The sequence below is a fragment of the Marinifilum sp. D737 genome (assembly GCF_026672275.1).
In the GTDB taxonomy this organism is placed as follows: Bacteria; Bacteroidota; Bacteroidia; order Bacteroidales; family Marinifilaceae; genus Marinifilum.
Genome location: NZ_JANQCD010000010.1, coordinates 1 through 57,671, shown reverse-complemented (window position 1 = coordinate 57,671; position 57,671 = coordinate 1). Strand labels below are relative to the sequence as shown.

Here is a 57,671-nt window from a genome sequence, read left to right as displayed (position 1 = left end):
CAGTTTGGAGCGGTAAAATCGGCCATGTACCTATGGGTAAATGGCAAGAAAGTAGGTTATTCACAGGGCAGTAAAACGCCTGCTGAATGGGATATTACAAAATATTTAAAGAAAGGTGAAAATATTCTGGCAGTGGAAGTATATCGCTGGTCAGATGGATCATATTTGGAGTGTCAGGATTTTTGGAGAATTAGTGGAATAGAACGAGAGGTTTTCTTGTATTCAACTCCTAAAGTTCGCATTCGTGATTTCTTCGCCAAGGCAGATTTAGATTCCCAATATCAGAAAGGATTGTTCTCTTTAGATGTAGATCTGCAAAACCATAAACATCAATTAAAATCAGGAAGCTATTCAGTAGAGTACAAATTGTTAGATGCAAACAAGAAAGTAATTGTGAATGAATCGCAAGTAGCAAAGATTCACAAGAAGAAAGATTTAAAGCTGAGCTTTACTACAGAAGTTCAGAACCCTAAGAAATGGACTGCAGAAACACCTAATTTGTATACGCTTTTAATCCTCTTGAAGGATAAAAAGGATAAGGTTTATGAGGTACTTACTTGCAAAGTAGGATTTAGAAAGATCGAAATTAAGGATGCGGTATTCTATATCAACGGAAAGCCTGTTCTAATAAAAGGAGTCAATCGCCATGAGCACGATCAGCACAATGGACATGTAGTAAGTGAGGAAAACATGATAAAAGAAATTGCTTTGATGAAGCAATTCAATATCAATGCGGTTCGAAACAGCCACTATCCTTGCCATGAGCGTTTTTATGAACTGTGCGATGAATATGGACTGTACATTACCAACGAGGCCAATATAGAATCGCATGGAATGTACTATGGAAAGCATTCTTTGGCTAAAAATCCTGAATGGAAAGAGGCTCATCTCGATCGAAATATCCGAATGGTAGAACGAGATAAGAATCATCCTTCGGTAATTGTTTGGTCGATGGCCAACGAGGCAGGAGATGGTGAGAATTTTACTGCCGTTTACAAGTGGATAAAAGATCGTGATCCTTCCCGACCAATTCATTACGAACGTGCCATTATGGGTGAGAATACCGATTTGTATTGTCCGCAATATCCGGGAGTGAAGCATTTGAGCTCCTATGCTTCGAAAAAGCAAAGCAAGCCAATGATTATAAGTGAGTATTCGCATGCCATGGGCAATAGCAATGGCAATCTGGTTGATTTGTGGGAGGTAATTTACGATGAAAAAAACATACAGTTGCAAGGCGGATACATATGGGATTGGATTGATCAGGCCTTGGTGAAAAAAGATGAGGATGGGAAAGAGTTTTGGGCTTATGGTGGTGACTATGGTCCCAAAGGATTACCATCGGATTACAATTTTGTAGTGAATGGAATCATTTCTGCTGATTACACACCACACCCAGCCATGTGGGAGGTAAAATATGCCTATCAGAATGTAAGATTTTATGCTGAAGATCTTGAAAAAGGCACTTTTAGAATCAAGAATTTCAATGACTTTATAGATTTAAAAGATTACCAAATTCAATGGACTGTCTCAGCCAATGGTAAAGATGTAAAATCAGGCCAACTGGATCATTTTAATTTGGCTGCACAAGAAAGTGAATTGGTTCATATTCCGATTGGAAATATCGAAATAGAAGCAGGATGTGAATACTTTATTGATTTTTCAGTTGTGCTGAAGAAAGATCAGCCATTCCGCCCCAAAGGATTTGAAGTGGCACACGATCAGTTTCAATTGCCTTTGTTTAAAGAAAAGGAAATCGTAAATGCAAAGCATTCTGATTTGGAATTGAAAGATCAATCGGAAAGCATTCGAGTGATAGGAGAGAATTTCGAAATCACTTTTAACAAGCAAACAGGTATTCTATCTTCTTATGAAATGGGAGGGATGGAACTCTTGCAGAAAGGATTTTTTATCAATTTCTGGAGAGCTCCTAATGACAATGACAAGGGAAGCAACATGATAAAGCGATTGGGCATTTGGAGAGAAGTTTCCAATTCCATCGAATTATCGAGCATTGAAAGTGAAAAGCAAGATGATAAAGTAATTGTAAAAGCAAGCTTCCTGCACCCTAAAATTGATTCGGAGCAGGTAGTGGAGTATACAATTGATAAAGGAGGAGAGATTCAAATTACCACAAATATCAAGCTAGGAAAAGAGAAATTACCTGATATGCCTCGATTTGGTATGCGCATGGAATTGCCTGTAAACTTTGACAATCTATCTTATTTTGGTCGTGGTCCGCATGAGAATTATGCAGATAGAAATCGTGGTGCTTTTGTGGGTTTGTACAAGGGAAAAGTTGCCGACCAGTATTTCAAGTATGTACGTCCTCAGGAGAATGGTTACAAAACCGATGTTCGTTGGTTCGAACTGAGAAATCAAAATGGAGTGGGACTGAGAATCAGTTCTAAGGATAAACTGGGATTTTCTGCTCACCACAATCCGTTGGAAGACTTCGATCAGATTACCCATAAAGACTTTAGGCATACCAATGATATTGTGAAGAAAAATGGAGTTTTCATTAATCTGGATCTGAAAATGATGGGAGTGGCAGGAGATAATTCGTGGGGAGCGACACCTTATGACAAATATTCTGTTCCTGCTAAAAATTATATGTTTACTTTTGTACTCAATCCTGTCTTTTAATATTGACAGTGATTTTAGGAATAAATCAAAAAAAACAAATGAATAAAAAAGTATTGGTAACCGGAGGAACTGGTTTTATTGGTTCTCACACGGTAGTAGAATTACAGAACAATGGATTTGATGTGGTGATTGTTGACAATCTGTCAAACTCTAAAGTTGAAGTTCTGGATCAGATTGAGAAGATAACAGGAACAAAACCAGAATTTGAGTGTTTTGATTTAACGGATAAACAAAAGACAAAAGCTTTCTTCGAAAAGCATACAAATCTTGAAGCCATTATTCATTTTGCAGCTTCGAAAGCAGTGGGCGAGTCGGTTGAAAAACCATTGATGTATTACCACAACAACCTAAACTCTTTAATGAACCTAATGGAGTGCATGCAGGAGTTTGAGGTGAAGAACCTGGTATTCTCATCATCGTGTACAGTGTACGGTCAACCGGATCAATTGCCGGTAACCGAGCAAACTCCACGAAAGGAGGCAGAATCGCCATACGGAAATACCAAGAGCATTTGTGAGGACATCATCCGTGATGTGTGCAAGGCAAACCCAAGTTTGAAAGGAATTGCTTTGAGATATTTTAATCCAATTGGAGCGCATGAAACTGCCTTAATTGGTGAGTTGCCATTGGGTGTTCCTAACAACTTAATTCCTTTCCTTACACAAACTGTAGCTGGTATTCGCAAGGAGCTAAGTGTATTTGGAGATGATTACAACACCCCTGACGGATCGGCAATTCGCGATTACATTCACGTGGTTGACTTGGCAAAAGCACATGTGGTTGCCATTGCACGATTACTGAATGATCAGAACAAAGCCAATTGTGAATTCTTTAATGTAGGAACAGGAAATGGTGTTTCGGTATTGGAGATTATCAACTCATTCGAGAGATCGACTGGAGAGAAGGTTCCACACAGAATTACCGACAGACGTGAAGGTGATATCGAGCAGATTTATGCAGATACCACTTTTGCAAACGAAGAACTAAAATGGAAGGCAGAAAGTACATTGGATGAAACCTTACTTTCAGCTTGGAAATGGCAGGAGAACCTAAAGACGATGAAGTTTTAACTAGCATATGATACCATAGAAAATAAAGGGCTGTAAGTTGAAATACTTACGGCCCTTTATTTCTTCTCTCATCCTATCCTTCTCCTAAAGGAGAAGGGGTTAGGGGATGAGGTTTTTATTTCGTAGTCTGATCAATAATCAGCTTAACCGCTCTCTGGCAAGCCGGACAAAATTGATTGTGACGGGTAAACATGATACAGTTGGCAGCAGAACGATACAAGCCTTTCGATTTGTATTGAGCACCTTCAAATGCACCAACCTTACCACTGTGTTCCATATTCGATAGTAGCTTGTCATCCCATTCGCGCTTCTTGATAAAGAAATCTTCCATTACCTTTTCTTCTACCTTGGCCTTGCGCATTTCTACACGCTTTTTCTGTACCTCGATACTGTGCTTGTCGTATTTTTTCTTTTCCCAAGGCGTTGGAATTGGAGTGCCTGGTGTTACAATGTCTTTCCATTTAATGGTTTCAGGATCGGTGTTTGCGGTAACATTCAATTCCCAAGGCTCCAGGTGTTCAGCATCCATTTCATAGGCCGTTGCCGATGTGTAATACTCATCCGCCAAATCGGCAAAGTGATGACCAAATTCGTGAACAAACAAATACTCCTGGAAAGCATTGTCAACCGCAGCAGTAATGTAAAGGTTGTAGATACCACCACCACCATATATCGAATCGTTCATTAGAATTGCCGTAAACTCGTAAGGAACAGCTGCCGCCGCATCTCTAATGGTTTTGTTGTCGTAACCCAAAGCGTAGCGTTCCGAATCGAAAGCACCATAGGTAACCGATAGAGCCGAACGAGTATGAATGTCCTGATGAGGGTGGTTTACACCAGAATCAGGAGAAGGAGTTTCTACCGCTCTAATGGAGAATTTGTTTTTGTACTTGGCAAAAGGCTCAGTGCTTAAAAGAACCTCAGCAAAACGTTCCGCATCTTTCTTGAATTTTGGCATATCTTCCTTTGCATATCCTTCGCCCAATACCACAATATCCACTTGCTTTTCAGGATTTCCGTTTACAACAATATCGTGAGTGGTGTAATGGTTTTTCACCTCGCCACGGAACGATCGGTGATGTTCAGGATTTACCATGTATGTCCAAACCGGATCGAAACCATTCTTGATATTTCTTTTCAGGATTGTTAATTCCACCTCTTGCTTAGGCCAAGGGAAACGTACCGATTCGTGGAATGATCCCCATTCTTTTTCAGCCTCAGGAGTAGTTTCCCACTCGCCGTAAATGCTCGAGAAACCTCGTGAGTATAGTAATTTACCAGTTTTAGGATCTTTAATCTCGAAGAAGTATTTGCCCAGGTTCAGTTCATCCAGCAAGGCAGTTTTACTTCCAGCCCACTCGCCATCGTTCACCATTTGGTCGAAAGCAAAGTGTTCTTCGTTGGCATTACCAATATGATTGTAATCCAAACGCATGGTAGCGTTCGTAAAATACTCAGCATATTGTGCTTGTGCTGCAAAGGTGATGCTCACCAATAGCAAAGCAAATGCAGTAAGTTTTTTCATGATATCGTAAATTATTAGTGTTTATTTTCATGCACAAGATAAAGAATATCGCTGATAGGAAAGATGTTGAATGTCATGAATGGGAAAAATCTATTGCTGACTAAGCATCTTTGCGATGCTAAGCCAGTTGATGTTAGGGTAATAAATTAGTTGTAAAACCACACGAAAGAATGGGTTTCATCGAACTTCGTTTCGAGCGGCAGCAAGGGGGGATCTTTTGTCAATATTATAAATTAATACCAAAACATTGTATTTACATCTTTTAGGTACTATTGGTTATGTAAAGTGCTTCGTTTGCTTTGCAGGATATGAACCATTGTGATTCTTAATTATCAAACCAGCAGTTTGCCTGATCTTATCATGCGGCTATGTATTCCGCTAAGATGAATGAATGGTAGAGCTTGCTGCGCAATTTTTGCACAAGCTATTTCTTGTCTGACGACTCTCGTTCAATTAAATTAACAGGAAGTACAATGGTTTCCTGCTTGTTGCCTGTTTTATTCTGGATGATATCCAATAAAAGTTCAGTTGCCTTGGTTCCCACATCAAAACCAGATTGTTCTACCGTGGTTAAAGAAGGGCTAAGGAATTCCGAGAACGGTTCATTACTGAATCCAACTACTGCTACCTCTTCGGGTATCTTAATCCCTTTTTCTTTGGCATAAAGAATAATGCTTAGGGCAGTTGTATCATTCCCGGCAAATATAGCATCAGGCGGATTGTCTGATTCCAAAAGTGTTTTTGCACACCTCAAACCATCTTCCCGCGTTAATGGACTTTCAATTATTAATTCTTCATTAATATCGATATGGTGTTTACGCATTGCTTTTAAAAAGCCTTGAAGACGATTGATGTATATGTTCAAATGTTGTGGTCCGCTAATGTGTGCAATTCGTTTGCACCCTTTTGAAATAAGGTGTTCGGCAGCAATAAATCCACCCTTAAAATCATCCACCACTACCTTGCTTGTCTCTAATTCATCTACAACTCTATCGAAAAATACAAGTGGTATATTTCTGTTGGTGAAGGTTTTGTAGTGGTCGTAGTTTTCTGCTTTCAAGGCTACCGAAGAGATTACTCCATCTACTCTCGAAGCAAAAAGTGTTTGTACACAATCGGATTCTCTTTCTTCCAGGTCATTGGATTGGCAAATGATAACGTTAAATCCTTTTTCGCGTGCAAGTTCCTCAATACCAGTAATTGCAGAAGAGAAGAAGTAACGGCTAATTCTGGGAATAATCACACCAATGGTATTTGTGCAACTTGTGCGCAAGTTAGATGCAAGTGCATTGGGTTGATAACCCAACTGTTTGGCCATGTCTTTTACTGCCTTTTTTGTCTTTTCGCTGATGCGCGCATTGTTATTAAGCGCTCTGGATACGGTAGATCCGGAGATGTTTAATGCTTTGGCAATATCGTGTATGGTAACGTTATTCTCGTTCTTCATTTTAATTATAGAGGTATTAATTCACGTTGCAAAGATGCAATTAATTTTTATAAATAGCCTAAAAGTGACAAACAAAAGGTAATCGATTGCGCGGATTAAATTTAAATTAAAAAAAATATTACACTATCTAAAAGCTTTAAAAAGCAGATGTTTGTTGCTTTTTGAATGTATTTCAATATCGATTAAAAAAAGTAAAAATGAAGAATAATAAGACAATCGATTGCACAATTCAATTGCATTTTCTTTCTTTGTATCCATCGAGAGGTGATAAAACAGGTTACATTACTCGATTAAAATTTTTCAAATTATAAAAATAGTTAGCAATGGGATTGAAATACGAAGAAAGATATGCTACCCATCCAGCGGATGCTAAAAACTACGATACCAATCGATTAAGAGATGAGTATTTGGTGCAGAATATCATGGAAGAAGGTAATGTGAATCTAACTTACTCACAATACGATCGTTTGATTGTTGGTGGTGCAGTGCCTGTAAATGAAACCTTAAAGTTAGAAAGCATTGATCCATTAAAGGCGGAGTATTTCTTGGAAAGAAGAGAGCTTGGAATTGTTAATGTAGGTGGAAAAGGAACTGTATCGGTTGATGGTGAAGTGTACGAGCTAGACTATAAAGAAGCTTTGTATGTAGGAAAAGGAAAGAAGGAAATCTTATTCAGCAGTGAAAATGCTGAAGCACCTGCTCATTTCTACATGAACTCAGCTCCAGCTCACGAAGTATTTCCAACAGTGAAAATTGGACGTGAAGATGCAATTATCATTGAATTGGGTGAGCCGGAAAATTCGAACAGAAGAACTTTGAACAAGTTGATTGTTTCGGATACCATTAAAACCAATCAATTGCAAATGGGGATGACCGAGTTGCACCCAGGTAGTGTATGGAATACCATGCCAGCTCATACGCATAGCAGAAGAATGGAAGCTTACTTCTATTTCGAAGTACCAAAAGGTCAGGCAATCTGTCACTTTATGGGAGAGCCAAAAGAAACTCGTCACTTGTGGATGGGGAACGAAGAAGCTGTTTTCTCTCCAACATGGTCAATTCACTCGGCTGCCGGTACAAGTAATTATACTTTCATCTGGGGTATGGGTGGTGAAAACCTTGACTATGGTGATATGGATATCTGTCAACCAGATGAATTGCGCTAAGAAGTTGTTGTGTTATTAATTATATAGTAGTTGTTATGATTTTAGATTTATTTAGGTTAGAAGGGAAGGTTGCATTGGTTACTGGTGCTACTCATGGTATTGGTATGGCCATTGCAACCGCTTTAGCAGAAGCAGGTGCGAAAATTGTTGTAAATGATATTTCGCCAGATGCTTTGGAAAGAGGTAAAGCAGCTTACGCTGAAAAAGGCATCGAAATGCATGGTTATATTTTCGATGTTACTGATGAAGATGCAGTAAAAGCTGGTGTTGCACAAATCGAAGATGAGGTTGGTCCTATTGGAATCCTTGTAAATAATGCTGGTATCATCAAGCGTGTTCCTATGCAGGATATGGAAGTAAAAGATTACCGTCAGGTAATTGATATTGACTTGGTAGGGCCTTTCATTATGGGTAAATACGTTGGTCGTAGAATGATTGAGCGTCGTGAAGGTAAAATCATTAACATTTGCTCAATGATGAGTGAACTTGGACGTAATGATGTTTGTGCTTATGCATCGGCAAAAGGTGGATTGAAAATGTTGACCAGAAATATGGCAACAGAATGGGCGAAATACGGAATCCAAACCAATGGAATTGGTCCTGGTTATTTTGCTACTTCTCAAACAGCACCAATTCGTGTAGATGGTCACCCATTTAACGAATTTATCATTAACCGCACGCCGGCAGCTCGCTGGGGCGATCCGGAAGATTTAGGTGGTACAGCGGTATTCCTTGCTTCAAAAGCATCAGACTTTGTTAATGGACATGTGGTGTATGTTGATGGTGGTATTCTTGCTACCATTGGAAAACCTTCGAACGAAGAATAGTTAGTAAAGTTGTGTACAATACGGAAAGGAAGAATGAATCTATAATGGCGTTGCTGGGGAGTGAACCCATAACTCTTCCTTTCCTTTTTTAGTTTACCAATTGGCTATAAATTCTCTTTTATAGAGCTAGTTAAATAAGCACTTTTGATAGAAAAGACCATGAAAAGATATTTTGTTGTTGCTGCCTTGGCTTTTGTTTTTCAGTCCTGTACAACTCCGTCCTTAGAGTTGAAAAATGAATTGCTTGAAAATAGAACGGATGCACCTGTTGTAATCAGCAGGGCAGATGTAAAGAAATTAGTAGGTGAAATTCCTGCCGATAAGGTTCCTGTTGTATTAGGAGCCGATGGCAAATATATACCATCACAGGTTGATGATTTGGACCGTGATGGAAATTGGGATGAGTTGGTATTTGTTAGCAATTTTGCCTCAAATGAAACCAAACGTCCTCAAGTAAAATTGGTTTCATTAAATGAAGTTCCACAATATACCATCCGTACCAATGTTCGTTTGGGTGAAGGTAGTATTGAAGAAGGATTTGAAGGTGTTGATCAGGCAGTTTCTCCAAAAGGATATACTGGTGTTCCTGTAAAATATCAGGCGGAAAGTGTAAGCTGGGAAAATGACATTATGGGATTCCGTAACTACTTCGACTGTCGTAATGCAAAAGATTTATTCGGTAAGCTGTCTTCTGAAATGGTGATGAATAAAATTGGAACCAAAACAAGTGGTTCTTACCACAAATTATCAGATTGGGGAATGGATGTATTGCACGTTGGTCCTTCGTTGGGAGCTGGCGGTTTAGCAATGTTTCACAAAGATTCTCTTTATCGATTGGGAAGCGTTGAGCGTTTCGAATTTCAGCTTGTATCACGAGGTCCTGTGCGTTCTATTTTTGATTTGAAATTATCAGGTTGGAATGTTGATGGTAAGATGTTAAGTGCTACCGAAAGAATCTCTATTTGGGCTGGAAAATATTGGTTCCAAAGTGATGTTACAGTTGAAGGTCTTGACGATGAAGCTGAATTGGCAACAGGTATTGTTACCAGTTATTTGAAAGAGGAAAAGCCATTTGAATTTGAAGCGAACAAAGAATTCACAGGTGTTGCTACTCACGATAAACAATCAATGAATGAGGATTTCCTTGGATTGGGAATTCTTGTGAAATCTGCTAAGAAAGTAAGAACAGGGGATGCTCCTTTATTGCCAAAAGAGGTAATAAAAGGCAGCCGATGGAATCAACCAGTTGGAGAAACTCACTTCGTAACTCAGAAGATTTCGAATAATAAAGCAGCTACACATTACTTTTTTGCAGTGTGGGAAAAAGAAAATGCAAACTGGGCAAAAAAGGAAAGTTTCAAAAGCCTTATGGCGAAGCAAGCTGAAGAGTTGAGTTCACCAATTGTGGTAAGTGTAAAATAGATAATAAGGAAAAGATAGATAGAGATGAGTAATAAGGTAATTACTTTTGGAGAGATCATGTTGCGATTGGCAACACCGGGATATGAAAGATTTTCACAGGCATCATCGTTTACTGCTACATATGGTGGAGGTGAAGCGAACGTGGCTGTTTCTTTGGCAAACTATGGTATTGAATCGAGCTTTGTGACTCGTTTACCAAAGAACGACATTGCACGTGCTTGTGAAATGGATTTGAAAAAATATGGTGTAAACACTGATGATATCATTTATGGTGGTGATCGTTTGGGAATCTACTTTTTGGAAACCGGAGCTGTAAGCCGCGGTAGTAAAGTGGTTTACGATCGCGCACACTCTGCAATTTCTCAAATCGAGAAAGGAATGATCGATTGGGGGAAAGTATTTGAAGGGGTAAGTTGGTTTCACTGGACAGGTATTACTCCTGCAATTTCGCAAGGCGCAGCTGATGTTTGTTTGGAGGCGATTAAAGCCGCAAACGAAAGAGGAATTACCGTTTCTTGTGATTTGAATTATCGTAAGAATCTTTGGAAGTATGGTAAATCAGCTGGTGAAGTAATGCCTGAGCTGGTTGCTGGTACCGATGTTGTTCTGGGTAACGAAGAAGATGCAGCCATGGTGTTGGGAATACACCCAGAAGGTGTTGATGTAACAGGAGGTCACGTAGAAGCTGATGCTTACCTTTCTGTTTCTCAGCAAATCATGAAGCAATTCCCTCGTTGTAAAAAGGTAATTACAACTTTACGTGGATCAATCAATGCAAACCATAACTCATGGTCGGGAGTTTTGTATGATGGAAAGGAATTGTTCAAAGCCAACAATACTTACCAGATTACACACATTGTAGACCGTGTTGGTGGTGGTGATTCATTCATGGGTGGATTGATTTACGGATTGCTTACATGGCCAAATGATGATCAGAAAGCCTTGAATTTTGCTGTAGCAGCTTCTTGTTTGAAACATACCATCTATGGTGATTACAACCAGGTAACTGTTGAAGAAGTTGAGAAACTAATGGACGGTGATGCTTCAGGACGTGTAGCTCGCTAGCTATTATTAATTGTTCATTATTAATTACTAATTGATTGGAATGGCAAGGTTTACTAGAATAGAAGTTGCTTTAAAGATGAAAGAGACAGGAATGATTCCTGTTTTCTTTCACAAAGATATAGAAGTGTGTAAGCAGGTGGTTAAGGCCTGCTACAATGGTGGTGCAAGATTATTTGAGTTCGTGAATCGTGGTGATTACGCTCATGAAATTTTTGCAGAGCTAAATAAATGGGCAGCTAAAGAATGTCCTGAAATGATGATGGGTGTTGGTTCTGTTATTGATGCAGGAACAACTTCATTGTACATTCAGTTGGGAGCTAACTTTGTAGTTTCTCCAATTCTGAATGCAGAAATGGCAAAAGTATGTAATCGCAGAAAGGTTGCCTGGTCTCCTGGTTGTGGTTCCCTTACTGAAATTTCATATGCAGAAGAGCTGGGAGCTGAAGTAGTGAAAATTTTCCCTGGTGCTCAGGTTGGTGGACCGGAATTCGTTAAGGCTGTTAAAGGTCCTTTCCCATGGTCATCAATTATGCCAACAGGAGGTGTGAAGCCTGATGAGGAGAATTTGAAAGCCTGGTTTGATGCAGGAGTTCATTGCGTAGGAATGGGATCACAGCTGATGATTAAAAAAGCAGATGGTTCGTTCGATTACGAAGCAATTGAAAAGGCTACAGCCAAAGCATTCGAAATTATTAAGAAATTGAGATAACCTGAGGAGAATAACCTCGTTAAAAGAAATTAATATGAGTGGAACAGGTTTAGAAAAGCCGGCAGGAAATTACAGATATAGAATTCTTGCCTTACTCTTTGCTGCAACAACCATTAACTATATGGATCGCAGTATTATGGGAGTATTAGGCCCTACTTTAATGGAGAAATTCAATTGGAGTAACGCCGATTATGGGTACATCAATATGGCATTCAAGGCTGCTTATGCAATTGGTATGGTATCAATGGGTGGTGTAATCGACCGATTTGGAACCAAGATTGGATATACATTATCTATTGCCATCTGGAGTATATTTGGTATGCTTCATGCAGCAGTGCGTCCTGCATTTGCATTGGTTGGCTTTATTGGTGCCAGATTTGGTTTAGGTATCGGTGAAGCTGGTAACTTTCCTGCAGCGGTGAAGACGGTTGCTGAGTGGTTCCCAAAGAAAGACCGTGCTTTTGCTACAGGTATTTTTAATGCAGGTTCTAATGTAGGAGCAGTATTGGCTCCTGCTATTATTCCTTTAGTAGTTGCTTCTAACGGTGACAACTGGCAGTTTGCCTTTTTAGTGACTGGTGCATTTAGTGCTATCTGGGTTACGCTATGGTTGAGAACTTATAAGAAACCTGAAGAGCATCCAAAAGTATCAAAAGAGGAGTTAGAGTATATTTTACAAGATAACGAAACCAAAGATGTTGAAAAAGAGGCTGAGAAATTATCATGGTCTCGTGTATTGCCACTAAGACAAACATGGGCTTTTGCTATAGGTAAAATTACCGATGCAGTTTGGTTCTTCTTTATGTTTTGGAGTGGAATTTTCTTCAAACAAAAATTTGGATTGGATAGCATTAAAGAATTAGGTGGAGCTTTAGTAGTTATTTATTTGGTAGCTGATTTTGGTAGTATCGGTGGTGGATACTTGTCCAAGTTCTTTATCAATCGAGGATGGAATTTGAACGCAGCACGTAAGGTTTCTTTATTGATTTGTGCTTTGTGTATTGCTCCAGTTGCCTTTGCTGCTTTAACGAACAATGTTTGGATTGCAGTAAGTTTAATCGCCTTGGCTTCTGGAGGTCACCAGGCATGGTCGGCAAACTTGTTTACCCTTGTGTCAGACGTAATGCCTAAAAAAGCGGTAGCTTCTGTAGTCGGTATAGGTGGAATGGTTGGTGCCATTGCAGGTATGTTGGTTGACTTTGCTTTAGGTACTGGATTGGATTCTTCAGGAAACTCATTCTATTTCTGGATGTTCCTGGTTGCAGGTTTACTATACCTTGTAATCCTAGGAATCATACATTTAATGTTACCTAAATTGAAGCCATTGAACGAGGATTTGCAACTTAGCGAATAACTTCACAATAATTTTATAATTGACGATTGAATAATTGTTAATCTGTTTGGTTAAAGGCAAAGTTGCATTCATTGGAATCGACTTTGCCTTTTTTTTAGATCTATTTAATAGAATTTATCAAGTAAAACTTGAGACTGTTAAATAGATAAAGTGAGAATTGTTGGTGGTAATGTTTAATAGCAGTATATCAGATAAGTATACCGGTCTATTTAATTTTTGAATGCGCTAGGAAATGATTTAATTTGTTGCAACAAGAAAGACTCAATCTTGTTGTCAAAAAACACCTGTAACCTATGAAAAAAACCTTTCTTCTATTCGTTTTTTTGCTGGAGATCTTGATTTGTCAGGCTCAGGATATCTATTTCGATCATATTGATTTGAAAGATGGTTTGTCCCAAATATCTGTAACTGCACTTGAGCAGGATCATCTGGGTACCATGTGGATTGGGACACGTGATGGATTGAACAGGTATAATGGTTACGAAATAGATGTGTTTCGTCATGAGAGGGAGAATCCCAATAGTATTTTGGGGAATAATATCCGGGATCTGCAATTTGATTCCAGAAATCGAATTTGGATCTTAACAGAGGAAGGTTTATCGACTTATAACATTGAGACTGACGAGTTGATTAACTACCCTCATGAGGATGTAAATTGCTTTTACATTGGTAAAAAAGACATTTGGGTGGGAACTGATATCGGATTGTTTCGATTAGATGAAACAAAATCTGAATTTACTCCTGTTAAGGATATACATACAGAAGAGAACAGTGTAGTTGAGATTTACGAGGACGATAATGGAGATCTTTTTTTGGGAATGAAGGACAAAGGACTCTTGATTAATCAAGTGAACAATGGGAGCCTTAAGACCATATTAAAAGATGAAGTTTCCTGTATTTATAAAAGTAAAACAGATACCATTTGGGTAGGAACAAAGAACAATGGGGTATATGAAATCTATAAAGAAAAGGTATTACAACACCATACTCAAAATACAGGCTTAGCTCACAATGTAGTTCGTGATATTTCAGAAGATCGGGAAGGGAGAATCTGGATTGGAACTTTCCTTGGCGTTAGTGTTTTGGACACAAAAAGTCAGAAGTTCTCTAATTATTACCAGTCTGATAAAAACCCCAATGCCCTTAGTCATAATTCAATCTATACCATGTTTCGCGACCATGAGGGGAGTATTTGGATTGGAACCTATTTTGGTGGGGTGAATATCTATAATCCTAAAACCAATATATTCAGATATTTTGTTGCTGATCCCGAGTATAACAAGTCTATCAATTACCGTGTTGTGGGATCGATGTTAGAGGACGATGACAAGAATCTGTGGATTGCAACAGAAGGGGGAGGTGTGAACTTCTACGATAGAAAGGAAAAACGTTTTACCTATATCACCAAAGGGGAAGGTGTTAAAAGTTTATCAAACAACAATGCCAAAAGTTTATATTTAGATAATGACAATAGCTTGTGGATAGGAACGCATATGGGAGGTCTTAATGTTCTGGATATTAAAACCGGCCGAATAAAAAAGTATTTAAAAAATGATCAGCAGTCATATTCCATCCCTAGTAACATCATTTCAGCTATTATCCCTTATAAAAAGAAACTAATACTTGGAACCAACCAAGGAGTGGTATTGTTCGATCCCATAACGGAAAGGTTTACTGATTTCTTCGAAGACGAGGAACAAAGGCAGCTGGTAGGGCAAAAAATCCTTGCTTTGCTACTCGATAAGAATGACAGATTATGGATTGGTTCAGAAACAAAAGGTTTAAGTGTTTTTGATGTAAAGTCAGGAGATCTTAAGAATTACAGAAGAGATAGTCAGCATGCCAATATAAGTAGTGATTTCGTTTATCAGATCTACCAGGATCATATGCGACGAATTTGGATTGCTACCTCTGGTGGAGGCTTGAATCGTTATCTGCCCGAAGATGATAGTTTCAAAGTATACTCTAGCAAGAATTATGACTTGCCGTCTGATTTTATTTATGGGATTACAGAATCGAGATACGGATTTCTTTGGGTTGCTACCAGTAAAGGGATTAGTAAGTTCGACGTTGAAGAGGAAGTATTCAGAGCTTACGACTACGAAAGTGGTTTCCCGCTTGGTGAAATCAACGAAAGAGGATTGTATATTACTTCAGATGGAGAAGTCTTTGTTGGCGGAATTCATGGTATGGTTTCCTTTTGGGAAAAGGAATTGCAAAATCAAAGCATTAGCCATCCTCTCTATTTTACTTCCTTGAAAGTAAACAACAAAGTGGTACGTGTGGGCGATGAGAGTGAGATTTTAAGCAAAACATTGCCTTTTACTGAGAAAATCAACCTAAATCACAGACATAGCGTAATCTCTTTCGATTTTACTTCATTCAACTACTTAAAGGCAAACAAATCGCAGTACCAGTATTTAATGGAAGGTTTTGATGAAAACTGGGTAGATGCGGGATACCGAAGAACTGTAAGTTATACCAATTTGCCTCCCAGAGACTATACCTTTATGGTGAGAGAGGTGTATCGAGATGGTACACACGGGCCAATGGCACAAATGGATATTAAAATTGATCCTCCTTTTTACAATACCTGGTGGGCTTACTTGCTGTATTTGGCATTTGTTGCCAGTATTTTAATCTACATCAACCGAGTATTAATTTCAAAAGCCATTTTGGAGGAGAATTTGAAAAAGGAGCAGGTTGATAAGGAAAGAATCAGAGAGTTGAATCAATCAAAATTGAGATTCTTTACCAATATATCTCACGAGTTTAGAACGCCCCTTACATTGATCCTCGGGCAATTGGAAGGGCTGTTGGATGAATCTGGTGTCGCTCCCAAAATCTACAACAAAATTTTGGTCGCATTTAAGAATTCCTATCGATTGAAGAACTTGGTTGATGAGCTGTTGGAGTTCAGAAAACAGGAGCTTGGCTATGTGAAATTAAGAGTAAATGAGCATGATTTCGTAGAATTTACCAATAGTATATATGACTCTTTTAAAGAGTATGCACAACGAAGAGATATTAGTTTTAAATTGGTATGTCATCAGCAAAGTATTCCATTGTGGTTCGATGCAAGGCAGTTGGAAAAAGTACTGTTTAACTTGCTATCCAATGCCTTTAAATTTACCGACGATGGAGGCTCTGTATACCTGTTGCTGGATAACCTGGAAAAGCAGGTGGTTGTGAAAGTAATGGACTCTGGAAAAGGAATGCCTGAGGAATATTTGGATAAGATTTTTGATCGATTCTACCAGGTTGACCATTTGAGCCAGCAAAAACATCAACACCTGGGATCAGGAATCGGATTGGCGCTAACAAAAGGGATTGTAGATCTTCATGGAGGCGAAATAAAGGTTGATAGCAAAGCCGACGAGGGTTCTTGTTTCGAAGTCTACTTGCCTAAGGGGAAAGAGCATTTCGATGACGAAAATGTTATTTGGGACGAAGAGTTCGAATTTGAACTTAGTTCCAATACAAAAATACTTGCCGATCAGATGGAGGAATCAGACAGTAAATTGCCTGAAACAACTGGCTTATCAACAAATCCGACTTTGTTAATCGTGGAAGATAATTTTGAAGTGCGCGATATGTTGTGCTCTTCCTTTGCCGAACATTACACGGTAATTGGGGTTGAAAACGGACAGAAAGGCTTGGAGAAAGCCATTGAAATACAGCCCGACCTAATTATTAGTGATGTGATGATGCCTGTATTAACGGGTACTGAGATGTGCGAAAAATTAAAGACGGATTTGAATACAAGTCATATTCCAATCATCCTTTTAACTGCTAAAGATGCCTTGGAATATAAAATTGAAGGAATGGAGATTGGTGCCGATGATTACATTACCAAGCCTTTCAATATGAAACTGCTTCAGGCGAGATGTAAAAACCTAATCAAATCAAGAGCCTTGCTGCAAGATAAGTTCAGAACAAATCCAGGTATTGGGGTGAGAAACATTACTTCCAATTCATTGGATGCTGAGCTTTTGGAGAAGGCCATGAAGGTGATTGAAGAGAATCTCGATAACTCTAAGTTTGATGTCAACCAGTTTGCACAGGAAATGTGCCTGGGCCGTACAAGTTTATATGCCAAAATAAAAGGAATTACAGGGCAAACTCCGAATGAATTCATATTGAGTAGTCGATTGAAAAAGGCCGCTGTAATGCTCCGATCGGAAATGGGCGTGAGTGTTTCTGAGGTTGCCTATTCGGTAGGTTTTACAACGCCCCGATATTTTAGCAAATGCTTTAGCGATCATTTTAAGATTTCTCCATCGAGGTATGCCAAGGGAGAAGATCCTAAGGTAGAAAATGATTAGATTGAAATAGATATTCAAGGAAAATCCCGCACTCTTGTAGAGTACGGGGTTTTCTTTTTACAGGTGAATAGGATTTCCTTTTAGTATAACATCTGGTTTTCATCCGACTCAGTTTATCATCAGGAATTGAAATTTAATTTCAAAAAAAGCCTAACAGAACGGCAGGGAAGTAGTTAATGGTAATTTGGTGAACAACATCTTATGCGCATAAAGTGATCGCCAAATTCGCTTGGAGACGCTGTAATTTGAATAGAAGTAATTGCCAAGCCTTTAAAAATGCGGTTTTTCTTTTTCTGAAGTTTTGTTTGGTTATTTCAGACGATGTTCAGGCTTGCTTTCAGCACCAACATAATTTTAATAGCTGTTTATCTTAAAAGAGGATTGTTGTTTTTTATGTGAAAAACCACATCCATTATTATCCAACCATATGCTCAAATTATCCAATAATCAGGCTATAAACGGTTTGTTTTTGCTTCTCGAATGATTTTGGAAATGTTTTGAACAAAATTATAAAGGCTCATTTTGTACTGATCATACATTTATGCATTCGTTTGCGAAACTATAAGTTATACAAATATTCTGAAATTAAGCAGACGGAAACGATTTGATGGTTTCAAAAACTGTCTTTGGGAGTAGAATATTTGTGATGACTTGCTTTTACTAAACCTGGTTAGAGAAGTATTCAAATTATGTATTGATGATTTGGATGCCATCTACCGCTCTAAACAATTTATGATCTAATGAAAAAAACTATTGGACTGTTTGTATGCCTCTTTATTGTAGGGGTACAATTTCTACAAGCACAAGAACGATCCGTTTCCGGAATTGTTACATTGGCTGAAGATGGATTAGGAGTACCAGGAGCTTCCGTTATTGTGAAAGGAACTTCTATTGGTACTACCACCAATTTAGATGGAAAGTATGTATTGACTGTCCCTACTGCTGAGGATATTTTGATTTTCTCTTTTGTTGGGATGAAAACACAGGAGGTTAAAGTAGGAACTCAGCAAAGCATTAATGTTGAGTTGCAGGCTGATAATGTGGGATTGGATGAAGTGGTTGCCATTGGATATGGAACCATGCGCAAAAGTGACCTGACTGGGGCTACTTCTCGTGTTTCAGCGGAATCGATTGTGGACATCCAAACACCAAATGTAAGTCAGGCGCTGCAAGGGAAATTATCAGGGGTTTCTGTTCAGTCGAACAGTGGCGCTCCAGGGGGAGATATTAAAATTAGAATTCGTGGAACAAATTCTATCAATGGTAGCAATGCTCCTTTGGTAATTGTGGATGGTTTTATTGGTCAATCTCTTTCTGATTTGAATCCGAATGATATTGAATCTTTGGAAGTGTTGAAAGATGCATCGGCAACTGCAATTTATGGTTCCAGAGGCGCCAATGGGGTAATTCTTGTAACCACAAAAGGGGGAAAAGATGGAAAAATGCAGGTGAGCTACAATGGTTACATGGGAGTTCAGCAATTAGCAAATAAAATGGACCTGTTAGATGCGGCTTCTTATGCTGAGGTAATCAACCAAAAACGTGTTCAAACAGGAGGTGCTGAAGAGTATTCTGCTGAGCAGATTGAGAATTTCAAAAGAAATGGTGGTACAGACTGGCAAGATGAGGTGTATCGTACAGCTTTGACTCACAATCATGATTTATCGGTAAGTGGGAAAAAGAATGGATTCAATTTCTTGTTTTCTGGTCAGTATTTGAATCAGGAAGGGATTCTTAAAAATTCAAACTATGAGAGATTTAGCTATCGTGCTAATGTTGATGTAGATCTTTCTGAGAAGTTGAAGATGGGGGTTCGTATCAATGGAATCCTTAGTAAGGACAGACCTCACAAGTTGAGCTGGCCAAACGGATCTATCTCTAATGATGCCATTACCATGGAGCCTACTCTTCCTATTTACGACGAGGAGGGAAATTATACACGTTCATCTTTTGCAACGGTATCGAATCCGGTAGCAGACTATAAGGAGCAAAACCATTACATCGATAACGTGAAGCAAAATATCAATGCATATTTCGATTATCAAATCAATGATAAATGGAATGTGAGAGTATCTGGAGGTTATAGCACCAGAGATTACGTTTCTAATATGTATTCAAGTGTGAATCTTTACGCTGGTGAAGGAGACAATGGTAGAGCCAATATTAATAACCGTAAGGAATTTGTTTGGCAGAATACCAATATCTTAACCTATAAGAATCAAGTTGGAAAACATAAAATCAACTTTACTTTTGTGAATGAGCAAACTGGTTCGAAGACACAAGCTTCAGCTTTGGCAGTGAAAAATTTTGATGTTGAAAATGGATTCTATGATGTGTCTTTGGGTAAAGAGCCATTGTCGCCATCTTCTTCTTTTGTTGATTGGCAGTTAATGTCATTTTTAGGACGTTTAAACTATGTATTCAACAACAAGTATTTGGTGACTCTTGCCATGAGAGCTGATGGTTCGTCGAAGTTTGCTGACAATCACAAATGGGGATATTTCCCAAGTGGATCTTTCGCATGGCGTCTGTCTGAGGAATCATTTATGAAAGATTTGGATTTCCTTGATAACCTGAAATTGCGTTCCAGCTTTGGTGTTACAGGTTCTCAGGCTACTGCTCCATATCAGTCTAAAGGTTTAATGAGCACTGGTGTAAATTATCCTATTGATGGTTCTGGAGTTAGTGTAGGAATTGCTCCTGCTCGTTCAAATAATCCATTCCTATCTTGGGAGAAAACCGCTCAGGTAGACTTTGGTTTCGACCTTGTATTATTCAACGGAAAATTGTCATTAACTGCTGATTACTACTATAAGAAAACAAAAGATTTGTTGTTGGAAGTGGCTGTTCCTTACTATACAGGGTTCAAATCGGAATTCAAGAACCTGGGAGAGGTTGAGAATAAGGGTATTGAATTTGACCTGGGAACCAACCATTCGTTTGGCGAGTTGAAATGGAGCAGTAATGTTACTGTGAGTATCAACCGAAACAAAGTGATGGATTTGGGAGATTCTGAAAAGATCATCATGGGTGAGAATAATGCACTTGCATTGATTCAGAAAGGAAAGTCGTTAGGTTTGATTTATGGATATAAATTTGACGGTGTATGGCAGCAAGATCAAGCCGATAAGGCAGCGGTATATGGTAACAAGCCTGGTGATGCAAGATTTGTTGATGTGAATAATGACAAGTCTATCACTGCTGACGACCGCACGATAATTGGTTATGGATATCCAAAATGGAATATGGGCTGGTCAAACTCATTCACCTATAAAAATTTCGATATGGATATCTTGTTTACAGGTACATTTGGAAATGATATCAAGAATGAAGTGTATAGCCGTTCAATGGGTTGGGGAAATCAGGACCCTACAAACGTTGATATTCAGAACCGTTGGACTCCTGAAAATCCAAGCAATTCAATTCCTGCATTTAGCACGACTTATAAAACTTCTTATCTGGATAATTCATCTGCAACTGTAGAGGATGGATCTTATATCCGTTTAAGCAATATTTCATTGGGTTATACATTTAGTAAATCGGTACTAAAGCGTTATAACATTGAAAAGATGCGTGTGTTTGTAAGTGGACAGAATTTATGGACATCTACCGATTACAGAGGTTACGATCCTGAAGTGAATAACCCTGGAGGGGCAAATAATGCTGACTACCTTGTAGGTTTTGACCGTGCTCCATATCCTTTGGCTAAAGTGTTTAATTTTGGTATTAACCTTACTTTTTAAATAAAACTCAGAAGCTATGGAGTTGAATATGGAAAATGCTTGCTCAATTTTCCTTTAGGCTTCCATTTGGCAATTGAAGATAAATGATAATCAAATGAAAAAATTTATAAATAAATTAAATATTGGCTTTGGCTTGGTAATTAGCTTGGGCCTGTTGGGGGGCTGTAATTTTCTGGAGGAAGAGGATGCATACCTTTTAAGTCCGGACAACTATTTTTCCACACAGCAGGAACTAGATGCTGCAATTTACCCTATTTACACCTACATCTATAAGGATAACAGTCGCTTGAGTGGTTTAAGTGGAAGAGGCTGGGGATTGAATTGTGGTGCTGATGATATTACTTCAACGCGAGGCTTGAACAAGCAAAGACTGCTTGAATTCGATGATTTCGAAGTTTCTACCGAGAACAATGACCTGGAAATGGTTTGGAAGGCTTTGTACCGAGGAATTGGTGCTGCCAACAATGTACTGAATAATCTGGATAGAATTCAGGAGATTCCAATGTCAGATGAGTTAAAAGAGGATCGTATTGCCGAAGTTCGATTTATGAGAGCTTTTGCCTATTTCAACCTGGTGCGTTACTGGGGTGAAGTGCCAATTGTAAAAGAGTTAATGAATGGCGGCGATGCACAAAATGTAACAAAATCGTCTGTTGAAGAGGTGTATGAGTTTATTTTGGCTGATGCTTTGGAAGCAGAAAAGACATTGCCAGCAACGCAGGCTGAAAAAGGACGTCCTACCTTGGGAGCTGTAAAGACTCTGATTTCCTATGTATATCTTCACATGGCAGGTTGGCCGTTGGAGAAAGGTGCCGAATACTACCAGAAGGCTGCCGATAAGGCAAAAGAGGTGATTGACGCAGGAAATTACCAATTGGAAAATGATTTTTCTACCCTTTGGACTTATGAAGATCGACTTTCTGAAAGTGAACACATTTTTGCGTTTTATACTGATTTTGCTTCAAATCGAAACTATGGTAGTTTTGGAAACAAGGCTTTCCGTGGTAAGGATGAAGGCGGTTGGAGAGAAGTTCTTGTAGAAAAAGAGTTTGCTCGTAACTATCCTAATGATAACCGTAAGGAATGGACCATTTATGAAACCATTAAATATGACAAGAAGGGGAACCTGATGCCTGAGTCTAAATGGTTCTCGTGGGAGAACTCTGTGGAAGCACACCCTTTCATTGCTAAATTCAGAGATATTGGTGGTGCTACCTGGAAAGAAGCTACTTCGAACTGTTTATTCCCGATTTTCCGTTATGCTGATGTATTATTAATTTATGCTGAAGCAGCCAACCTGGCAGAAGGATCTCCATCGGCTGAAGCCTATGCAGCTTTGTGGGAGGTTCAGGATCGTGCTTACCTGGGAAGTGAAGTAGAAAGTCAAAAGCTAGCTGCCGGTGCTGGCAAAGAAGAGTTCGATGCAGTGGTACTTCAGGAACGTGCCTGGGAGTTTGCATTCGAAATGAAGCGTTGGCACGATTTGGTTCGCCGTAAAATGGTTAAAGAGGCAAATATGAATCATGCCGATGAGCGCAGTGATTTTGATCCGTCAACCATTACAGAGGATAAATACCTGTTCCCGATTCCGGCAAGGGATATTCTGATTAATCCTGATTTATAATATAAGAAAGTCGGTGCGCTAAGTGCCGACTTTTTATTTTCTATTCCCATTTCCAATACAGTTTGGAGATGGGATTCTTTTGTTTCCTGATTATGGTTTCGTGCAACAGGTGAAACCAACTGCTTAGAGCATTTCCTTCCTGCTTGTAATGATTCTTTTTTATAGTGCTCTGTCTATAAAAAGTTTGAGAAGATTTTAACTTTGATATTTTTGCATCCAAAATTATTCATACATGGGTGAAAAACGTGTGGTTAGTTGGATTATCGTACTTGAAAGGTGGTAGTTGAATGATATTGGACATGTTTTGAATAAAAATGTCACATTGTCCTTTACCAGCAAAGATACATTTACGCAGTCGTTTTCGGAACGATGTTGAAAATCTAATACTAATCTAATATCAAAACGTTAATTCAATGAATTATTCAAACGATTGTAAAAACAAATGGCGTTTTGGATCCAAATGGTTGGCAGTGGCATTCGCCTTGCTTTCAGTAATTGCATATTCTTGCGATGATGACAGTGAATCTGCAGAAGACGTTTTGGCTCCAAGTGGTTTATGTTATGCTTCAGTTACCGAAGTATACGAAGGAAAGGCAATGGAAACTTCACAACCTGTAGTTTTTTCAGATTCTCAACCAATTTTTGAAATTGTGGAAGGTACTGCCGAAGAGGGTGGTGTTTATGTAGAGGATGTATTTACCATTAAGGATTCAACCGGGGTAATTAGCTTAGCTAATGATAACGAGTTGGTAGCTGGTTTATACAAACTGAATGTGAAGGTAAGCAACAAAGTTGGTGAGCAAGTTTTTCCTGAAGCTGTTGAGTTTAGAATTCTTCCAAGTGCAATTGAGGGATTACAGTATGCACCATACATGCAGACCCTTGTTCGTGGAGCTGAAGGACAGAAAACAAGCAAGCCTTTATTTAAAGGAAGCCAACCTGCTACTTTTTCATTAGAAGGAGAAAGTGATTTTGCTATAAATGCTGAAACCGGTGAGATTTCATTGGCTTTGAATTCAGATATTGAAGCTGGAAACTATAAGCTATCTGTGAATGTATCAAATGCTGCAGGTGTAGCTGAATTTAAAGAGGTAGTTATGGTGAAAGTTGAAACCAAAGCATACAATTTGGTATACTCACCTCAGGGATATTTGGATGTACAGCAATTACAGGCAAAGCAAAGTGCTCAACCTACTGTAGCTGGAACAGGTCCATTTACTTTCGCATTGAAAGACGATTTTGGATCATTTACCATTGATGAAAATACAGGAGTAATTTCATTGCCGGAAAATCATTCATTGGAAATTAATACCTATAATCTTACTGTTGTCGCTACTAATGCTCACGGAAGTGTAGAGTTTGAAAATGCAGCTTCTTTCCAGATTGTAGAAATCAAAGCAGTATTGCCTTCTGATCTACAATATTCAAAGTCAGCATATGTGGTTAACGAATCTTTTGCATTCGAGTCAGTACAACCAACAGTGGTAGGAACAACACCTATTACTTATGCGCTTGTTGATGACAAAGGAGCATTTGCAATTGATCAGAACACAGGTGTAATTAGCCTTGCTGAGGGAAATGATCTTGCTATTGGTGAATATACCTTATCTGTAAAAGCTACGAACATTAAAGGTGAGGTTACTTTTACCGATGTAATTACTGTAACCATTCAGGTTCCAACTTTTGAAGTTGTATTTGAAGATGGTTGGGATGACGTGTCTCCTAAGGCTGGTGAAAAAGGATTAGGAAATATGACTACCGTTTCAATTGTTGGTGATCCTGTTCAGGCAGATAATAACAAGTGGACTTATGGATGGGGTAATTGGACTGTTTTGGATCTTGACCAAGTAATTGGCTCGAGAGGTGCCATTATTATTCCTAAGAAATCAGAAAATGATGATTGGTTGCTGGCAGAGAATGTAGATTTAAGCAATTGTCTTAATTCAGAACTAACATTTGCAGGTTATTATAAGTATGGATTAGATGGACAGACTTTAAAATTAAAAGTGTCTGAAGATTTTACTGGCGATGTTACTACTGCAACTTGGGTAGAGATTAGTTATGAGGCATTAGCAAATGGAAACTGTCAGGAAAGAATTGTTGATTTAAGTCAATTCGATGGTAAAGTAGTAACCATTGCTTTACACCATGAGACTCTTGCTTCTTCAGGAATCAATATTGATAGTGCAACTCGTAATCATTGCATATATAATTTCGAAGTAAAAGCATTGCGTAAATAATTCAGATTGACGTGAACATAGCATATAAAAATATCACAAGAAAGGTATCAGCAGCAATGCTGGTATCTCTTCTATTCTTTGGAACGACTGCTATGGCGGGAGATAAAGCACCAAAGAATAAGAATAAGGGAAAAGTAACGATCTTTGAGGATGGCTGGCAAGAATTAAAAGCAGTAGAGGGGGAACCACAAACTGGTAATTTTACAGCCATTAGTGTAGAAGGAGAACCTGTTCAGTCCGATAATAAAAAGTGGACAAGTGGATGGGGAAACTGGAGTGTGAACGGTAAAGGTGGAAACTCAAAGCGTGGTGTAATCATGGTTCCAAACCGATCGGTAAATGATGACTGGTTGGTGTCTGAGGAGATTGAGCTTGCCAATTGCAAGAAAGCAGAATTGGTGATAGAGGCTTATTCTAAGTATGGAACTGACAGTGCCAATGAATTGAAAGTGTTGATTTCGGACAACTACAATGGAGATGTTGAAGCTGCACAGTGGGATGAGTTGTGGATGGAGAGTATTCACAAACAAAACCAGGCTGTGGAAAGAAAGATTAGTCTGAAAAAATACATGGGGAAAAGTGTTGTTATTGCTTTTCGTTCCATTCATAGTGGCAAATCCGTGAAGAATATGACAAGAACAACATTCTTGTCGAATGTTAAAGTTACAGCTATTCGCAAGTAGATTTAGCTGATTGAAGAATCTTAATTTGTAGAAATGAACTTCATTAATTCAAGAAATAGAATGAGAAATGTAGTACAATGCTTATTGGTATTGGTGCTAACATTTACAAGCTCCCTGTCTTATGCGCAAGGGAAAAAAATTAGTGGGATTGTACTTGACGATACTGGACTGGAACTACCGGGTGTTAGTGTTTTGGAAAAGGGAACTACCAATGGTACAGTAACATCAATTGATGGGAAATTTCAAATGTCTGTTGGTAAGAATGCAACCATTGTTGTTTCTTTTATTGGTTTTGCAACTCAGGAAATTACTGTTGGAAATCAAACAGATTTTAAAATTGAAATGGCTTCTGATGTTCAGCAATTAGACCAAGTTGTTGTTGTTGGATACGGAACCAAGAGTGTGAAGGATGTTACCGGATCAATCGTATCGGTTCGTCCTGATGAACTGGCAAAAGCTCCTGTAGCGAATTTCGACCAGGCATTGTCAGGTCGTATGGCAGGGGTACAGGTTACCAGTACCGATGGTCAGCCAGGTTCGGGAATGCAGATTGTTATACGTGGAGCTAACTCGGTAACAGGAGATAATTCACCATTGTATGTGGTTGATGGAATTCCTATGGAGAGTTTTGATCCAGGTATGATTTCAACTCGCGATATTGAAAGCTATGATGTGTTGAAAGATGCTTCAGCTTCTGCTATCTATGGTTCTCGTGGTGCCAATGGTGTAATCATCATCACAACAAAAGGGGGGAAGTCAGGTCCTTCAAAAGTAAGTGTTAATTCATCTGTAGGTGTACAGTGGATTCAGAACCGCTTGGATGTGATGAACCCTTATGACTTTGTTGTTCTTCAGCAGGAAGTAGCTAATGCCAAAGGTGGAGAGTCTATCGATAAGTTTAAAGAACATTGGGTAGATCCTGAATTGTATCGCAATAAAAAAGGAACCAACTGGCAGGATGAAATTTTCCGTGAAGCAATCATGAAGAACCTCAATGTATCAATGAGTGGTGGTAACAGCAAAACAAAACACTACGTTTCTTTTGATTTTCTTAACCAGCAGGGAACCATGATTGAAACTGGCTACGAAAAATACAACGGAAGATTAAAATTAGATCACAACCTAACCGACAAGATTAAGGTAGGTGTGAATATGAACTATTCTGTAATGAAGCAAACTGGTGATAAAGTTGCTGGTAACAACAGAGTAAGTATTTTGGCTGATGCGATTACTTTCCGTCCGGTAGAGCCTGTAAACGATGATGGTTTGCAGAATGGTATCGATTTGGAAGATCCAAATAACATGCGTTTCAATCCTGTTAAGACATTGAAAAATACCGATCGTCAGACTGACTGGAATGTTTTCCGTGCAAATGCTTATGCTGATTTTACTTTGGCAAAAGGTTTGAACTTAAAGCTAACAGGGGGATATGTATCTGACAACCGTCGTCAGGAATTGTTCTACGGACAAGAAACCCTGGAAGGATACAAAGGAGCCAATGGTATCAATGCTACGCTTACCGATAGAAGATACTATACTCTTTCTACTTCGAATGTATTGACTTACAAGACTAAAATTCAGGATCACAAATTCACTGGAATGTTAGGATATGAGTTCAGTTCAAGAGACAGTGATTGGTTTAGAGCAAAGAATACTCATATGCCTTTGGATAACCTGGGTGTTGATAATATTGGATTGGGTGAAGAACCAATCGTTCCTGAATCATATGCTGAGAAATCAACTTTATTGTCCTATTTCTCGCGTGTTGATTATTCTTTCCGTGAAAAATACTTGTTGACAGCATCTTTCCGTATGGATGGATCTTCGAAGTTCTTAGGAAAGAACAAGTGGGGATACTTCCCGTCATTCTCATTCGGATGGAGAATGATAGAAGAGTCGTTTGTTAAAGATTTGAACCTGTTCTCGAATTTAAAATTTAGAGCTGGTTGGGGTGCTACGGGTAACAACAGAATCCCAACTTATTCGGCGCACAGCCAGATGAATGCGGATACTGATAATGGTTACAACTTCGCAGGTCAGTATTCAAAAGGGATTTACATGACCAATCTTGCTGACAAGAACCTGAAGTGGGAAACTACTTACCAGTACAATGCAGGTTTGGATATGGGATTCTTCGATAACAGATTAAATGTGAATGTTGATGTGTACAAGAAGAATACTGTAGATCTATTATTGATGCGTTCAATGGCTCCTTCAACATCATTCAAAAGTGTTGTTGCTAACATTGGAGAGATTGAAAATAAAGGTCTTGAAGTTGCCATTACCTCAAGAAATATCGATACCGAAGATTTCAAATGGACCACCAACTTTAACATCTCTTTCAACCGAAATAAAACAGTTAAGTTGAATGACGGTGAATCATTCATGTTGACTAATCCAGAGTGGAACTATAAGTATACAGAGTATCAGTATATCACTGAAGTAGGTAGCCCTGTTGGTCAAATCTATGGTTTGTTATCTGATGGATTGTATCAGGTTGATGACTTCAACTATGTAAATGGTGAAGGATATGTATTGAAAGATAACATTACTGATAATGGTGGAGCTGTTGTTCCAGGTTCAGTAAAATACAAGGACCTGAATAATGATAATACCATTGATGAGCGTGACAGAACTGTAATTGGTAATCCGGAACCTAAGCATTTCGGGGGTATCAATAACTCTTTCAAATATAAGAACTGGGATTTCTCATTCCTGTTCCAATGGTCTTATGGTAATGATATTTTAAATGCCAACAGAATTGTATTTGAAAGCCCTTCTATTAAAGAGAATCACAACTTTTATGCTTCTGTAGCGGATCGTTACACTCCTACAAACCCAACAAATGATATTCACATTATTCGTGGTGAGAAGGCTGTGTTAGGTTATGCTCCTGAAGGAAATAAAGTTTCTGATAGAGTAGTGGAAGATGGTTCTTATTTGAAATTGAAGACTGTTTCTTTAGGATACAACTTTAGCAAGAAGCTCTTGAAGAAAACTTGTTTCTCGAAAGCAAGAGTATATGCTTCTGCTCAAAACTTATGGACTTTAACCAACTATTCTGGTTATGATCCTGAGGTATCAGTAGGTAAGTATGGTGCTTTGACTCCAGGTCTGGACTACTCTGCTTATCCTGTAAGTTCAACAGTAACTTTTGGTGTTGACTTAACTTTTTAATTAAAAGCTTATGAACTGCCATTTCAAAGCAGAATCATTCTTTGAAATGGCATTTTAAAAAAATTAACAAATGCAAAGATCATTTTTAATCATATTCGCAGTTCTGTCTGTCCTTTTTACTTCTTGTGAATCGGAGTTAGATCAGACACCACTTTCAACAATAAGTCCTGATAATTTTTATCGCAATGAGGCGGATTGTAGATTAGCATTAAATGCTGTTTACAGTGATGTTGGAAACCGTTACACTTATGGAGAACAGTTGCCTATTCAATTTATGGTAGGAACAGACGAGGCTGTTTTCTCACGTTCTTATAACTCATGGACTGTAGGTTTGTATATCCACAATGCTTCTACCGTTGATTTAGAAAATACATGGAGAACCTTGTACAGAGGAATCAACAGTGCCAACTTGTTGTTGGAGAACTTGCCAGATGCAGAGTTTACAGAGGAAAGTAGAAAATTGAGATATGAAGCTGAAACTCGTTTCCTAAGAGCTTTCTTCTATTTCGACTTGGTTCGTTGGTGGGGTGGAGTTCCATTGAGAACGGCATCTGTTGGCGATGCAACTGCCAATGATATTGCACGTACTTCGGCTGAAGATATTTACGAGTTTATTATTACTGAACTGGAAGCTGTTGCGCCAAACTTGCCACTACCTTCTGAGGAGATTGAATACGGAAGAGTTAGCAGAACTGCTGCCTGGGGATTGTTGGCAAGAGTGTATATGACAAAAGCTGGTGTGCCATTAAAACACATGCCAGCAGAATCTTATGCCAAGGCAAATGAGTATTGCGACCTAATTATTAACAGTGGTGAGCACAATTTAATTGAGAACTATGAAGACATCTTCATGAACGAAATTAAAGGTGTTAATGATGATACCGAGGTTATTTTCGAAGTTCAGTTTGAGAACCAAAGAAGTGCAGGTATTCGTGAAGATGGTAAACATGGTAACCTAAACGGAATCATGTGTCAACAAAAAGATTCTCCATATGCTTATGCATTTACCTATGCAGGATTATCCTTGATTAATGCTTACGATCAGGATAATGATGAGCGTTACGATTGGAATGTTGCCAACTTTAAAGTTGATAAAAGCGGAGTTGTAAAGATTCAGAAAAACAGATACGAGTGGTTCCCAGGTAAGTTCCGTCGTATTCAAAAAGTCGATAACGCTGATGGATCATACAGCTGGTATGGTTTGGAACCTGGTGATTTGGATAAGAACTACACTGGAATTAATTTCCCAATTCTTCGTTACTCTGATATTCTATTGATGAAAGCTGAAGCTTTGAATGAGTTGGATAAAACTGCTGAAGCTGTTCCGTTTATGAATCAGGTTCGTAATCGTGCAGGATTAGCTAATGTTGATGCTGATTTGGTATCTACAGCTGCTGATTTTCATGAAGAATTGATGACTGAAAGATTGAGAGAATTTTGTTTTGAAGGAATTCGTAAGCATGACTTGATTCGTTGGGGCGTGTTGGTTGAAAAATTGACAGAACTGAAAACAGAAATGGAAGCTGCTAATGTTGCTTCTTCGAGAGAGTGGTTGTACCGTTCATCTATTAATGTTGCTGAGAAGCACTATTTAATGCCAATTCCTTTGAAGGAAATGAACGAGAACAAGTTGATGGAACAAAATCCATTGTGGAAATAAAGATCAATTGAACAGGGAGAAGCTCCCTGTTCTTTTACCAAGCTGTTTAAAAGAAAATAATGTTGCAAAAGATTATACTTTTTATCGCATTAGGATTACTGGTGGGGGTAAATTCCTCTTGCATGCAATCTGCTTCTTCAAAAGGAAAAGATACCAGTAAACAGGAAATGTTGCCAATTTTCCAGGAAGAGCTTAATGTGAACATAGAGCAGGAGATGAAATTTTGCGAAGGACAATTGAAGAAATCGGTGGCTTTGCATACTGACTTTGAAACACATCCTCGCTTAATTGAGAGTGGAGAAGAGCATTGGAAAATGCCTGAAAATGGAGTCCTTGTTTGGACGGTTGGCTTTTATCCTGGCATTCTTTGGCAGATGTATGATGTAAGCAAAAATGAGTATTGGAAAGAGGAGGCTTTGAAAAGAACTTTGCCTTTGGAACCGTATAAATACAACAAGGAACATCACGATGTAGGCTTTATGATGTATTGCTCTTACGGACAGGCTTATCGATTGACAGGAAAGAAAGAATACCGTGATGTATTGATAGAATCTGCAAACTCATTAATCACCAGATACAATCCTAAGGTAGGAACCATCAAGTCATGGTCGAATGAGCTGCATCCTCAGTGGAAACAACATATTACCATTATCGATAATATGCTGAATCTGGAGCTTTTGTTTTGGGCATCGAAAGAGACTGGGAATCCTGTTTACAGAGATATTGCGGTAAAGCATGCTGAGACTACCATGAAGCACCATTTTAGAAATGATTACAGTTGTTATCATGTGGTAGAGTACGATGAAAATACGGGAGCTGTTCGAAATAAAAACACTTCTCAAGGCTATGCTGACGAAAGTGTTTGGGCCAGAGGACAGGCTTGGGCTGTTTATGGTTACACCATGGTTTATCGTGAAACCAAAGATCCTAAGTTTTTAGACTTTGCCATGAAGGTGTCAGAACGATTTATTGCTGGTTTACCAGAAGATCATATTCCTTACTGGGATTTTGATTTGACAGGTAAGAAAGGTGAACCACGTGATGCATCGGCTGCTGCTATTGCAGCTTCTGGTATGGTGGAACTTAGCTCATTGCTTACCAAACCGGAATTGAAAGAACGCTATTGCAAGGCTGCTGATGCCATTTTGAACTCTTTGGCATCACCAAGCTATTCTGCAAAAGGTGTGAACGATGCTTTCCTATTGCATAGTACAGGAGCAAAACCACAGCGCCATGAAATTGATGTGGCCCTGGTTTATGCTGACTACTATTACCTGGAAGCATTAAGAAGAAGAAAAGCATTGACCATTGAGATGTAGGTCCGATGGTACAAATATGAAATTATTATGAAATAAATGTGTGAAACCTTCAGGTTGAATACATTCATTTGGTACGAAGCTCTCTTAGGTATTTTACTTTAAGAGAGCTTTTTTTTTATAATAATAATGGTTTTGATTCTTTGTCAGAGATTGAAATATTATTTTTAGGCTGTTCTTAAAATAGTAATCGTTTAAATAGAGGAATGACATTGATAAAGTACATATTGGCTTTGGTTTTTGCTTGTTTGCTGTTTATGCATACAGATGCAAAGGGTAAGGAGATTCGTTTTCAAAAGTTTACCACTTCTGATGGTTTGCATTCGAACGTTGTGTACTCCATGCTGCAAGATTCAAAAGGATTGATATGGCTGGGAACCAAAGAAGGCTTGAATCGTTACGATGGTTATCAAATTGTCAATTACCCCTTACCTCAGGTTCCTTTTACCAGGATTGCCGATCAAAGAATCAATGCGCTCATAGAGGACAAGGATCAGAATATTTGGATGGCTACCCAAATTGGGGTGGTTTTTCTGAATCGGGAAACGGGGAAGATGAAATACTATCTGATGCCCTTTGAAGTTAATAAAGCACAAAGCCTTTATGTGAATGATTTGGCTATTTCAGGAAGCAATGAAATATGGGCTGGTACACGTAATGGATTGTTTAAATTCAATAGAGAACAGGATCAGTTTGAACAATATGAACACTTTCCCTTTAATAGTGAAACTGTAAGTTACTCGAAAGGAGAGCGCTTAATTAATGAGTTGTGTTTCGATAAGAATGGGCACCTATGGATTGGTACGGCAGGAAATGGAATTACGGTTTTAGATATAAAGAAGAAAAAGAAACAGCACTTTCGTCGATCCAGAAAAAGAAAAGACGGGGAGCTGATTTCTAACTATGTAGAAGATTTGTTTAAGGATAGAGAAGGCAAAATTTGGATTGCTACAGCGGGAGGTTTGAATCTGTTTCAGGATAAAGATGAGAGTTTTGTTACTTATCGTCATTCGGAAGGAAATAAGTATAGTTTGTCTGACAACTACATCACTGCCATTAATGATGATGAAAAAGGAAATCTTTGGATCGGAACCAAAAAGGGATTGAATTTCTTTGATCGAGAGGAAGAAAGATTCTACAATTACCAGCATCATCCCCTATTGAAAGAGAGTATCTCTAGCAATAACATTCTGGCAGTTATGAGTGAGAGGTCTGGAAGTTTTTGGGTGGGAACTATGCAGGGAATCAACTATTTTTCGCCTAACAACCTGCCTTTCGAATTGTATCAGAATATTCCGCAAAATAAATATTCTTTACCCGACAATACTTTACGCGCAGTAGTTTCTGACACACTGGGCAATGTTTGGGTTGGCATGATGAGGGATGGCATAAGCCATTTTGATCCGGTTAAAAAAGAATTTAGGCCAGCTAAAGTGAGCCAAGCTACCAAGAGGAAGAAAAAACACAAGACGGTTAGAACGGCTTATGTAGATAGCAAAGGGCAGGTGTTCTTTGGTACCGATGCAGGAGTGTTAAAATACAATACGAGGAGCAAGATATTTGAAAACTTTACGGCAAAGGGGAAACTGTTTTTCCAAAAGAGTGTATTTGAGATCCTGGAGGATGATGAAGGGAATTACTGGTTTTCCGAACTTGATAAGGGAATCTGGAAATGGAATCCCCAAAAGGGAAGTATAGAGCTTTTGAACAAGGAAAAAAATGATCTGACAAATCAAAATGTAAAAGTGATCTCGCAGGTGACCAATGGTGACATCTGGGTGTCATGCCACATGGGAGGTCTCTGTCGTTTAAAAAGAGGAGAGACCAGGTTTCAGAGCTACAGAGCTTCAAATAAAAAAGGCAGTTTGTCGAGTAACAGGGTGTACGATATTTTTGAAGACAGCAAAGGAAGCTTGTGGATTGCTACCAGTAATGGACTCAACCTCTACAACGAAAAAGAAGACACCTTTATCAGCTTTGATGAGAAGGACGGACTACCCGGAAACGTGGTGTTGAGTATACTGGAGGATGAAAAGAACCGTTTGTGGCTTGGCACCAATAAAGGATTAAGCAGCTTTGATGTGGAGAAAAAGCAGTTTGCCAATTTTTATCAGGAAGATGGCTTACAAGGGAATATTTTTGAATACAAGGTGGCTTGCATTGATACCAGCGGACAAATGTATTTCGGAGGAAATAATGGACTGAACTCTTTCTATCCTTCCCACTTTAAAATGAATTCCTTCATTCCGGAGGCTCAATTTGTCTCTTATTCAAACTCAGGAGAATCAGGAGATGTGTTTCAGCAGAAAGTTGAATTGTATCATACCGATCAGAAATTAAGTGTTGCGGTAGCTTCCATGTCTTATTGGGAACCTGAAAAAAACAGAATTCGCTATCGTATTTCTTCATTAGATACCACCTGGACTCTATTGCCTTTGGGAGAACATAAGATTGTAATTCCTGAACTGGCTATTGGTGAACATCAGCTTGAAGTATTGGTGTCCAATAATCATATGAAATGGAGCTCATCTCCTGCAGTCCTGATGATTGTTGTGAACAGGAACTGGAAACAATATTCATGGTTGCTTTATCTCTTAGTACTTGCATCCATTTTATCGGCAGGAGCTTTAGTGTATGCAAATCACAGAAAGAAAGGAGGAAGAAAAAACGTAAAGGCTAAGGTGGTGACCAAAAAGGCAGCTCCAGCAACTAAAAAGAAGGAGTGGGAGGAAAGTATTAAAACTCTTAATCAATTTATGGAGGAAGAAAAGCCTTATCTCGATAAACGATTGACCAAGTCACAATTGGCCATTCAGCTTTCCTGGAGTGAAGTACAGCTTTCAAACACCTTGCGTGATGGCTTACAAATCAGTTTTAACGATTTTATTAATACTTATAGGGTAGATGAAGTAAAGAGCCGTTTACAGGATCCCCAGAATAAAGATTATACTCTGCTGGCAATTGCCGAAGATTGTGGTTTTAACTCGAAAACCTCTTTCTACAGAATTTTTAAGAAGTTTACCGATTTAACTCCTAGTGAATATCTGGAAAAGCAGGAGAAGTAGTTTTTCTAGCATATTTTTGATATCCCCATAAAACTTGGATAAGGAGTCTGGAAGGAACTCTCATCCTACCTCAAGGCTGCTTTTGCTTGCTGTTTAAGTTTAGTTGTTGCAATCAATTGGAATGATGCCATTTGTAAACTAAGCCTACAATAAGTCTCCTGGAATCCATATACCTTGAGCTTTGTGAAACAAACTGTATGTTTTCGACCTCGTTCAATTGCTTTTTGCTATCAAGTAAATTCACTCCTTTTACCGATATCTTTAGTTTCTTTTTGAAGAAGTCGCGACTAAATGCCATATCCAGATTATAAAGTTCTCCTTTCAGTCCGTATGCTTGTAAGGTTTTGGAATTGTAGGTGTAGTTCACATGCATGTTTATTCTTCGGGGCAATTTAAATTGTCCGGTAAGCTTGTAGCTGTAGCTCCACAATTGCTTTTTTGGCAGAGAAATGCCTTTTCCTGAGAACTTTTGATGGAAGATGGTGCCACTGCCGTTTAATCTGCACCATTTGGCAGGCAAGTAATTAAAGGTGTACTCGTTACCTGTTACAAATTGCTTTGCTAAATTATTGAAGGTTCTAAAAAGAGTATCTCCAATAGTATAGTATTCTTGCATGATCACATCTTCTACAAAGCGATGAAAGATGGCAATTCCCACTTGAAACTTCTCTTTGTGCATGGCATAATCCACGGAAACAGAATGTTCTTTTTCTGGCTTTAAATCGGGATTGCCAAAATAGATATTCAGAGGATTGGCATCGTTTTTATATGAATTCAACTGTCCTGAACGTGGCAATTTCTGGCTTTTCTTGTAGGAGATACTTACGTCACTATGTTCCCAATTTCTTCCTGCATGAAAGCTTGGTAAAAGGCTCAGGTAGGAGTTGTGTTGTTGATTTATAATTTCGTTACGGGCATTCTTGGTCGACCTGTCAACATATCGAAGTCTTGATCCGGCAGTAACGAACCAATTGTCGGTTTTAAAATCAATAATCCCGTAAAGGGCAGAACTGCTGTTTTCATATTGGTAGTTGAATGTTTTAGATGGAACCATGATCCAATCCTGCTCGCCATGATTGTACTTTTCCTGAATCGAGTTTTGTGTTTGCTTTTCCATGCTCCAATCAACTCCTCCTTCAAGGCTCACTTTATCATTCAATTCTCTTGTGTAGTCCAGCTTGCCTTGAAACTTTTCAACCGATAAATTAATGTCATCTTTTTTCTCTGCCGGAAGGGTATTGATGGGCTTCCCTTCAGGATCAAAATTCAAGCTGTTCATCAGCCTGTCTTCATACTGTTTTTGTTTGCGATAGCTGCTACTTACTTTTAAAGTCTGCTTGTCCCATTTACCAATGTATTGTGTGCGATATTGCTGTGTAAATTTATCCTTTTCAAATGTTTGCTCCTGTTCTGTGTATTTGGTCAGTATCTGTTCTTCATTTAATAACTCCTTAAAGATGTTGATTTCTGGATCTACCTGGTTGTTTTGCCACAGTCCATCTATTTTGAACAGGTGTTTTTTCGAAGGTCGGTAGTTGATTCCTGTTCTGGCTTGTTGACTGTTGTTTTTTTGCGATTGGTCTCTGGCTTGCCTGATATAAGGAGAGTTGCCTGGTAAAAGATTTTGGCGCAACTGGTTGATGGTAGTATTGAATTCGTTGATGTTGGAGTTGGCCTGAAAGAATCCGCCCCAGTTATTGTGTTTTTTGTTGGTTGAGAAGTTCTCCTGGTGATTCCCAAAGTGATCAACTGAAGCTCTGAATTTACTCGAAGAGCGAGATTGTATGGGAGATTTGAGCTGAATATTAATTACACTTCCATCGGCATCGTATTTTGCCGTGGGGTTCTGAATCACCTCAATCTTAGCAATAGAGGAGGGAGAGATCTGATCTAATTCCGATTGATCGTCAATTCTGACACCATCGATTAAGATGCTGGCTTGTCGCCCTCGAATACTGACAGCCTCTTCCATATCAACCGAAACTGACGGAATGGAACTTAGCAATTCTATGGCTGAGTTGGTTCCGCCTTCAGGCAATTTATCGGGGTACAACACCCAATTTCCATTTTCTTTACCGATTGACTTTTTTTCGGCTGTTACAAATACTTCCTGCAGGTTGTGAGCCGATGGAGAGAGCGCAATAACACCCAGGTCTATGCTTTCAGTTGTTACATTCAAGAGCTTCTCGTAGGTCTCATATCCCAGGTACTGGATAATGATTTTATAGGTGCTGTTCTGTTGTACGGTAATGGAAAAACTTCCCTCGTCATCGGTCAGGGTTCCACTCATGCCAGCATCGGACTCAACATTACAAATGGCAACTTGGGTAAAAGGTAAGGATTGATTTAGTTTTGTATCGAAAACTTGTCCTTTAATGCTTAGGTCCTGAGCTTGCATATTTGCAGAGAACAGACAAACGAAAAATAGGAATAGTAGGCTTGAACGCATATTTTAATTTTTCCAGAATTAATATTTTGAAAATTAACTTGGCACGAATAAATGGAAATAGAATGTGTTTCAGGTGGATTTAGAGTGCTGGGAAGTGCCAAAAATGGGATTTGGGATAGAATGAAAACTTTTTTAGGCTTAATTAGCAAGGATACTGTAACTCTTTTATTAGAAGTGGTAGGAATAGTAGTTCTTTTGTTTTCCTGAAATCAGGAAGACTTCATAGTTTATAAGTGCACTTTTTTTAAAGTGATACGAGGTATGAGTGCAAAAAAATCCCCTTTACCGTAAGGGAAAAGGGGAAGGTACTTATGTGCTAAATTTTTATTTTAATTCAAAGATTTGGTAGTTGTCGTAGTAGCCTCTTGCAGGAACCATTAACCGAATGGCTGTTTGACCAGCTCCCAGGGCAGCATCCGATTCTTTATCGTGATATTGAAAAACCAATTGGCCATCTATTCTAAATTCAATCTGGTCTTTCCATTTAATAACCTTCAGGTGATGTTTTCCGGTAAGGTTTTCAAGCGTTAGATCTGATCCTTTTGTTACCAATCTTCTGCCGGGACATTTGCGCATATTGGCCGTGCCGCGTTTGGGAGCCAAAAAGGAAATGCGGTAATTGTAAATGTCACCTTTTGTATACTGAGCGGCTACACCACAGCGCTTCTTTAGGGAAGGATGGAATACATTTTCCCCTTTTGTACCTGTTGCTGAAAACATGATCATGTGCAAAGGGAAGGGAATAGGACTCTGAAAATCGAACTCTATCACGTAGTTTTCAGGGGTAATGGTTTTGTTCCAGTAAACCAGGTGTCCACCCCTGAAAGTATCGCCCAACTTGTAAGAAGGATACATATTTGGCTCTGCTTTTAAAGCCAGGCCATCTACATAGTTCTGATACCATTTATCAGTACCTTCTTCAAAAACAATCTCACCTTTTTTCATCTTCCGATTCACTTTTTTGTGATAACGGGAATAAAGCTCCAGACGACCTTTATTGATTTTGGCAAGTCCCGGGCCTTCCATCACCCAGTCTTCCAGTGATGATTTTTGATTGAAGTCACATTCGTATACCAATTTCTTCTCTTTTCCCTTCTCCAGAGATTCTTGAGCCACTACTTGAAGCGTAAGAAAAGTGAGAACTATGGTGAGAAGATATAGATGAATTCTGTTCATTACTTTAAAGTTTAGAAAAAGGGCCAGTAGTAAACATCCAGTAAATATGAAGCGATAATTTCAATGAAACAATTGGATGGCACTTTTACGCAAAGTGCAAATTTACTACTCAGCCCTTTTTTGAATCAAGATATGCTAAGTCTTACAAATAGGAAACAAACGGATCGTTTGTGCGGATTAAGATTTCACGAAGTTTTTCGGTTAAATCTTGTTCCAGTTCCGTATTCTCTCCATAAATATTTTTCATTTGATATGGATCGTTTACATCATCATACAAGAAGTGATGTTTCTCACCTTTGTTATCATATGCGATCACATAGGTATGGGTATGGGTTTTCACACCTCTGCGTTTTTCAGTATCGTCTTCTGGTTTGGCAAAGAAATACAAAGCCGCTTCAGGACGGTTCACTTTCTCATTTCTGAAGATTCCTGAGTAGTCTTTTCCTTCCACTTCCGAAGGGATATCATCCGACATTCCCATTAAACCAAGTAGGGTAGGCATTACATCAGGTACACTCATTAACAAGTCATCGGTGCCAGGTTTAATCTTCTTAGGCCAACGAATAATGAATGGAATATCAAAGGCTTCGCTAAACCAAACATTCTTGTGCATCATACCCTGACTACCCAGCATTTCACCATGATCAGAGGTGAAAATGACAATGGTATTTTCATCTAAACCTTGTTCTTTCAAGCTTTTCAAAATCTTTCCAATTTGGAGGTCTACTCCTTCACACATTGAGAAGTAATCAATGGACTGATCGATTCGTTTTTCCACAAACATATCGCCAAAACCTTTGTTACCCATTTCTCTGTTGTCGGTAAATTGTACGTTCGGACGGTTCAGAACATCCTTCTCGGTTTTGCCTTCGAAACGGTCCTTGTATTTTTCAGGTACCAGGTTAAAAGGGTGATGAGGTGGGTTGATGGCCCAGAACATGGCAAATGGCTTGTCATCATTTCTGAATTTATCACCAGCATTTTCCAGGTACTTTTCTACAACTTCAGCTTCATGCTCAGGAGACCATTGCTTAAAGTATTGAGCTTGATCTTCACCTGCGTCGTTGATCCAGTAGTGAGGAGTCAAGTGGTTGTCATCTGCACCATAAGAATACCAGAAATTAAATCCGTGGCGATGTTTACCAGGTTTGCAATAGGAATCCCATACTTTAGGTTCTCCTTTTTGGGTTGGAGTAGGTCCGTCAAGGTGCCATTTACCTACATAGGCAGCATCGTAACCGTTGTTTGCCAATACATCTGAGAAGCAAATATCATCTGGTTTTAAGAAGTTCCCAAATTCTGTTCTTCCCGAGTGGCAGTTCGACAATACTCCATTCGACAATGGATACTTTCCGGTTAGCATCATACCACGGTATGGGCTACACAAAGGATGGTTGCTAACAGCATTGCTAAATACAACACCATCATTTGCCAGCTTGTCGATATTTGGTGTTAACACAGGATCTTGCTTCATAAATCCCATGGCTTGTTTTCGGTATTGATCCGGGAAGATGAAAAGCAAGTTTGGTTTTTTCCCTTTTCTGGTACAAGAACTTAGTAAGCCCTGTGGAATTAGGGTCATACCTGCAGTAATTGCAGCGGTGTTTCGTATAAAGTTTCTTCTTGATATATCTTTAGCCATGATCTATTTTTTTTGTAGTTCAACTTCTCTGGTCAAGCCATGCTGACAGCTGAATTCCAATACCGTTTGATTGTCTTTGTTGCTAATCAATGTACAGTATTTGTTGTTTGGAACAGACCAGTTTCCTTCAATGCTTATTCTCACTTTCGAAATCTTACTTTCGTTGTCTTTCCACTTGCGAGAGTATATACTTCTTTCCTTTCTTTTACCATTTTCAATCACCACATCTGCAGGACCTTCATACAGGTGCAGATCAGGATCACAAAGGCTAAGTACTTTGGTGTCTTTTTTATCTTTCAGCATTACCAATACCGGAGCATCAACAGCTTTCACTCCTGAGATGTTGATTTGTTCATTTGCTTCGAACAGAACAAAGGCAGTTGTTTTGCTTGCATTTTCACGAACAATGTGTGCTTTGCTGTCCTTCTGAAGAACGGTGTAAGGAGCTTTGGCCTTTTTCTTCATTTGCTTGGCAAATTTCTGTAACTCTTTGTGTCCTCTTTGAACCAATATGGCATATTCATATGATTCCCCTTTTGGAGCTTTGCCGTGGCGAATCACTGCTGTTGCAAAGTTTCCCTGGTTTGGAGTTTCCTTCTTCTGATCTTTTGAATGCTGTAATTGCTTGCCCACTTCTACAGTATAGGCTGAAGGTATGTAAAAGCTGTTTCCAACATTGTCGGTTAATAGGTTCGCTTTTTTTCCTTTACTAGCATAAGCAAAGGGAAATTCAGAAATTTCTTTGCCATTCATTTGAACTGCGTCAGACTCTTGCTTCAAATAGTTTTGGAATAGGGTGGTTTCCGTTTCAAAATCAGCATTGATGTTTTCAATGTCACTACCAAGGCAGATGATTTTCTCGTCGAAAAAGAAAACTGATTTTAGAGCACGGTGGGATCCATTGTACTTGTCGTGCTCATGAAGTTTCATTCCCCATGCACCATTCTTTCCTTCCAAAGAAATGGCTCCTGCAAATGCTTCATCAGACATAAGCATTTCCTCATAACCAGTTACCTGGTCAACATTAAGAATGTTGGCACGCAATTGTTCTATTGGCAAGTGAATGGCAGTGGTTCCGGCAAATCGGCCCCAGTCCCAACCTTTTACATTAAACCCGGCAGTAAATACACTTGGCTTATTGGTTCCGGCTAAGATCTGAACTTGCCCGTGTTTCATATAACGGCCATAGAAATTGGCGCCTATATAGTGCTCGGCAGCCCATAGGTAACGGCTGTGTCCTTGTGCAGTAACCGACCAGTTGTCTCTGCGGTGAATGCCCAGAGCAGCATAGTTCATGGTCCAGTTGCCATTAGGATCAGTTTCTGCCTGTATTCCGGCTTTTTGGAATTTCTTAACACTACTGGTTGCTTTCTTACCATCCATTAATCTTAGGTAAGCAGCAGCCATATCCTTGTCAATTTTCTTCTTTCCATCAGGAGTTCCTGACAAGGCCATTAATTCATAATGAGTAGCAGATAGTTTTCCTTTCCCATTAGGATGGCGTCCCGACATTGATGTTGGCCAGGTTTCCTTGTTACAGAACAAACGTGTCTTTAATAATGATTCCTTTAAGATTCTATGTCCTTCTTCAGAAACATGAAATGGAGTTTTGCTAAAATAGTACACCATTCTTGTGGCACCATCATATCCTCCGGTAGCGTAGGCAGGGTAATTGTTGGCGTGGTGGAAAACCGAACCATCTACCTTGAAGCTGTCTTTCAAACCAGGAGCAATTGCCAGTCCGTTGTCGATCCAAGCTACATAGGCTTTCAAGTAGCGTACTTTCTCAGGAGAATCTTCCAGCATCAGAATACTTGCCAATCTACCCATTACAGAAGTGTTAAAAGCATCAATGCTCATGCCTTTGCCATGGAAGGGAGCAAATACCTCTTTTACGCCAGAGTACCATTCCATTGCCTTTTGAGCCTGGTCTGCTCTTTGGGTCCTGATTAATGATTCACGCATTAGGAAATAGGCTGAGTAGTAGGTTCTCATGCTATATCCCAGATGATGAAGGGTTCCGTTGGCGCTACCTTCCGCCCAGCCCTGGTCAATAATGTGATCAGATAGATTGAAGAACAATTCCTCCAACTCGCTTTTGTATTCTGCATTGTCTGTTTGATTGTAGGCACAGGCAACATCAAACATCAGTTTGGTATATTTCTTAAAGCCTTTGTTAAGCTTGTTGAAGTAGTTTTTCCAATCCTTAGAGTATGGACGGTATATTTCCGAGAAGCGACAGAACCAGATGTTCTCTCCAGTAATTTGATCTTCACTTCTGGAAATCTTGTATTTGGCATAGTCTTTTCTGATTTGCTTCATCAACTTGTCAGTGACTTTTACTTTTTTGATAACAGACTTGCTATACCTTTTGTTGATCATCTGAATCCCTTTGATCTGTTTGTCAGTCAGAGGTTCAAGTTTTTGGCTTGGCTTGTTTAAGCTCGACTTGTAAAGAACCAACCAGTGGTTTTCAGTTTTAGCGTTCACAAAAGGAACCTGGTAATCTGGAGTATTCCATCTGCTGTCGGCAGGGGTGCACAACATGATGTGATCGAAATACAAGCTGCCAGAAGTATTTTCAGGAGCAATGATTTTCATCTTGTTCATGCTGGTTACTGGAGTACCTTTCATGTCGCGTTCGAAAGCTACCCAGGCAGCTCTCCATCCTTTGTAGTTTAATCCGAATTCAAACTCGCAGTTTACAGTTTCATTGGTAGCAAACTGAACCGTGATTCTTTCATCTTTAGGAGTTTCATTATAAACCCAAAAGCAAAAGGTTGGAATTGACTTATCCACCGCTTCAGGATTAAAGGGAGTAAAGTTTATATTTTGATCCAGTTCCAGAAAACCTTTGCGTTCCCATGTCCATTTTAAACTTTGCTTACCATGTTTAAAATGACGTTCGCTAACTTGTAGTTCTGATTTTGAATCAGCACTCCATTGGGAGTTTACTCGCTCTCCTTCGAAGGTGATAATTTCAGGAACAAAAAGGTCCTGAGCTGATAACCTGGCACTGATAAGAACACAGGCTACCACTAAGACCTGTCTTAAACAGTGAAATATTTTAGTATGTTTTTTTGTATGCATTGTATATGTATTGGCTTTTGCTGTTGCAAGAAAAGAATACTTGCCGGATGCAAGATAATGATTGAGGAATAAAGTGTACCAAAATCAATATTTGATACTTTTCTATTACAAGAATATAAAAGTAAAGCTTGTCCCCGAAAAATTACGGGGACAAGTTGAAATTATTTGGCTGCTGGTTTTTCCAATTCTCTTTTTCTGCAAAGAGCTTCAAGGAAATAATAGTCAGCATAGTTTAAAGGAACATCAATCTCTGCTCCATGAGGGATACTACCTACACTGTGCATCAATAAAAAGTTGTTATTTTCTCCCAGTTTAGCACGATAAGCAGGAGAAGAAAGGTTAACAACAATTTCATCGGCCAATTTCTTGTATTTAGCTGATTTTTCAGGATTGTAAGTGCTTAATTCATACAATGCAGAAGCAATTACACTTGCAGCTGAAGCATCTCTTGGGGTGTTTGGAATATTTTTACAATCGAAATCCCAGTAAGGAACAAGATCCTTAGGCATTCTTGGGTGTGTGAAAAGGTAGTTGGCAATAGCTTCTGCTTGTTTCAAAAACTTAGGGTCTTTGGTTTCACGGTAACAAAGTGTGTACCCGTAAATTGCCCAAGCTTGTCCACGTGACCAGGCAGAATGATCAGCATAACCTTGTGCAGTTACTTTATTGCGTACTTGTCCTGTGATGGTATCGTAATCAATCACATGATACGAGCTGTAATCTTCACGGAAATGGTGATCCATAGTGGTTTCAGCATGCTTAATAGCGATATCTCTAAAGCTATTGTCTCCGCTTAGTTTTGTAGCTTCGAACAACAGTTCCAGGTTCATCATGTTGTCAATGATCACCGGACATTGCCATCCTCTTTTAGCTTGCCATCCACGGTGAACATTCCAAGACTGGATTGCTCCCACGTTTGGACGGTACCTGGTACTTAATGATTTTGCAGCTTGAATAATTACATCCTTATATTCAGGTTTCTTTGTTAATCTGTAACCATTACCATAGCTACAGTATACCATGAAACCTACATCGTGATGCCATGTTAGGTACTGAACGGTGTCTAATGTTTCAGTGACTTTCTCAGCTTCAATTTTCCATTTGCTATCGCCAGTTAATTCATACAAATACCATAACGAACCAGGAAAAAATCCGCTGGTCCAAAGCTCAGGAGTATTGTATCTGGTGGTTCCATCTTTATGAATGGTTCTGGGATTCAAGATTTCTCCTTTGGCATTCATGCTTTCTATTTCACGACCAATTTGCTGAGTCGCGAATTCTACATTTTCCTCTACAATATTGTTAGAAGAATGTTTTGGACTATTGCATGACCAAAGAAAGGCCACACAAGTCAAAAGAATCGTAAATTGAAGATTTTGCTTCATTTTTTGAACTTTATTATTTAAGATTTAATTTTATTTCAGTTGATTTTCCAACATTGATTCCTTGTGGGAAGTCAATGTTTGATTCAAGGATGTTATTCCCTGTATTGATTTTTATCTTTCCACTCTTTTGTTGATGAAGAGGATCAGAAACTTGAATTACAGCCTCTTCATTGTTCAGCGATAGCATGGCTACAACAGGTACATCGCTTTCCAAGCTGATTCCATCTTTAAGAGATACGGAACCTTTTTTGTGGAAGACCATCATATAAGTGTTGGCATCAATTTGAATAGCCTGCTGTCCATCATTGTTTTGAATGATAAGAGGGAAATTCTCCTTACAGATTTCTTTTACCCTATTGATTTCAATTCCTGGAATTACGATATATGAATAGTCAGCTTGGTCGGGATGTTTGCCATGTGACAAGGAAAGCTGAAAAATGGAGGTTTCTTCCAATTGACCTTCCTTGTTGTTTGCGTTTAAATAGCGGCCATCCAGATCCGCCCAATTGCCAGTTCTATTTTCGGCAAATAGTAGCAATGAACTTGCTTTTTTTGTTGGGAAAATCAGGTAAGCAATGCCATCATGATAAACCCACGAAGTTTTCTGTATGTCTTTGAACTTAAGTTTTGAAGATTTACCTTCCTTAATCTTTCCTTTTTTACCATTGATATTGTAATGAATCGATCCGTTTCTGATACTTTGATTCAGTGTTGTCCATACATCGAAATCATCATCTTTGTTTTTTCTGATGCTATTTCCCAGGGCAAGAAGAACATTGTCATAGGTAAAATATGCTTTGTTGGCTTGCAGGTTTGCATAGCTATTTACACGATTGTATTGAAAGGCAGCAATCCCTTTTTTATTGGCTGCCAACCCGCCGGCAAATTGATTTTTACTTTTACTTTCACGTCCCCATGGACTCAAGGGCAATTTTCCATTTTTTTGAAGAGCAGTAATACCTGGTAAAGCGCGCCAATTCCATCCAATACGTGCTTTGTCGTATTCTTTTCCATTTCGGTAGATCATGGTAGAACCATCACCACTAAAAAAGTTGTTTTTTCCGTGTGCCCTTTCACTTTCAGAGGTTTCGCATCCTGTAGTTCGGTTTGATAACATCTTAATTGCGAAGTAAGCATTCGGTGTGCTGTGTATCAACAAATCTGTATTCCAGAAATACTTGGTAGAATCAAGAGTTGCGGTGTGTGTAGTCCTCTGTTTTTGAAGAAGTGTTTTTAATTCAGCTTCTCTCTCTAATGTATATGGAGAGACAGCCATCAGTTTGGTGATCTTTTTCTTCATGTCACCGTTGTCAGCTGGAGCTTTCTTCAATGCATTGTGTCTTCCGGCTAAATTCAAGGCTGCACGGTTTTTAAAATGATACCACTGTATGCCATCCAGATAGTAGTCAGCAATGGTGTTCCATTCTTTTTCTGTAAGAGCCCATGGTGTTCCCTTTGTTGCTTCAGCATAGTTAAGAACATGATTGATCCAGTGAACTCCATATCCAACCCAGTAGTTTTGTGCGCCTCCGGCATTGTGTTGAATCCATGATCCATCAGTAGTAAAGCCAGTAGGGAAATCTGTAGGAGTATTTACAACTCTTGGAAATTGTTCTTTTACAATTTCGTGCACCCAATCCATCTCACTTTCGTTTCCAGAGCAAGAAGCTATGGCTGTCATGCCCCACAAGCGGTAACCTACATTGCCACCTCTGTTATGACCTTCATGTTTATCGAAGACTTTAGGGCTTTTGCCATTAAACCAGCACCAGTGACTAAATTCGCTAATGCTTTGAATAAGTGTGTCTATTGTACTTGCCATGGCTGGGTTTGACTCCCGCTCTTTTATCATGTCATTATAGATAACCAATTCGATGGCAGCCATCGCTCTTAGCGTTTCAAAAGGCACTCTTGGGAATTTATATTTTGGACGATGATTGATCCAATATTGCAAGGAACTGTAAATGGCCTTTCGCAACTTTTTTTTGTTGGCTTGCTTTGCTTTTTTGTAATCAATGGCTAATTGTGTGATGCGTCCTCTAATATGTTTCGTATGGGGAGTTTCATCGGAAAAACTACCATCGTCCTGAAGTAAGGAGAGTATTTTTTCTGTGCTGAGAGATTCTCCCTTTGCCGATAACTTCTTCCCTTGGTGTACTGTTCTTATTTTTTGAAGATCTGCATTTCCTTTTTCCTGTGACAAGGCACTTGTCGACAAAAATAGGCAGGCAAAAAATGTGATACAGATGGTGTGGATTCTGTTCATATGATTCTTGTTTTTTCGTTAATGATACCTGGCATTCTCCGACTATTTCAATCATCAAATTTTGTCTTTGAAAGATTGAATCGGCAGTAAACTTCCCAGTGTTGTTTTTCATTGCATCTCAAAGAGAGACTGCTTTATTCTTGCATGATTTTTCTATGAAATGCATTTAAAATTATGAATTGCGTACTGTGGAGTGGAGGACTTTTTCAATTCTGGCACTTTTCTCGCGGTAAAGTTTTGTAAGTGTCAGTAGATCAAATGGTAAAAGAAGGTGTGTTGTGGGTTTCAAAAAATGCAACTGGTTTAATTTCCTTGTTGTTATGAGTGTTACAATTGTTCGGAAAATTATGGATGGTAGGAAAATCTATTATCTCCATATAAATCAAGTGGTTTGGTGTTTGGTGTTGGTAATACACAGAAAATCAAAAGAAGAGCTGCATTAACGAGCGATTATTAATGGTGTTTTTACCGTGTGTAAAATCGTACGGAAGATATTGTACGGTTTTTTAAAGTGTAGTGTATCAATGCGTTTTAGGGCTTTTTGCTTTGCTGGTGTGCCGAAATGGATATTTGGGACAGGCTTGGTTTGTATGAGGTGATGCTTTCAGGTATCTTGAAATCGTTTTCAGGAGTAGTTAAGTGCTCTGAATTGTTGTTTGTTGACCTCTTTTGAAGTGTGGGGTGTAATATATTTAAAATAGAAGAAAATGATGCGATTATTTGGACTGGTATTTCTTGTGCTTTCTTTATGTGCATGTAATGCAAAATCTGAAAAAGAAAATTGGTATGAAATATCAGAATTACTGTTTGAAGATTCCTTTAACGATGGTAGTTTGGACAATTGGATTAGCGAAATTCAGGAAGATTCATGTAGCTCAGTTTTGGTGAAAGACGGCAAAATGGATATTGATGTTTGCAAGGGAGCTTCCATTTGGCTGGATCAATATTTCGAGGGTGGAGTCCTAATTGAATATGATGCAACAGTAATAGGAAAAGGCGGTCCAAATGATCGGGTGAGTGATTTGAATTGCTTTTGGAATGCAACTGATCCTAGAAGCCCGAAGGATTTGTTTGACTCTCCCCGAAAGGCATCAGGCATGTTTCACGATTACGATACCTTGCAATTGTACTATGTGGGAATGGGAGGTCATAACAATACAAAGACTCGATTTCGCCGTTATGCAGGAGATGGAAACAAGCCTCTTCTTGCCGGACATGATTTGTCTGCTCCTGATGTGTTAATTGAAGCGAATAAGACTTACAGAATTCAACTAATCGCTTTAGATGGACGAGTACAGTTTATCCGCGATGGAGCAATAATATATGATTTTAAGGATGAGGATGCTTATGAAAAGGGTTGGTTTGGAATACGAACCATCAACAACCATATGAGTGTTGATAATGTGAAGGTATATCAAATAAAAGGGAAAGATGAATAAGATTTATAGAATAAGCATCAGTTTTTTAGTCATATTATGGCTATCTGTTGATATCGTTACTGCCCAGAAAGTGACCAGAGTGGGAGACCTAAAAGAATTGGTGTCAGTGTTAGAGTCAGGTAGTCAGGTTATTGAGTTGGCAGATGGAGAGTACAAGGATCTTTCGCTGGATTTAAAGTGGAGTGGGAGCAAGGAACAGCCGATTATAGTAAAGGCAGAGCATCCCGGGAAAGTAATTGTCAAGGGAAATACTTCCATTGTAGTTTCAGGAAACAACATCGTTCTATCTGGCATAGATTTTAATAAAGGGAAAAGAGATAAGGATGGAGCTTTGGTTCTTGTATCTGGAGAAAATAATAGACTTACAAATTGTCGTTTTCGAAATTACAATCAGGTTACAGGCGTTTGGGTGCAATTGAATGGTTGTTACAACCGAGTGGATCATTGTTGGTTCGAGGGAAAAACTTCAAGTGCGAGTTACATTAATGTAGATGTTCCCAAGAATGGTGGGAATCACCATTTGGTGGACCATAATTATTTCTCACGTCCTCCTCTTGGGAAAAATGGAGGATCAGCCATGCGTATTGGTCATGGTTCAATGGCAAAGCGCTATTGTTATACTACGGTAGAATTTAACCTATTCGAAGATTGCAGTGGAGAAAGTGAAATTATGTCATCGAAGAGTTGCGGAAATACATTTCGTTACAATACATTTTTGAATTGCAAGGGAGCATTGAGCCTTCGCCAGGGAGTAGAAGGAATTGTGGAAAGCAACTTTTTTATCTCCAATAAAGAGGGAAAAAACAGATGTGGCGGAGTTGCAGTTCGAAGCAGAAAGCATTTGGTGGTTAATAATTATTTCAGTGGACTGGCTCCCAAGTCAGGAGGAGTTGTCAGCTTTGGTTCTGCTTCTCCTTCCGATCCAAAAAGATTGGCATTGGGGCTGATTGGTGCTCACTTTCCAAAGACTGCTGAAAATACAATAGCCCATAATCTCTTTGTGAATAATAGATCTGCTTCAATTGATGTAATCAATGACCTGGGGCACAGAAACAAAGTGTTTCCACCCGATAGTATGTTCTTCTTTCATAACGTGATGATTGGAGGAATGCTTCATATTAAAAAGCATACAGAGCCTCAATATTTGGTTTTTGAAGGGAATGTATTCCAGGGAAGTAGCGGGATTAAACCAAATAAAGGCTTGCAGAAGATGAAGGTAAAGTTGAAAGATGAGAAACAAGTTTTCACAGTAACGAACTCAAAGAGTTTACCAGCAGCTGATATTTCTGCATGGAAAAAGAACTTGACCAGTGAGATGTTGCAACGTTTGGATTTTGATTTGAAGAAAGTGAAATCTTCAGGAGTATATTACTCTCCTCAGGGGAAGCGTGGCGGATTACAACAAATACTTCAAAGAAAAGATGTTGGTCCGAATTGGATGTAAATTGAAAATATACAATACGATAATGAAAGAAAGATTGAAAATTAGATTGGGAGATCTTGTGTTGGTGGTCTTGATGATTATTCTTTTCGCAGGAACCATTCGCAATTCACAGGCACAAAGTGTGAAGAATCATCCTCGTGTGTTTTTCCAGAAGGATGAGTTAAAAGAATTTGTCGATATGCGTTTAACAACGCACGAAACTGAATGGGAGAGTTTACTCCTGATTTGTGAGAAGCTAAATAAAATGGAGCCCATAGAGCGCCCAAAATCGAAGCTGGTATTTTCTTTTCCTGAAAAACTAGCTGCAGTGGCACTGGTACAATTGTTGGATCCGAAACAAAAATATCAGGAGACTTTCGAGAAGCATTTCTGGACCATACTGAAATGGAAAGAATGGGACAAATGGATAGATGGAAAAGGCAAAGGTCCTGGAGGAGATTTGGGAATTGCTCAGGCCTTAATCGCTCTGACAGCTTCTTATGATTGGCAATATCAGAATTTTACGAAGAAAGAACGTAAATACATCAATCAGAGGCTTGTTCGTATTGCTCACCATTTTTATGAAGATTATTCAAGGTTCCACACAAACAATTTTGCGATTATGAATTGCAATCACGGAACTAACGTGTACGCTGCCTTAAGTGCTGTTTTGTATGGTGTTGACGATGTGCCACAAGAATATAAGAAGGAGTGGACAGATTGTTTGGAGCACAAATATGAAACGCTAACAAGTCAGATGAATTCCTTGATGAGTGATGGTTTTAGCGATGAGGGAGCAACCTATTTCATGTTTCAGTTGAAAACCTATGTCCAGTGGATGGAGTTGCGCCGAAATGCATTGGAGAAAGCTTATGGAGAACCTTACCAGAGTTTGGATTGGTTCAAAAATGCTTCAGCTTATTGTATGTACTCTATTCTGCCTGGCGGAAAGGATAATTTTGGAGGCCTGGCAAGGTATGCCGATGCAAACCCTAAGTTTTGGGGAAATCCATACTCGGTATTTCCGGCATTGGCTAAGAATTTAAAAGATCCACTTGCGCAATGGTTGTCTTCAGAGCTTGAATTAGGAGAGGTTGAGCTGTGGCGTGCCGAGAAGAAAACAGAAAAAGATCAGGACCAGAAATCCAATTACGATGTATGGAGATACATTTGGAAAGATGCATCAGTACCTGCTGTTGATGTAAATACTTTACCAAACTGGCGTTTTTTCGAGGATGCCGGAATGTACGTTTGGCGCTCTTCATGGAAAAATGATGCCAGCTATTTTACCATTAAATCGGGTCAGCATTATCAGGGGCATGGACATCCTGATGACGGACAATTCATGTTGCACAGGGCAGGGGTTCCCTATATTATTGACATGGGATATTCCAATCCAAAATATACTCATGAGCACAATGTACTGTTGGTAAATGGAGAAGGCCAGGTTGGCGATGGCGATGTTTGGTGTGAGTTTGGTGAATATCCAGGCAACAAAGCGATCTGGGGGAAAACGGATGTTATCATTAGTACCGGAAATCAAGGGGAGTATGATTATTTCAACTTGGTTTGTGATCCTTCAAATATGTATCCTTCGAAAGATTTGAACTTCTGGCATCGCGAAGTGCTTGCTTGCAATGGATTGTTTTTAATTCGTGATGAAATGCAAGCAAAAAAGGAAGTGGATTTTGATTTGCTCTTGCACTCTTATGCCAGTAGGAAAGGAAAGAAAGATGCATATGAATACACCAGGGATAGAGAGGTAAATCCATTTTATTCAAAAGAAAATAAGGAATGGTTGATCGATCCAAGAAAAGGGAAATCTCCTTTGTTATTGGTGAAAGATCTCTCTTCATCCAATTGGAGTGATTCTGTGGAAGAAGCTTGGTTTTACGACAATTATCTTCGTAAGAAAGATGGTATTGGGCATGTGCAGTTGGGGCATGTGCTAAAAAGAAGACAAAAGGCGAAAGAGGCTAGTTCCCTTTTACTATTAGGTTTTCAGGATCAATTGGAGGGCAAAAGAGTTGTGCGCTTGCCAGAAGGTGAAGGGCTTCAAATTCAGAATGAGAAAGGGGATATCCTAACAGAAATCTCCTGGAGTGAAAAAGCATCTCTTTCCCAGTTGAAATTTACCGGTGATATGGCAGGAATACGGTTTGACAAGCAGAAAGCAATTGAATGGTTCGGAAGAGATATCCGTAAAGTCAGCCATGGCGAGAAGACATTGCTTGTGTCTGATAAACAGATTTCCGTGCATGCTTTTATCAAAGAGGAGAGCATGGTGATTGATTTTAATTCGAAAGAACAAGCACAGCTAAGTCTGGCTGTTCCATCTCAACCAGTCGATGCTGAAATTAATGGTCGTATAATCGATTACAGTTTTGAGAATGGTGCAATGAAATTTCACCTGGAAGGAGGAATGGAGCAAAAACTGGAAATTAAATTTGTAAAATAGAGTCAAAAAGAGGATGCTGTATGGGGATACAGGCATCCTTTTTTATCTTATAAATAGCTAAGTATGAAAAAGAATGTGTTGTTATTACTGATGCTGATGTGTTGTACTTGCATGTTGAGTTACGCACAGTACATCGGTTTGGAAAATTCCGTTCCCACAGGGTGGAGTACCAGCTCCGGTTCCAGCCTGAAAATGAGTGATGCTCATTATAAGTTGGGATCTCAATCGGTAAAGTGGGATTGGAACCAGGGAGCAGAGTTGAATATTTCAAATCCTCCTAACATTAATACGGCAGTGACTACCTATAAAGGTGGATTGATGTTGTGGGTGTACAATGAAACGCCTGTTGATGGTACCATTAGGTTTGAATTCGGAAAAGGAAGTAGTGTGGACTATTACTTCGATTATGGGATCAATTTTAAAGGATGGCGTGCCTGTTGGATTCGTTTTAAAGAAGACATGAGTGGTCCAAAAAGCAATCAGAGTTTGGATTATATGAAAATTATTGCCCCTTCGGATGTGGAAAGTGGTTCACTGTGCTTTGATAGAATGATGTTTCCAGGTACTCGCATTCACGACAGGGTAACACCAGATAAGCAGTTGCCTTACATTAATCCTTCGATGAACCACAATCATTGGGCTGCACTTTGGTATTGGTACGATAATTATACTCATGATATTGCATTGGCATCGAGTGTGAGTGCTGAGGAGCAGAAGGCTTTTGACGCCATCAAAAAGGAGATGGTGTTGGCCTACCAGGGAACCCAGCCAACGGCATCTAAGGTCACCACGGTTAAGGACAAGTTTAGAAGTTTTGATATTCAAAGGTTGGATGGACAGATTACAGGACGCCCATACGTAAGCGATGATGAGTATGACCAGTCAATTGGAGATGTTAAGATGGATCAGGTTGGCCCGGTTTTAAAAGACTTGGCCCAGATATACTTTCACAACAAGGATGATGAGGCGAAACAAATGTTTTACGATCTTCTGGACTATGTGATGGATCAAGGGCTGAATGTTGGTAGTGGTATGGGAACCAATCACCATTATGGGTATAACTTCAGAGAATTTCCTCCTGCTGTTTTTCTGATGAGGGATGCTTTGAAAGCTGATGGCAGACTGGGTGAGGCCGTTGCCATGATGAATTACTGGACCGGGATTCAGGAGTACAGAATTGAACCGGAAGTTGGAACTTTGCAAGGGCTGATGGATAGCTGGAATACTACTGTTATTCCACGTTTAATTGCAGTGATTAGCATGGATGATTCTCCGGAAAAAGCTCGCGAAATGAAAGCCATTAAGCGCTGGATGGATATTTCGTTGAAAATAGTTCCAGGTACAATGGGAGGTATCAAAGAGGATGGTTGCGGATTTCACCATGGTGGTTTGTATCCTGCCTATAGTAAGGGGGGATATGCTGGAGTGGGCACCTACCTTCGTTTTGTGAATGGTACTTGTTATGCGCTTTCCGATGAGGCCAGAAGAAATTTTGGAAAAGGAATAATGGCTATGCGCAACTACTCTAATCTTTTGGATTGGGGATTTGGAATTTGTGGTCGTCATCCTCTGGCAGGTACCATAAGTAGTGGTATGAAAAATGCTTATGCCTACTTGGCTAAATCAGGTAATCCGGACACGGGTGAAGATATTTGGACAGAGATGGCTCAGGCCTACATGAGATTAGAAAGCTCAAATACTGCTTTCAAGAAGGAGTTCGCAGGTATGGGAATTAGCGCGGAAGTGGCGCCAAGTGGGAACTTTACTTACAACTATGGAGCTTTGGGTATTCATCGTCGCGACAATTGGATGGTAAGTGTAAAAGGATACAATAAACATGTATGGGGATCTGAAATCTATTCGAAAGACAACAGGTATGGTCGTTACCAGAGTTATGGTACGGTTCAGGTAATTGGAAGCGGTGATCCTGTAAAGTCTTCGAAAAGTGGGTTTGTTGAAAATGGTTGGGATTGGAATCGTTATCCGGGCGCTACCAGCATTCACCTTCCTTTGAATTTACTGAATAGCCCAAACAGCGGAACGCTGATGGAGAAATCGAATGAAGGGTTTACCGGAGCTTCGAACTTGAGTGGTGAGAATGGTATTTTTGGAATGAAGCTGAGAGAAAAGGACAGAACCAATTTCACAGCTGATCACCAGGCCAACAAGTCGGTGTTTTGTTTCGAAAACCGAATCATCTGTTTAGGTTCTGATATTTCAAATTCCAATTCGCAATATCCTACGGAAACAACTTTGTTCCAGGTAAATCTTATAGATCAATCTACAGCCATGTATGTTGATGGGAGCAATGCCATCACAAGCTTTCCTTTGCAGCAGGATTTCAATGCAGACAAGAACCATTGGTTGGTTGATCCTGTTGGGAATGCCTATTGGTTGAAATCAGGTACTAACTTGAAAATTTCAAGAGCTAGCCAGGATTCACGACACAATAAAACCAAGGCTGCTACTCAGGGTGATTTTGCCAGCGCCTGGATTGATCACGGGACATCACCTTCGAATCAAATCTATGAATATGTTATTCTTCCGCAAGCTGATGTGGCGGCAATGGAAGCTTTTGCTGCAAATATGAATCAAGCGGAAACGGCTGCCTATAAGGTGTTAAAACAAGATCAGAATGCTCACATTGTTTGGGATCGAGCTACAAATACTACTGGCTATGTGTTCTTTGATGCAAATTCAGAATTATCGGATGAGTTTGTGAAGCAAATTAATGCTTCTGCTTTGGTAATGCTACAAGCCAATGCCGAACAGGATAAATTGAACATGAGTGTTTGCGATCCGGATCTTCATATTCCTGAAATTGCTTATACTACTGCCAAAGCCAGCCAGGAGTCTGCTATTGTGATTTGCCTGAAGGGGAACTGGGAGATGGATGGACAATTTTCTGATGTAAGCATCCTATTGAGAACCAATACGGAAACCCAAATACAATTCAATGTAAAAGATGGGATTCCTAGAGAGATAAAACTGATAAAAGGTGAAGAAATCACTGATGCTGTTGCACCCGTAATCAAGCACATCCAGGTAAAAGACATTCAGGGCACTACTGCGGGCCTGGAGTTAACCAGTAATGAAAATGGAACACTTTATTGGTATGTGGATTTGGCAGCCAATGCAAAGCCACTTGCTGAACAGGTGATGAGCGGGGCTGGCTCGGTACAATTCGGACAACATGCTTGTGTGGCCAATAAGATGTGGGAAGGACAGATGAATGATCTTCAGGAGAATGAATCTTATGTGCTTCATGCCGTGGCAGAGGACGAAGCTGGAAATGTTTCCGTTCTTTCTTCTACAGACTCTTTTAATACGGTAGTGACCGGTGTGGAGGATATCGATGCTGGTAAAGACTTATTGGTATATGGCAAAGATGGAAAGATTGTGATAAAATCTTCTCGACCTTTTCCCAGTGATACCATGGTACAGGTTTATGACCTTGGAGGACGAGTCCTAAAATCTGTTTTTTATAGTGATTCAAAAGAATTAAGCGTTGATGTTCCCAATGCGATTGGCATATACATTGTTCGCTTGCAAATGGATGGACAGCTTCTGTCGAAAAAGCTCATATTAAAAAAATAATTGAAACTGAGAACATGTTTTAAATCGAACTCAGCTTATTGGTATCGGATAAGAAAGGAGCCTGTAGAGACTGTATTTCCTCAGTTTACAGGCTCTTTCCATTGTTTAAAAAATCAATATATAACTCTCATTAATCATTACTTTATGCGAAAAGTAAATCTACTTTTAGTAAACCTTCTTGTACTTATCTGTTTGGTACAATGCAAGGGTGTATCAAATTCTTCAAACCCATTAAAAATTGAAAGGATAGCTGAGCAGGAGCTGAGTATTTCGAATCCTTTAAATAAAGATCGGACCTTGATTCCTGTGGAGATTAAGCTTTCTGATTTAAAGGCTGAAATGCAAATTGATTCAGAAGCCAGTCTCCTGGTTTGCCTGGCCGACTCTGTAATTCCTTCTCAGTTGGACGATTTAAATGGCGATGGTAAAGAAGATGAACTTTCGTTTCAAATTGATATCAAAAAAGGTTCAAATTTGAAAGTGAAAATCTGCAAAGTGAGCAAGAATATTGCAAGTAAATATGTTTTCAAAAGTGGTGTTCATGCTCAAATGGGCTTAAAAAACGGGAAGAAACCTTTTATTATTAAGGATAGCATCTTTAGTGCGAGTGGCGACTTGTATAAGGAAACCATGCATCATGGTCCGGCATTGGAATCGGAGCATATTGCCTACCGCATGTATTTCGATGACAGAAGTAGTATTGATGTGTATGGCAAAATGCATCAGCGTCTTGAACTGGATACTACCAAGTGGTATTCCAACGATGAGTTTATTGCCAATGAGTATGGTGGTGATATCCTGTTTGTAAAAAACACCATGGGTGTAGGATCATTGAGAATGTGGGATGGCAAAAAATCTCAAAATATAAAAGCAACAAAGGGACGATATGCAGTGATCCGATCGCGTGGGCCAGTTCGTTCTGTTATCGACATGTGTGCCATGGGCGTTGATGGTACTCAGACCCTTTTGTCGAGAATGATGATTTATTCAGGGCACAGAGAAATGATTTATCGTGCTTACATTGATGAATTGCAGCTGGAATTGTGCACGGGAATTCGTAAAATGGATCAGTCTGATGTTCGAAAAAACAAGTTGGAGGGCTGGTTGGCAGTATGGGGAACCGATTTTCCACGCCTTGACCATGAAAAGTATCCTCAGGTTACCGTTGGTCTTGGGGTGCTTGTACCTCAACAGTATTGGGGAGGAGATTTTGATGAAGATTCTTCGAATTATGTTGTGAGACTAAAGCCTCAGGGAAATTTTCTGGAATATTATGTGACTGCCGTTTGGAACAAGCAAAAGAATGGAATAGCTTCACCTGATGAAATGGAGGAGTATATGAAGAACCTGTCTTTAAGAGTGAATACTCCTGTTCAGATTTCATATTAAGAAAACTGGCTCTGTATGATTTATAGTGGGTAAATACCATAAATGCCTAAAATACTTGGAATACTTGCAGTACTTAAAGTGAAAAAGATAGAGATAAAAGGGATCGTGAGGTGATCTAAAATAAACTGCTCAATTCGAACGGGCTTTTGGGGCATTGGAAGGTCAAACTGGTTAGACGTAGAAAAATTTTAGAAAGACGGGGAAGCTTCGTCCCGAAATAGAATTTGTAAGCATTTGGGAGCCAAATGCAACAAAATTCATAATCGGGAGAGAAGATCACCCCGCCGCACTTA

General features: G+C 39.2%; 31 protein-coding genes (1 of these 31 running past the window's edge). 23 read left to right on the top strand and 8 right to left on the bottom strand.

Annotation, left to right across the window (positions count from 1 at the left end):
- Together NQ163_RS08110 and galE are read left to right on the top strand one after the other, a co-directional pair.
- Positions 1-2,646, top strand: partial view of a glycoside hydrolase family 2 TIM barrel-domain containing protein gene (locus NQ163_RS08110; protein ID WP_268189818.1) — the 3' portion only. Its footprint begins 534 nt before the window's first position; 2,646 of the gene's 3,180 nt are visible here — the last part of the coding sequence; the start codon falls outside the window, past its left edge; it ends in the stop codon at positions 2,644-2,646.
- A gap of 38 nt (positions 2,647-2,684) precedes the next feature.
- The gene (gene galE, locus NQ163_RS08105) at positions 2,685-3,716 is read left to right on the top strand and encodes a UDP-glucose 4-epimerase GalE (protein ID WP_268189817.1); all 1,032 of its coding nucleotides are present in this window, start codon (positions 2,685-2,687) and stop codon (positions 3,714-3,716) included.
- A gap of 115 nt (positions 3,717-3,831) precedes the next feature.
- Here the strand turns inward: galE and NQ163_RS08100 are convergent, their stop codons facing one another.
- On the bottom strand, positions 3,832-5,241 hold the full coding sequence (locus NQ163_RS08100; RefSeq protein ID WP_268189816.1) for a M64 family metallopeptidase: 1,410 nt from the start codon (positions 5,239-5,241) through the stop codon (positions 3,832-3,834).
- Positions 5,242-5,665: 424 nt separating this feature from the next.
- Entirely contained in the window at positions 5,666-6,688 is a 1,023-nt protein-coding gene (locus NQ163_RS08095; RefSeq protein ID WP_268189815.1) for a LacI family DNA-binding transcriptional regulator, read from the bottom strand.
- A gap of 323 nt (positions 6,689-7,011) precedes the next feature.
- Here NQ163_RS08095 and kduI point away from each other — a divergent pair, with 323 nt between their 5' ends.
- The 15 genes from kduI (at position 7,012) to NQ163_RS08020 (ending at position 35,064) form a co-directional block, all read left to right on the top strand.
- A complete protein-coding gene (kduI, locus tag NQ163_RS08090; RefSeq protein ID WP_268189814.1) occupies positions 7,012-7,854 on the top strand; it encodes a 5-dehydro-4-deoxy-D-glucuronate isomerase in 843 nt (280 codons plus the stop codon).
- Between the two features lie 35 nt (positions 7,855-7,889).
- Complete coding sequence (locus NQ163_RS08085; protein WP_268189813.1) at positions 7,890-8,681, top strand: gluconate 5-dehydrogenase; 792 nt, start codon at positions 7,890-7,892, stop codon at positions 8,679-8,681.
- 159 nt (positions 8,682-8,840) lie between these two features.
- Positions 8,841-10,103, top strand: a complete 1,263-nt coding sequence (locus NQ163_RS08080) for a DUF4861 domain-containing protein (RefSeq protein ID WP_120240577.1) — start codon at positions 8,841-8,843, stop codon at positions 10,101-10,103.
- A 24-nt stretch (positions 10,104-10,127) separates the two neighbouring features.
- The gene (locus NQ163_RS08075) at positions 10,128-11,168 is read left to right on the top strand and encodes a sugar kinase (protein ID WP_120240576.1); all 1,041 of its coding nucleotides are present in this window, start codon (positions 10,128-10,130) and stop codon (positions 11,166-11,168) included.
- Between the two features lie 40 nt (positions 11,169-11,208).
- Positions 11,209-11,877, top strand: a complete 669-nt coding sequence (locus tag NQ163_RS08070) for a bifunctional 4-hydroxy-2-oxoglutarate aldolase/2-dehydro-3-deoxy-phosphogluconate aldolase (RefSeq protein WP_110360516.1) — start codon at positions 11,209-11,211, stop codon at positions 11,875-11,877.
- Between the two features lie 34 nt (positions 11,878-11,911).
- The gene (locus NQ163_RS08065; protein ID WP_268189811.1) at positions 11,912-13,231 is read left to right on the top strand and encodes an MFS transporter; all 1,320 of its coding nucleotides are present in this window, start codon (positions 11,912-11,914) and stop codon (positions 13,229-13,231) included.
- 293 nt (positions 13,232-13,524) lie between these two features.
- Positions 13,525-17,556 carry a hybrid sensor histidine kinase/response regulator transcription factor gene (locus NQ163_RS08060; RefSeq protein ID WP_268189810.1) on the top strand — a complete coding sequence of 1,344 codons (4,032 nt, stop codon included), beginning with the start codon at positions 13,525-13,527 and terminating at the stop codon, positions 17,554-17,556.
- 740 nt (positions 17,557-18,296) lie between these two features.
- Positions 18,297-21,299, top strand: a complete 3,003-nt coding sequence (locus NQ163_RS08055) for a SusC/RagA family TonB-linked outer membrane protein (protein ID WP_268189809.1) — start codon at positions 18,297-18,299, stop codon at positions 21,297-21,299.
- Between the two features lie 94 nt (positions 21,300-21,393).
- Positions 21,394-22,923 carry a RagB/SusD family nutrient uptake outer membrane protein gene (locus NQ163_RS08050; protein ID WP_268189807.1) on the top strand — a complete coding sequence of 510 codons (1,530 nt, stop codon included), beginning with the start codon at positions 21,394-21,396 and terminating at the stop codon, positions 22,921-22,923.
- Positions 22,924-23,336: 413 nt separating this feature from the next.
- On the top strand, positions 23,337-25,163 hold the full coding sequence (locus tag NQ163_RS08045) for a surface glycan-binding family protein (RefSeq protein WP_268189806.1): 1,827 nt from the start codon (positions 23,337-23,339) through the stop codon (positions 25,161-25,163).
- Positions 25,164-25,174: 11 nt separating this feature from the next.
- Entirely contained in the window at positions 25,175-25,846 is a 672-nt protein-coding gene (locus NQ163_RS08040; protein WP_268189804.1) for a choice-of-anchor J domain-containing protein, read from the top strand.
- A gap of 60 nt (positions 25,847-25,906) precedes the next feature.
- A complete protein-coding gene (locus NQ163_RS08035) occupies positions 25,907-29,023 on the top strand; it encodes a SusC/RagA family TonB-linked outer membrane protein (protein WP_268189803.1) in 3,117 nt (1,038 codons plus the stop codon).
- 70 nt (positions 29,024-29,093) lie between these two features.
- Positions 29,094-30,683, top strand: a complete 1,590-nt coding sequence (locus NQ163_RS08030) for a RagB/SusD family nutrient uptake outer membrane protein (protein ID WP_268189802.1) — start codon at positions 29,094-29,096, stop codon at positions 30,681-30,683.
- Between the two features lie 59 nt (positions 30,684-30,742).
- Entirely contained in the window at positions 30,743-32,002 is a 1,260-nt protein-coding gene (locus NQ163_RS08025; protein ID WP_268189801.1) for a glycoside hydrolase family 88 protein, read from the top strand.
- Between the two features lie 203 nt (positions 32,003-32,205).
- A complete protein-coding gene (locus NQ163_RS08020; RefSeq protein WP_268189800.1) occupies positions 32,206-35,064 on the top strand; it encodes an AraC family transcriptional regulator in 2,859 nt (952 codons plus the stop codon).
- 112 nt (positions 35,065-35,176) lie between these two features.
- Here NQ163_RS08020 and NQ163_RS08015 read toward each other — a convergent pair whose 3' ends face one another.
- On the bottom strand, positions 35,177-37,513 hold the full coding sequence (locus NQ163_RS08015; protein ID WP_268189799.1) for an outer membrane beta-barrel family protein: 2,337 nt from the start codon (positions 37,511-37,513) through the stop codon (positions 35,177-35,179).
- Between the two features lie 51 nt (positions 37,514-37,564).
- On the opposite strand from NQ163_RS08015, the gene NQ163_RS08010 reads away from it, so the two are divergent.
- Positions 37,565-37,720 carry a hypothetical protein gene (locus NQ163_RS08010; protein ID WP_268189798.1) on the top strand — a complete coding sequence of 52 codons (156 nt, stop codon included), beginning with the start codon at positions 37,565-37,567 and terminating at the stop codon, positions 37,718-37,720.
- Between the two features lie 117 nt (positions 37,721-37,837).
- Here NQ163_RS08010 and NQ163_RS08005 read toward each other — a convergent pair whose 3' ends face one another.
- From NQ163_RS08005 to NQ163_RS07985, 5 genes are all read right to left on the bottom strand, one after another.
- Positions 37,838-38,689 carry a DUF1961 family protein gene (locus tag NQ163_RS08005; protein ID WP_268189797.1) on the bottom strand — a complete coding sequence of 284 codons (852 nt, stop codon included), beginning with the start codon at positions 38,687-38,689 and terminating at the stop codon, positions 37,838-37,840.
- A 142-nt stretch (positions 38,690-38,831) separates the two neighbouring features.
- Positions 38,832-40,331, bottom strand: a complete 1,500-nt coding sequence (locus NQ163_RS08000) for a sulfatase family protein (protein ID WP_268189796.1) — start codon at positions 40,329-40,331, stop codon at positions 38,832-38,834.
- A gap of 3 nt (positions 40,332-40,334) precedes the next feature.
- Positions 40,335-43,421 (bottom strand): chondroitinase family polysaccharide lyase, encoded by a 3,087-nt coding sequence (locus NQ163_RS07995; RefSeq protein WP_268189795.1) that lies wholly within the window; start codon positions 43,419-43,421, stop codon positions 40,335-40,337.
- 161 nt (positions 43,422-43,582) lie between these two features.
- On the bottom strand, positions 43,583-44,806 hold the full coding sequence (locus tag NQ163_RS07990) for a glycoside hydrolase family 88 protein (RefSeq protein WP_268189794.1): 1,224 nt from the start codon (positions 44,804-44,806) through the stop codon (positions 43,583-43,585).
- 13 nt (positions 44,807-44,819) lie between these two features.
- Positions 44,820-47,072 (bottom strand): polysaccharide lyase family 8 super-sandwich domain-containing protein, encoded by a 2,253-nt coding sequence (locus tag NQ163_RS07985; RefSeq protein WP_268189792.1) that lies wholly within the window; start codon positions 47,070-47,072, stop codon positions 44,820-44,822.
- Positions 47,073-47,779: 707 nt separating this feature from the next.
- Between NQ163_RS07985 and NQ163_RS07980 the strand changes: the two genes are divergently transcribed.
- The 5 genes from NQ163_RS07980 to NQ163_RS07960 all read left to right on the top strand — a co-directional run bounded on the left by NQ163_RS07980 (position 47,780) and on the right by NQ163_RS07960 (position 57,378).
- Positions 47,780-48,511: a DUF6250 domain-containing protein gene (locus tag NQ163_RS07980; RefSeq protein WP_268189790.1), complete on the top strand. Its 732-nt coding sequence runs from the start codon at positions 47,780-47,782 to the stop codon at positions 48,509-48,511.
- Positions 48,504-49,955: a polysaccharide lyase 6 family protein gene (locus NQ163_RS07975; protein ID WP_268189789.1), complete on the top strand. Its 1,452-nt coding sequence runs from the start codon at positions 48,504-48,506 to the stop codon at positions 49,953-49,955. The genes NQ163_RS07980 and NQ163_RS07975 overlap by 8 nt, the downstream gene beginning before the upstream one ends.
- Positions 49,956-49,977: 22 nt before the next feature.
- Positions 49,978-52,392: a DUF4962 domain-containing protein gene (locus tag NQ163_RS07970; protein WP_268189787.1), complete on the top strand. Its 2,415-nt coding sequence runs from the start codon at positions 49,978-49,980 to the stop codon at positions 52,390-52,392.
- A gap of 63 nt (positions 52,393-52,455) precedes the next feature.
- Positions 52,456-55,989 carry a chondroitinase family polysaccharide lyase gene (locus tag NQ163_RS07965; protein WP_268189786.1) on the top strand — a complete coding sequence of 1,178 codons (3,534 nt, stop codon included), beginning with the start codon at positions 52,456-52,458 and terminating at the stop codon, positions 55,987-55,989.
- Between the two features lie 144 nt (positions 55,990-56,133).
- Positions 56,134-57,378, top strand: coding sequence for a DUF4861 family protein (locus NQ163_RS07960; RefSeq protein ID WP_268189785.1), 1,245 nt, complete (start codon positions 56,134-56,136; stop codon positions 57,376-57,378).
- Positions 57,379-57,671 lie beyond the last annotated feature (293 nt).

What these genes read in the sequence shown, in the direction of transcription:
- galE (WP_268189817.1), top strand. Translation starts at nt 2,685, where the DNA reads ATGAATAAAAAAGTATTGGTAACCGGAGGAACTGGTTTTATTGGTTCT.
- NQ163_RS08100 (WP_268189816.1), bottom strand. Translation starts at nt 5,241, where the DNA reads ATGAAAAAACTTACTGCATTTGCTTTGCTATTGGTGAGCATCACCTTT.
- NQ163_RS08095 (WP_268189815.1), bottom strand. Translation starts at nt 6,688, where the DNA reads ATGAAGAACGAGAATAACGTTACCATACACGATATTGCCAAAGCATTA.
- kduI (WP_268189814.1), top strand. Translation starts at nt 7,012, where the DNA reads ATGGGATTGAAATACGAAGAAAGATATGCTACCCATCCAGCGGATGCT.
- NQ163_RS08085 (WP_268189813.1), top strand. Translation starts at nt 7,890, where the DNA reads ATGATTTTAGATTTATTTAGGTTAGAAGGGAAGGTTGCATTGGTTACT.
- NQ163_RS08080 (WP_120240577.1), top strand. Translation starts at nt 8,841, where the DNA reads ATGAAAAGATATTTTGTTGTTGCTGCCTTGGCTTTTGTTTTTCAGTCC.
- NQ163_RS08075 (WP_120240576.1), top strand. Translation starts at nt 10,128, where the DNA reads ATGAGTAATAAGGTAATTACTTTTGGAGAGATCATGTTGCGATTGGCA.
- NQ163_RS08070 (WP_110360516.1), top strand. Translation starts at nt 11,209, where the DNA reads ATGGCAAGGTTTACTAGAATAGAAGTTGCTTTAAAGATGAAAGAGACA.
- NQ163_RS08065 (WP_268189811.1), top strand. Translation starts at nt 11,912, where the DNA reads ATGAGTGGAACAGGTTTAGAAAAGCCGGCAGGAAATTACAGATATAGA.
- NQ163_RS08060 (WP_268189810.1), top strand. Translation starts at nt 13,525, where the DNA reads ATGAAAAAAACCTTTCTTCTATTCGTTTTTTTGCTGGAGATCTTGATT.
- NQ163_RS08055 (WP_268189809.1), top strand. Translation starts at nt 18,297, where the DNA reads ATGAAAAAAACTATTGGACTGTTTGTATGCCTCTTTATTGTAGGGGTA.
- NQ163_RS08050 (WP_268189807.1), top strand. Translation starts at nt 21,394, where the DNA reads ATGAAAAAATTTATAAATAAATTAAATATTGGCTTTGGCTTGGTAATT.
- NQ163_RS08045 (WP_268189806.1), top strand. Translation starts at nt 23,337, where the DNA reads ATGAATTATTCAAACGATTGTAAAAACAAATGGCGTTTTGGATCCAAA.
- NQ163_RS08035 (WP_268189803.1), top strand. Translation starts at nt 25,907, where the DNA reads ATGAGAAATGTAGTACAATGCTTATTGGTATTGGTGCTAACATTTACA.
- NQ163_RS08030 (WP_268189802.1), top strand. Translation starts at nt 29,094, where the DNA reads ATGCAAAGATCATTTTTAATCATATTCGCAGTTCTGTCTGTCCTTTTT.
- NQ163_RS08025 (WP_268189801.1), top strand. Translation starts at nt 30,743, where the DNA reads ATGTTGCAAAAGATTATACTTTTTATCGCATTAGGATTACTGGTGGGG.
- NQ163_RS08020 (WP_268189800.1), top strand. Translation starts at nt 32,206, where the DNA reads ATGACATTGATAAAGTACATATTGGCTTTGGTTTTTGCTTGTTTGCTG.
- NQ163_RS08015 (WP_268189799.1), bottom strand. Translation starts at nt 37,513, where the DNA reads ATGCGTTCAAGCCTACTATTCCTATTTTTCGTTTGTCTGTTCTCTGCA.
- NQ163_RS08010 (WP_268189798.1), top strand. Translation starts at nt 37,565, where the DNA reads ATGGAAATAGAATGTGTTTCAGGTGGATTTAGAGTGCTGGGAAGTGCC.
- NQ163_RS08005 (WP_268189797.1), bottom strand. Translation starts at nt 38,689, where the DNA reads ATGAACAGAATTCATCTATATCTTCTCACCATAGTTCTCACTTTTCTT.
- NQ163_RS08000 (WP_268189796.1), bottom strand. Translation starts at nt 40,331, where the DNA reads ATGGCTAAAGATATATCAAGAAGAAACTTTATACGAAACACCGCTGCA.
- NQ163_RS07995 (WP_268189795.1), bottom strand. Translation starts at nt 43,421, where the DNA reads ATGCATACAAAAAAACATACTAAAATATTTCACTGTTTAAGACAGGTC.
- NQ163_RS07990 (WP_268189794.1), bottom strand. Translation starts at nt 44,806, where the DNA reads ATGAAGCAAAATCTTCAATTTACGATTCTTTTGACTTGTGTGGCCTTT.
- NQ163_RS07985 (WP_268189792.1), bottom strand. Translation starts at nt 47,072, where the DNA reads ATGAACAGAATCCACACCATCTGTATCACATTTTTTGCCTGCCTATTT.
- NQ163_RS07980 (WP_268189790.1), top strand. Translation starts at nt 47,780, where the DNA reads ATGATGCGATTATTTGGACTGGTATTTCTTGTGCTTTCTTTATGTGCA.
- NQ163_RS07975 (WP_268189789.1), top strand. Translation starts at nt 48,504, where the DNA reads ATGAATAAGATTTATAGAATAAGCATCAGTTTTTTAGTCATATTATGG.
- NQ163_RS07970 (WP_268189787.1), top strand. Translation starts at nt 49,978, where the DNA reads ATGAAAGAAAGATTGAAAATTAGATTGGGAGATCTTGTGTTGGTGGTC.
- NQ163_RS07965 (WP_268189786.1), top strand. Translation starts at nt 52,456, where the DNA reads ATGAAAAAGAATGTGTTGTTATTACTGATGCTGATGTGTTGTACTTGC.
- NQ163_RS07960 (WP_268189785.1), top strand. Translation starts at nt 56,134, where the DNA reads ATGCGAAAAGTAAATCTACTTTTAGTAAACCTTCTTGTACTTATCTGT.